66 protein-coding genes and 4 tRNA genes (1 of these 70 cut by a window edge) are annotated in these 55585 nt (G+C 47.9%); 11 read left to right on the top strand and 59 right to left on the bottom strand.

Going from position 1 to position 55585, the window contains the following annotated elements; genetic code table 11:
• The 24 genes from WKT10_RS13670 to WKT10_RS13555 form a co-directional block, all read right to left on the bottom strand.
• Positions 1-3: the start of a hypothetical protein gene (locus WKT10_RS13670; RefSeq protein WP_340277787.1), read on the bottom strand. 1635 nt of this gene lie to the left of the window's left edge; the window shows 3 of its 1638 coding nt (coding positions 1-3); its start codon is at positions 1-3; its stop codon lies off the left edge, out of view.
• A 9-nt stretch (positions 4-12) separates the two neighbouring features.
• On the bottom strand, positions 13-702 hold the full coding sequence (locus tag WKT10_RS13665) for a hypothetical protein (protein ID WP_066549702.1): 690 nt from the start codon (positions 700-702) through the stop codon (positions 13-15).
• A gap of 37 nt (positions 703-739) precedes the next feature.
• Entirely contained in the window at positions 740-1015 is a 276-nt protein-coding gene (locus tag WKT10_RS13660; protein ID WP_066549704.1) for a DUF6881 domain-containing protein, read from the bottom strand.
• The gene (locus tag WKT10_RS13655; RefSeq protein WP_242963018.1) at positions 1012-1161 is read right to left on the bottom strand and encodes a hypothetical protein; all 150 of its coding nucleotides are present in this window, start codon (positions 1159-1161) and stop codon (positions 1012-1014) included. Before WKT10_RS13655 ends, WKT10_RS13660 begins: the two co-directional genes overlap by 4 nt.
• A gap of 10 nt (positions 1162-1171) precedes the next feature.
• Positions 1172-1771 (bottom strand): hypothetical protein, encoded by a 600-nt coding sequence (locus WKT10_RS13650; protein ID WP_066549707.1) that lies wholly within the window; start codon positions 1769-1771, stop codon positions 1172-1174.
• 12 nt (positions 1772-1783) lie between these two features.
• Entirely contained in the window at positions 1784-3265 is a 1482-nt protein-coding gene (locus tag WKT10_RS13645) for a hypothetical protein (protein WP_340277783.1), read from the bottom strand.
• 15 nt (positions 3266-3280) lie between these two features.
• On the bottom strand, positions 3281-3517 hold the full coding sequence (locus WKT10_RS13640) for a hypothetical protein (protein WP_066549712.1): 237 nt from the start codon (positions 3515-3517) through the stop codon (positions 3281-3283).
• An 8-nt stretch (positions 3518-3525) separates the two neighbouring features.
• Positions 3526-4485, bottom strand: a complete 960-nt coding sequence (locus WKT10_RS13635; protein ID WP_066549717.1) for an NTF2 fold immunity protein — start codon at positions 4483-4485, stop codon at positions 3526-3528.
• Between the two features lie 11 nt (positions 4486-4496).
• Positions 4497-5444, bottom strand: coding sequence for a DUF4241 domain-containing protein (locus WKT10_RS13630; protein ID WP_340277780.1), 948 nt, complete (start codon positions 5442-5444; stop codon positions 4497-4499).
• 5 nt (positions 5445-5449) lie between these two features.
• Positions 5450-5776, bottom strand: coding sequence for a DUF5713 family protein (locus WKT10_RS13625; RefSeq protein ID WP_337434028.1), 327 nt, complete (start codon positions 5774-5776; stop codon positions 5450-5452).
• 16 nt (positions 5777-5792) lie between these two features.
• Positions 5793-6338, bottom strand: a complete 546-nt coding sequence (locus WKT10_RS13620) for a hypothetical protein (protein WP_340277778.1) — start codon at positions 6336-6338, stop codon at positions 5793-5795.
• Between the two features lie 25 nt (positions 6339-6363).
• Positions 6364-7359: a DKNYY domain-containing protein gene (locus WKT10_RS13615; RefSeq protein ID WP_340277776.1), complete on the bottom strand. Its 996-nt coding sequence runs from the start codon at positions 7357-7359 to the stop codon at positions 6364-6366.
• Positions 7356-7910: an SUKH-3 domain-containing protein gene (locus WKT10_RS13610; RefSeq protein ID WP_340277774.1), complete on the bottom strand. Its 555-nt coding sequence runs from the start codon at positions 7908-7910 to the stop codon at positions 7356-7358. The genes WKT10_RS13615 and WKT10_RS13610 overlap by 4 nt, the downstream gene beginning before the upstream one ends.
• 26 nt (positions 7911-7936) lie before the next feature.
• Positions 7937-8572: a hypothetical protein gene (locus WKT10_RS13605; protein ID WP_340277773.1), complete on the bottom strand. Its 636-nt coding sequence runs from the start codon at positions 8570-8572 to the stop codon at positions 7937-7939.
• Between the two features lie 22 nt (positions 8573-8594).
• On the bottom strand, positions 8595-9194 hold the full coding sequence (locus tag WKT10_RS13600) for a hypothetical protein (protein WP_340277771.1): 600 nt from the start codon (positions 9192-9194) through the stop codon (positions 8595-8597).
• Positions 9184-9687, bottom strand: coding sequence for a DUF2004 domain-containing protein (locus tag WKT10_RS13595; RefSeq protein ID WP_340277769.1), 504 nt, complete (start codon positions 9685-9687; stop codon positions 9184-9186). The genes WKT10_RS13600 and WKT10_RS13595 overlap by 11 nt, the downstream gene beginning before the upstream one ends.
• Before the next feature lie 16 nt (positions 9688-9703).
• On the bottom strand, positions 9704-10246 hold the full coding sequence (locus WKT10_RS13590) for a hypothetical protein (protein ID WP_337433505.1): 543 nt from the start codon (positions 10244-10246) through the stop codon (positions 9704-9706).
• 13 nt (positions 10247-10259) lie between these two features.
• Complete coding sequence (locus WKT10_RS13585; RefSeq protein WP_340277767.1) at positions 10260-10493, bottom strand: cytochrome D ubiquinol oxidase subunit II; 234 nt, start codon at positions 10491-10493, stop codon at positions 10260-10262.
• A 403-nt stretch (positions 10494-10896) separates the two neighbouring features.
• Positions 10897-11235 carry a BspA family leucine-rich repeat surface protein gene (locus WKT10_RS13580; protein ID WP_178276278.1) on the bottom strand — a complete coding sequence of 113 codons (339 nt, stop codon included), beginning with the start codon at positions 11233-11235 and terminating at the stop codon, positions 10897-10899.
• 465 nt (positions 11236-11700) lie between these two features.
• On the bottom strand, positions 11701-12120 hold the full coding sequence (locus WKT10_RS13575) for a nuclear transport factor 2 family protein (RefSeq protein ID WP_340277764.1): 420 nt from the start codon (positions 12118-12120) through the stop codon (positions 11701-11703).
• Between the two features lie 31 nt (positions 12121-12151).
• On the bottom strand, positions 12152-12664 hold the full coding sequence (locus WKT10_RS13570) for a toxin-antitoxin system protein (protein ID WP_296039021.1): 513 nt from the start codon (positions 12662-12664) through the stop codon (positions 12152-12154).
• Between the two features lie 69 nt (positions 12665-12733).
• On the bottom strand, positions 12734-13534 hold the full coding sequence (locus WKT10_RS13565; protein WP_340277761.1) for a DUF5677 domain-containing protein: 801 nt from the start codon (positions 13532-13534) through the stop codon (positions 12734-12736).
• Between the two features lie 48 nt (positions 13535-13582).
• A complete protein-coding gene (locus tag WKT10_RS13560; RefSeq protein WP_178276282.1) occupies positions 13583-13864 on the bottom strand; it encodes a hypothetical protein in 282 nt (93 codons plus the stop codon).
• A gap of 124 nt (positions 13865-13988) precedes the next feature.
• Positions 13989-14249: a hypothetical protein gene (locus tag WKT10_RS13555; RefSeq protein WP_178276283.1), complete on the bottom strand. Its 261-nt coding sequence runs from the start codon at positions 14247-14249 to the stop codon at positions 13989-13991.
• A 170-nt stretch (positions 14250-14419) separates the two neighbouring features.
• On the opposite strand from WKT10_RS13555, the gene WKT10_RS13550 reads away from it, so the two are divergent.
• Positions 14420-14674 carry a hypothetical protein gene (locus WKT10_RS13550; RefSeq protein WP_340277759.1) on the top strand — a complete coding sequence of 85 codons (255 nt, stop codon included), beginning with the start codon at positions 14420-14422 and terminating at the stop codon, positions 14672-14674.
• A gap of 62 nt (positions 14675-14736) precedes the next feature.
• Here the strand turns inward: WKT10_RS13550 and purD are convergent, their stop codons facing one another.
• The 10 genes from purD to WKT10_RS13500 all read right to left on the bottom strand — a co-directional run bounded on the left by purD (position 14737) and on the right by WKT10_RS13500 (position 23086).
• Positions 14737-16011, bottom strand: coding sequence for a phosphoribosylamine--glycine ligase (gene purD, locus WKT10_RS13545; RefSeq protein ID WP_340277757.1), 1275 nt, complete (start codon positions 16009-16011; stop codon positions 14737-14739).
• 16 nt (positions 16012-16027) lie between these two features.
• On the bottom strand, positions 16028-16621 hold the full coding sequence (gene purN / locus WKT10_RS13540; protein ID WP_066549827.1) for a phosphoribosylglycinamide formyltransferase: 594 nt from the start codon (positions 16619-16621) through the stop codon (positions 16028-16030).
• Positions 16615-17646: a phosphoribosylformylglycinamidine cyclo-ligase gene (gene purM, locus WKT10_RS13535; RefSeq protein ID WP_178276286.1), complete on the bottom strand. Its 1032-nt coding sequence runs from the start codon at positions 17644-17646 to the stop codon at positions 16615-16617. Before purM ends, purN begins: the two co-directional genes overlap by 7 nt.
• Positions 17647-17665: 19 nt before the next feature.
• Positions 17666-18178 (bottom strand): 5-(carboxyamino)imidazole ribonucleotide mutase, encoded by a 513-nt coding sequence (gene purE, locus WKT10_RS13530; protein ID WP_066549830.1) that lies wholly within the window; start codon positions 18176-18178, stop codon positions 17666-17668.
• Between the two features lie 145 nt (positions 18179-18323).
• Positions 18324-20414, bottom strand: a complete 2091-nt coding sequence (locus WKT10_RS13525) for an aminopeptidase (RefSeq protein ID WP_340277754.1) — start codon at positions 20412-20414, stop codon at positions 18324-18326.
• 14 nt (positions 20415-20428) lie between these two features.
• Positions 20429-20746, bottom strand: coding sequence for a DUF6142 family protein (locus WKT10_RS13520; protein ID WP_331624741.1), 318 nt, complete (start codon positions 20744-20746; stop codon positions 20429-20431).
• 5 nt (positions 20747-20751) lie between these two features.
• The gene (locus tag WKT10_RS13515) at positions 20752-21225 is read right to left on the bottom strand and encodes a VanZ family protein (protein WP_066549846.1); all 474 of its coding nucleotides are present in this window, start codon (positions 21223-21225) and stop codon (positions 20752-20754) included.
• Positions 21226-21238: 13 nt separating this feature from the next.
• Positions 21239-21388 (bottom strand): cytochrome C biosynthesis protein, encoded by a 150-nt coding sequence (locus WKT10_RS13510; RefSeq protein ID WP_066550955.1) that lies wholly within the window; start codon positions 21386-21388, stop codon positions 21239-21241.
• Between the two features lie 53 nt (positions 21389-21441).
• Positions 21442-22119, bottom strand: coding sequence for an orotate phosphoribosyltransferase (gene pyrE / locus WKT10_RS13505; protein ID WP_066549850.1), 678 nt, complete (start codon positions 22117-22119; stop codon positions 21442-21444).
• A 154-nt stretch (positions 22120-22273) separates the two neighbouring features.
• Positions 22274-23086, bottom strand: a complete 813-nt coding sequence (locus tag WKT10_RS13500) for a Cof-type HAD-IIB family hydrolase (RefSeq protein ID WP_337433509.1) — start codon at positions 23084-23086, stop codon at positions 22274-22276.
• A gap of 415 nt (positions 23087-23501) precedes the next feature.
• Here WKT10_RS13500 and WKT10_RS13495 point away from each other — a divergent pair, with 415 nt between their 5' ends.
• From WKT10_RS13495 to WKT10_RS13475, 5 genes are all read left to right on the top strand, one after another.
• Positions 23502-24524, top strand: a complete 1023-nt coding sequence (locus tag WKT10_RS13495) for an ABC transporter substrate-binding protein (RefSeq protein WP_340277751.1) — start codon at positions 23502-23504, stop codon at positions 24522-24524.
• Positions 24525-24652: 128 nt separating this feature from the next.
• The gene (locus WKT10_RS13490) at positions 24653-25597 is read left to right on the top strand and encodes a substrate-binding periplasmic protein (protein ID WP_340277749.1); all 945 of its coding nucleotides are present in this window, start codon (positions 24653-24655) and stop codon (positions 25595-25597) included.
• A gap of 60 nt (positions 25598-25657) precedes the next feature.
• Positions 25658-26323, top strand: a complete 666-nt coding sequence (locus WKT10_RS13485) for an amino acid ABC transporter permease (RefSeq protein WP_066549861.1) — start codon at positions 25658-25660, stop codon at positions 26321-26323.
• Entirely contained in the window at positions 26313-27074 is a 762-nt protein-coding gene (locus WKT10_RS13480) for an amino acid ABC transporter ATP-binding protein (protein WP_331467962.1), read from the top strand. Before WKT10_RS13485 ends, WKT10_RS13480 begins: the two co-directional genes overlap by 11 nt.
• 19 nt (positions 27075-27093) lie before the next feature.
• Positions 27094-28536, top strand: a complete 1443-nt coding sequence (locus WKT10_RS13475; RefSeq protein ID WP_340277743.1) for an amidohydrolase — start codon at positions 27094-27096, stop codon at positions 28534-28536.
• Here the strand turns inward: WKT10_RS13475 and WKT10_RS13470 are convergent.
• The gene (locus WKT10_RS13470; RefSeq protein WP_417045978.1) at positions 28533-29819 is read right to left on the bottom strand and encodes a D-alanyl-D-alanine carboxypeptidase family protein; all 1287 of its coding nucleotides are present in this window, start codon (positions 29817-29819) and stop codon (positions 28533-28535) included. The two genes, WKT10_RS13475 and WKT10_RS13470, sit on opposite strands and share 4 nt — an antisense overlap.
• 135 nt (positions 29820-29954) lie before the next feature.
• Complete coding sequence (locus WKT10_RS13465) at positions 29955-30395, bottom strand: HIT family protein (protein ID WP_066549871.1); 441 nt, start codon at positions 30393-30395, stop codon at positions 29955-29957.
• Positions 30396-30577: 182 nt separating this feature from the next.
• Here WKT10_RS13465 and WKT10_RS13460 point away from each other — a divergent pair, with 182 nt between their 5' ends.
• The 4 genes from WKT10_RS13460 to WKT10_RS13445 all read left to right on the top strand — a co-directional run bounded on the left by WKT10_RS13460 (position 30578) and on the right by WKT10_RS13445 (position 35110).
• A complete protein-coding gene (locus WKT10_RS13460; protein WP_340277741.1) occupies positions 30578-32089 on the top strand; it encodes a polysaccharide deacetylase in 1512 nt (503 codons plus the stop codon).
• 77 nt (positions 32090-32166) lie between these two features.
• The gene (locus WKT10_RS13455; RefSeq protein ID WP_337433515.1) at positions 32167-32934 is read left to right on the top strand and encodes an ABC transporter ATP-binding protein; all 768 of its coding nucleotides are present in this window, start codon (positions 32167-32169) and stop codon (positions 32932-32934) included.
• A complete protein-coding gene (locus WKT10_RS13450; RefSeq protein WP_340277739.1) occupies positions 32927-33730 on the top strand; it encodes an ABC transporter permease in 804 nt (267 codons plus the stop codon). Before WKT10_RS13455 ends, WKT10_RS13450 begins: the two co-directional genes overlap by 8 nt.
• 123 nt (positions 33731-33853) lie before the next feature.
• Complete coding sequence (locus WKT10_RS13445; RefSeq protein ID WP_340277737.1) at positions 33854-35110, top strand: RelA/SpoT domain-containing protein; 1257 nt, start codon at positions 33854-33856, stop codon at positions 35108-35110.
• Between the two features lie 6 nt (positions 35111-35116).
• On the opposite strand, the gene WKT10_RS13440 is transcribed toward WKT10_RS13445, so the two are convergent.
• A complete protein-coding gene (locus WKT10_RS13440) occupies positions 35117-36604 on the bottom strand; it encodes an AAA family ATPase (RefSeq protein ID WP_066549881.1) in 1488 nt (495 codons plus the stop codon).
• A gap of 123 nt (positions 36605-36727) precedes the next feature.
• Positions 36728-36904 (bottom strand): hypothetical protein, encoded by a 177-nt coding sequence (locus WKT10_RS13435; RefSeq protein WP_167544890.1) that lies wholly within the window; start codon positions 36902-36904, stop codon positions 36728-36730.
• Positions 36905-37096: 192 nt separating this feature from the next.
• Between WKT10_RS13435 and WKT10_RS13430 the strand changes: the two genes are divergently transcribed.
• Positions 37097-38485 (top strand): alanine/glycine:cation symporter family protein, encoded by a 1389-nt coding sequence (locus WKT10_RS13430; RefSeq protein ID WP_340277733.1) that lies wholly within the window; start codon positions 37097-37099, stop codon positions 38483-38485.
• A 95-nt stretch (positions 38486-38580) separates the two neighbouring features.
• Here WKT10_RS13430 and WKT10_RS13425 read toward each other — a convergent pair whose 3' ends face one another.
• The 21 genes from WKT10_RS13425 to WKT10_RS13325 form a co-directional block, all read right to left on the bottom strand.
• Positions 38581-39846, bottom strand: a complete 1266-nt coding sequence (locus tag WKT10_RS13425; RefSeq protein WP_081423018.1) for a S41 family peptidase — start codon at positions 39844-39846, stop codon at positions 38581-38583.
• A 128-nt stretch (positions 39847-39974) separates the two neighbouring features.
• A complete protein-coding gene (locus WKT10_RS13420; RefSeq protein ID WP_317439378.1) occupies positions 39975-41207 on the bottom strand; it encodes a murein hydrolase activator EnvC family protein in 1233 nt (410 codons plus the stop codon).
• 19 nt (positions 41208-41226) lie between these two features.
• Positions 41227-42129, bottom strand: a complete 903-nt coding sequence (locus WKT10_RS13415; RefSeq protein WP_340277730.1) for a cell division protein FtsX — start codon at positions 42127-42129, stop codon at positions 41227-41229.
• A 57-nt stretch (positions 42130-42186) separates the two neighbouring features.
• A complete protein-coding gene (gene ftsE / locus WKT10_RS13410) occupies positions 42187-42858 on the bottom strand; it encodes a cell division ATP-binding protein FtsE (RefSeq protein ID WP_340277728.1) in 672 nt (223 codons plus the stop codon).
• A 15-nt stretch (positions 42859-42873) separates the two neighbouring features.
• Positions 42874-43962, bottom strand: coding sequence for a PucR family transcriptional regulator (locus WKT10_RS13405; RefSeq protein ID WP_066549897.1), 1089 nt, complete (start codon positions 43960-43962; stop codon positions 42874-42876).
• A gap of 150 nt (positions 43963-44112) precedes the next feature.
• Positions 44113-45225: an ABC transporter ATP-binding protein gene (locus tag WKT10_RS13400; protein WP_066549900.1), complete on the bottom strand. Its 1113-nt coding sequence runs from the start codon at positions 45223-45225 to the stop codon at positions 44113-44115.
• Positions 45226-45419: 194 nt separating this feature from the next.
• A complete protein-coding gene (locus WKT10_RS13395) occupies positions 45420-46277 on the bottom strand; it encodes a YitT family protein (RefSeq protein WP_066549907.1) in 858 nt (285 codons plus the stop codon).
• Between the two features lie 115 nt (positions 46278-46392).
• A complete protein-coding gene (locus WKT10_RS13390) occupies positions 46393-47226 on the bottom strand; it encodes a CvfB family protein (RefSeq protein WP_066549914.1) in 834 nt (277 codons plus the stop codon).
• A gap of 15 nt (positions 47227-47241) precedes the next feature.
• A complete protein-coding gene (locus tag WKT10_RS13385) occupies positions 47242-47970 on the bottom strand; it encodes an acyl-[acyl-carrier-protein] thioesterase (RefSeq protein ID WP_066549920.1) in 729 nt (242 codons plus the stop codon).
• Between the two features lie 113 nt (positions 47971-48083).
• Positions 48084-48156: transfer RNA gene (locus WKT10_RS13380), tRNA-Gln, on the bottom strand.
• A gap of 36 nt (positions 48157-48192) precedes the next feature.
• Positions 48193-48265, bottom strand: a tRNA-Gln gene (locus WKT10_RS13375).
• A gap of 86 nt (positions 48266-48351) precedes the next feature.
• Positions 48352-48424, bottom strand: a tRNA-Gln gene (locus WKT10_RS13370).
• A gap of 55 nt (positions 48425-48479) precedes the next feature.
• Entirely contained in the window at positions 48480-48995 is a 516-nt protein-coding gene (locus WKT10_RS13365; protein WP_066549923.1) for an RNA polymerase sigma factor, read from the bottom strand.
• A gap of 40 nt (positions 48996-49035) precedes the next feature.
• Positions 49036-50223: a cation diffusion facilitator family transporter gene (locus WKT10_RS13360; RefSeq protein WP_066549926.1), complete on the bottom strand. Its 1188-nt coding sequence runs from the start codon at positions 50221-50223 to the stop codon at positions 49036-49038.
• Complete coding sequence (gene truA, locus WKT10_RS13355) at positions 50220-50981, bottom strand: tRNA pseudouridine(38-40) synthase TruA (protein ID WP_340277723.1); 762 nt, start codon at positions 50979-50981, stop codon at positions 50220-50222. The genes WKT10_RS13360 and truA overlap by 4 nt, the downstream gene beginning before the upstream one ends.
• Positions 50982-51048: 67 nt before the next feature.
• Positions 51049-52038, bottom strand: coding sequence for a siderophore ABC transporter substrate-binding protein (locus WKT10_RS13350; protein WP_340277721.1), 990 nt, complete (start codon positions 52036-52038; stop codon positions 51049-51051).
• A 25-nt stretch (positions 52039-52063) separates the two neighbouring features.
• A complete protein-coding gene (locus WKT10_RS13345) occupies positions 52064-52816 on the bottom strand; it encodes an iron ABC transporter ATP-binding protein (RefSeq protein ID WP_178275910.1) in 753 nt (250 codons plus the stop codon).
• On the bottom strand, positions 52813-53796 hold the full coding sequence (locus WKT10_RS13340; RefSeq protein ID WP_340277804.1) for an iron chelate uptake ABC transporter family permease subunit: 984 nt from the start codon (positions 53794-53796) through the stop codon (positions 52813-52815). The genes WKT10_RS13345 and WKT10_RS13340 overlap by 4 nt, the downstream gene beginning before the upstream one ends.
• Positions 53796-54815 carry an ABC transporter permease gene (locus tag WKT10_RS13335; protein ID WP_340277718.1) on the bottom strand — a complete coding sequence of 340 codons (1020 nt, stop codon included), beginning with the start codon at positions 54813-54815 and terminating at the stop codon, positions 53796-53798. The genes WKT10_RS13340 and WKT10_RS13335 overlap by 1 nt, the downstream gene beginning before the upstream one ends.
• Positions 54816-55012: 197 nt before the next feature.
• The gene (locus tag WKT10_RS13330; protein WP_340277717.1) at positions 55013-55390 is read right to left on the bottom strand and encodes a VOC family protein; all 378 of its coding nucleotides are present in this window, start codon (positions 55388-55390) and stop codon (positions 55013-55015) included.
• A 103-nt stretch (positions 55391-55493) separates the two neighbouring features.
• A tRNA-Gly gene (locus WKT10_RS13325) sits at positions 55494-55565 on the bottom strand.
• Between the last annotated feature and the right edge of the window lie 20 nt (positions 55566-55585).

Below are 55585 nucleotides of genomic sequence, written 5' to 3'. Positions count from 1 at the left end.
CATACGCTTACCTCACGATTTTCCGAAATGGTCCAGATATAACTCCCGCACAGAATAAGGACCTACAAGGGTTGTTTCCTGTTGGCCATCCCAGGAATACACATGAATTTTGCCCTCGTCCCCAATGTACTGCTGCTCCTCAAAGGATGCAGGGAAGGGGAAGCTTTCTACCATGCTCCAGTCGATCTTGGGTTTCAGACCATCAAACTCCTCGCGCTTGAGCCTTTTGAAGTTAAACACCAATGCTGCTCCAATCCCATCGAACAGCAAGTCTGCGTATTCTCTGGGGGTGATGCTCTCGCTTACATTGGCAGCGTCAATATTGACATCCAGAACCTTGTTGCCGCAGTTTGTCCAGATTTTGTCGGGAGAGAACCAGGTGGTGCGTTCCTCGGCGTCTGCAAAATCCTCACGGGGATACCATCCGTTTGCGCTGTCCGACTTGACGCCTTCCCGAAGCGGCCCGTTGTACGGGGAAAGCGGATAATATCGGTGCCGCACCGGATCAAATCGGTGAAACGAAATTTTCAGCAGATACCTATGCTTTTCGCTGAGCATGAGCTTATGGGGCTTCACGATATGTTCTTCGATCAAACTCCAAATGTACTCATCCACACGGATGGATACACGGGGACGGTCGAATAGTGTGATTTTGTTGGTGTCTGTATCCACATTGAGCCAGACGCGATTGATCTCAACCATTGTCATTCCTCGCTTTTCAAAACGCTCCGCTATAAAATCAGCTTTCCCAGATGGCCTCAAATTCCGCTTTCTCTATGACGCAGGCGTGGAACTCCTCGCCCCAGATATGGGCGTTTAATTCCTCCACGGTGGGGATGGGCGTAATTTCAATAGCTCCATCGTAAAGGTCAGGTATGTTGCGGGTGCGGCCATCCGCAGAGATGTCTATGGAGCGGAGGGCCAGCCGCTCATTTTCGGTATCAACTTCATAGAGGATTACCGACGGCTCTCCCTCCGGCGCATCCTCCCAAAAGAGTTTGATGTACTCGATCATTCCATTTCCCTCATTTGAACCAATGCCACCCTGTCTCGGTATATGTAATCCTCCCCATGGCCCATGCGCCAGCCAATGGAGTATCGCTCGATCTCCCGGTGGGCCAGCCAAGGGGGAGGCATGATTTTCTTATCTTGTAGTGCCATATTGTTTTCCTCATTTCTCTTGCAGCTTCTTCAGCAGCTTCACGATCCGCTCCCGGTTCTTTGCGGTTTTCATAAAGGTGGGGAGATGGTCGGCCTGGGTCATTTTCGCTCTTCCCGGCGGCTTTTCCCGCAGGTCGGCGCTGAGATAGCCGATCAGATAGGCAAGATGTTCTCGGTTGAGTGCCCATACAGGTTTTCCCTGAAATGAAGTCAAAAACCATAGTTCCAACCCGAAATAAGGTTCTCGTCCATCCCTGATTTCGCCAATATATGAAAACGCCTCCGCTGTTTTATGGACTTCTCCCGGCATGATTGTCCCACAATAGGGGCAGGCCACATGGAGAACGGAAAAGTGCTGCCTTTCCTCATCTTCAATATCCACCCGGTAGTACCTGCCGCAGTTTTTGCACTGGTTATGGACATCATAGCGGTAGATCGTCCGGTCACGGGCCACCTGATGGCCGCAGCTCAGGCAGCGGAAATAGGCGTTATCCTCATCCGCGGTCACCACGCCCGTGCCATGACACTTGGGGCATTTCACCTGAATGCCGGAGGTGAGAGCGTCGTATGCACTGTATGTAAAGTAGGGTTCATCAACAATTCGGCTCATAAACTCATATCCTCAAAAATCCCGAAGTTCCTCAAACTTCTCAATCAGGGCTTCTTTTTGAAGCGTGCTGTCTGGCAGAGCATCCAGAATATCCCGCAGAGCCATGTAGATCTCGTCCCGCTCCACGGTTTCGATAAAGCCCATCTTGTTGAAAGTCTGGGTGTAGGCGGCCACGGCATCCAGCGCCTGGGCCTGGGCATCCTCGTCCGACTGGGCAGCCAGCTTCACCAGCTGGGAACGGGTCTTGCGGTATTGACTGGCTGCCTTTTTTGCGGCGGCGGCAGGGATATGCTCCGCGCCGTCCCAGCCTCGGAAGGGATTGTCCAGGTTTTGCGCCAGCCACTCTGGTTTCCGGGGCTTGGTGATCCGCAGGTCCATTCCCGGCTTGCCTTTCCAGAGCTGCTTTGTCGCTTTTGCCGTATCTTCCGACAGGCTGGTCATCCAGAACCAGCGAAGTTCCGGCATCTGCTCCGGGGTGGGGATGTCGTCCGCCCCGTAGCCGAACAGATCAAAGGTGGAGAGGTTCGTCAGTTCCCGGAACTCTTGCACGGCGGAGAAGTTCCCAAGGTTTCCCGGCGCACCCCAGAGCCGCAGCTCCTTTAAGTGAGGATGGGCGTCAACAAGGGCGGTCAGATCAAAGTCCTTCAGCTGGATGCCATGCAGCCCCCAAAGGTTTGGCAGTTCCGTGTGCGGGCGGTATTCCCCGATAAATTGGAGGGTCAAACCGCTGCCATCTTCGGGGGCATGGATGGTACAATCGTCCGGCCCCTTGTTCTGAAATAGGAGCTGCTCTGTATCCTCACCCAGCCACAGTTCCTCCAGTCCGGTCATGTCCAGCATTAGCTTTCTGATGCTGGTGCCCCGCAGATCAAGTGTCCTCTGACCGTGGTTCAGCAGGGTTAGCTCACTGATAAAGGGATTCCCCCTCAGAAATTCCAGCAGATCCGGGTGCCACCGCTGGCAGTTGAGGTCGGAGAGGCAGGGCAGCGCCGCCAGTTCCAGCGCCGAGTCGAATGGCTCGTACTGGTCCATGATCCGATGGCTGCTGACCTTCACCGGGATACCGCCGATCTCCGTCACCCCGTCGCTCTCCGCGGCCTCCTTGAAGGCCCGCCGCCGCTCCTCCGGGATGGCCTGCCACCGGATCTGGAGATACACATCATAGCCGTCACTCCAGCCGCCGTAGGAGCGGCAGGGCTGGTCGGTGAAGGGTGGCAGGGTACCCACCAGCGTGTACTGGGGCGTGACCTCCATCGGCACCCGCAGCAGATGAAGGTCACGGGACCAGTACATGAAATCTATGTAGAGCAGGCGGAGATGAGGCAGTTCCTCCGCAGTCAAAGGGGCGTCGCCTACCCAATCCAGAGAGAGGATCACCGCCCAGGGCTCCTTGCTCACCGAGTCCGGCGGCGCAACGTAGGCCACCTGGCAGGCAGTGTAGCGTTTCAGATATTGATTGTAAACGGTATAGACCTCTCCGGCGCTGGCTTTCATGGGTTCACGCTCCTTTCATCCGTCTTTCTCTAAATAAAATCCCCACACGCAGTTGGAGAACTCTCCGGCGGCAAAGCGGTGGATCTGCCCATCGATTTCCACCTTCCAGACCTCAAAGGTATGGTTTTGGTGATAGGCAGGATCTTGGACTTTTACCCGCTTGCCAGTGGTTTGCCAGTGGTAGTCAAAGATATTTACGCCGAACAATTTGCATTGGCCGTCTGGGCCAAAGGTTTCATATTCCCAAGCCATGTGATGCCTCACAATCCCGTGCGCTGCCAACCGTTCAGCCGCTCCTGCACCGCATCAATCTTCCAGCCTTCGCCCACGCGCTTCATAAGAAAGCGGCGGTCAAAGTCGGTGGTTTTCTCTTTGGTGTAGATGTAGAGCTTGTTTTTGGTGATCTGCTCTGCGTCAAGGAATTCTTCCCCGTTGTAGGTGCCCTGGGCGCTGTACGAAAGGCCCAGGGGCCGGAAGCCCATACGGGGCTTTTCACTCACATACTTCTCCCAGATCGCCAGCAGGCGGGGTACAGCCTCGGCATCCTCAAACCCGGCCTGCTCCATATACCGCTCCCATTCTGTCATCTCGGCAAAGAAAGCGGACAACACACTGCGGCATTCCTCCGCCGCCTGCTCATCCAGATGGACGGGCTTTTTGGCCTTTTCTCGCTGGAGCTGGGAGAAGTGTTCCATCTGCTCCTTGGTGAATTGCACATGGGCCACCGGCTCAATGCGGTTGTTGCCAGCGATGGCCAGCAGGCCATTATAGGTAACGGCGGTATGGTCGATCTGGATATGGGAGAGCTTGGGGATGGAGGCCGCCTGGAGCAGACCGGCGTCGTCCAGCCCGGTCCGATTAAGGGTCAAAAGGTCCAGCTTGCTGCCGTGCAAGGCGGACAGGCCGCTGCCGTGAATGGCAGAATTGCCGTCCAACAGCAGATAGCGAAGTTTGGGCATGGGGTCAAAGATGGGGAAACAGGCGTCAGTGAGGGAGCCGTTCTCTACGCCGAAGTTAGCCATACTTTTATGTCCGGCAAAGGGTATAAGCAGTTCATCCGTCGCCGGATAATCTTTCACATGGAAGCCCACCAGGGTGTAACCGGCCAGCCGCTCCATGAGTTCCATAGTCAGTTCCGGAATTTCAAATTTCTTTTCTCCGTCCAAGGTCAGAACGCCGTTTTCCCAGTCCGCTGTCCGCGCCCGTTTTGGTAATTCCATGATGTACCTCCTTATTCCTGCTCCTTATAACTGGCTTCAATGTCAATGAACCGCACATACACGGCGCAGACTTCGCCCTTGGCGTCGTAGCCGAAGTAGACGGGATAGTAGCCGTCACCCCAGCCGGAAGCGAAGATGGGCAGATTGCAGTCCGTGTCCGGCACCGTCCAGTTGAGCCAGTCGCCGCAGTCCCCCTGATATTTGGGGTGGGCTTGGGCGTTTTCCTCCAGTAAGTCGCAGAACAGGTCGTTATAGGGGTCAATGTCCGGATCTTCCTCCAGCCGCTTGGCCCAGTATGTCTTGAAGGCCACCTGGGTCTGGAGGTCCGCAATACACCCCATCCCGGCATCTACGCCGAAACCGAAGTAGTCATCATCTCCCAGTGCCGCATCCAGATTCTCGTTGCCAACCATGCCCAGCTCATAGCGGACAGGCTTTTCCTGAGAAACCTCCACCTTGACGCAGGCATAGCGGTCGCCGTATTGTTCGCTGGGCACCACGCAGATTTTCACGGGATAAGTTCCGGAGGGGATCATTTGAAGGAAAGGCAGAGTGTCCTCCAGCTCCACCAGCGGATCGCAGGCGAAGATCTGCCCGGTGGGGAAATGGACGGCACCGATGTCCAGTACATCCACCGCCATGTTCCCAATCACTTTCTCTGTGAAATGGGCCTCCAAGTCATCTTTACAGGTCAGTTTGTTCTCGATTGCTTCGTATTTATTCAGCCATTCAGTTATAGGCATATCAGTTTCCTCCTGTTGATTCTGTTTCTTGATGTACACACTCTTTGAGCCGTCCCAGTAGCAGTTCACACACCGACCATCATGAAAATGATGGGCACAATTCGGGTAGCCATAGAGAATATGGGCACATTCCGGGCATAGCCCCATCATCTGTGAGGAGCCTTTGAAAAACAGGCTGCCGCACTCATCACAAACGACCAGTTCTTTTTCTGCCATAGGGATCACCAGTCCCGTTCCCGGATGGCCTCCTCGGTGTCAATAGGGATATTGAACCACTCCAGAATGTAGGCCACGGTTGCCGCGATACATTCCCGTGCCACCGTTTCGATCTCGCTGTCGTGCTCGTCAAACACCTCCTGTAGATCATTGATGCCGCAGACTGCCTTATCCAGCGTTTCCTGCACCACTTCGGTATCGGTTTCGCCGTTCTCCAGCAGGTCGATGACCTTCTGAAGCTCGTCCTTTACCTTGTCTACCAAAAAAGCAGGATAGTAATTGTCTTGATACATCTCGTCCAGCAGTTTGTAATTGGGGTCAAATGCTTTCATCGTGATTTCTCCTTTCTCATTCAAACATCAAACCGTATGATTCGGTCAGGCTTCCGTCGTCCTCGTGAAATATACACTGATACAGAGGCTCACGCTGGGTTGCTTTGCGGAACCGCTCCAGAACCGGAGCCAGCGGCTCACCGGTAGGGATGCCGAGGGCATCAGACAACCGCCGCAAGCTGTCCATATCCATATCTTCCAAGTTGCAGTTGCGCTGCCTCTGCCCATACTCCTCCAATGTCTTGGAATCCACATACTGCTTTGTGTCACAGCAGTCGTGCCAGCAGATACAGCTCACAAGCAGGGAAAAGAGATCATCCATGCTCTCGGCCAGACGGCCTGCCTCCCCTTCGCTGCTGTAATATCCAATGGAGCCATCTTCCAACAGGTGGTATTCTCCGCCGGAGCCATCTCTGGCAAAGGCCATACCGGGCAGGGAAAAAGTGCATCGGCCTTCTGCGTCATCCCGTGGGGACAACTCATCCAGCAGGAAGAAGTCAAACATCGAATCAAGTTCATCCGCCAAATCAGGGTTTTCATGCAATATCTTCAAATAGTCCATAGCCGTTTTCCTCCGTTTACGGTTCTTAGGTCATTTTGCGCAGCTGTTCCAGCCACAGCGTTTCTTCCATCATCTCATCATTTTGGTAAAAATGGTCTTTGTCACGGGCCAGATGATCTACAAGCAGAGCCGCGTCCACAGGAGTGCAGACTGTGAAACTGTCCCGATCCGCCCCCTTAATCTCCCGGTTGAGGTAATACACCCGCTTGGCATCGCGGGAATACCAGTGCCCAAGCAGTTCCCAAGAAGTCAGCTCTGCTTTGGGAAGCTGTTTGCCGTAGGCATAGATCCGTTGTTCATCCCTGGCAAAATAGGTATCGCCCAAGGAGCGGAAAGAGGAAACTTCCGCGCCCTTGATGATCTTTACCTTGCCGTCTCCGTTGTGGAAGTAGACCTGCCGGCTGTCCTTTGCATATCCCTGGGGCGCACCCGAATCGTTCTGGCCGTTGTCCAACACCTGGAATGCTGCCAGCTCTGCATCTGGGATTCTCCCGCTGGTGGTGTAGACGGCTGTTTTGTCCATGGCATAGGCATAGTTTAACACCCGAAACGATGCCGGGTCTGCTCCATGAAGGCGAATCCCACCAAGAAAGCAGGCCGTAGAGGATTTGCCCCAGTAATGCCAGCAGCAGAAGTCTTTGGGCGCAACACCCTTCAACAAGCCGTTTTCATATAGGCCGGAGAAATAGACGGCTCCATCCCGAAGGAAAAATTCGTTGTCCACTGGCTCTGTGTTGGTAATTGGTTGCAGCGTTTCTTCGTGCTCGGCTGTGATGCTCAACTCGATCTCATCATCGCTGTAAACTAAGTAAAGCCCATGAGGGGATTTTCTATCGAAATGCAGTTCAATGTCACAATATTTGAGTATCAAAGGCTTTCCGCCGCTTCTCATGGTGGAAACGGCATCGGGCTTCCCGAAGATCTCTATGACCTCATCCTGCGACATTCCAAATTTTAGCGGTAAAATGTCCCGCGGATTCTGCAATATTTGATTGCGCCAAATCGTAAAATCCCGTTTCATAGTTTTCCGTCCAGTGCCCCCACAGTTTTCATGGCAGCGGAATCAAATTTGCACTGCCGCAGTTCCCGTTCGATTAGGGCAAACGCATCGGGGAAGCACTCGATCTCGTCCTGATACTCATATTTCGCATACAGTTTCCCGTACTCCGAGATCCAGACCTCTGCCGGGTAGTAGTAGCCGATGTGACCGATGGGCTGGCACTTCTGACCGGCAGCCTGTTCGATCTCCGCCAGCTCACAGCCGGACATATCCCGGAAATAGGTTTCTTCCAAATGGTTTTTGATCCCGTTGACCAGGTAAGGGAACAGAGCAAACTCAAAGTCAGCCGCCCATTTCAGCTTTTTCTGCGCCAAGTACCACTCACAGCACAGGCCGAAATACTTGCGGTAAAACCGCTGGGTGGTCTTCATCATCGGGACACCATGATCGGCGTAATACTGCTCTGGGGTGGAAATATCCACACTGCGGCCTTCGTACCATCCGGCGTACTCCATCAGCTGCTTGACCTTGCTGCCCAGATCGCCAGAGATAGGGATGCGTTCTTTAATCATTCAATCCACCTCCTGCCTGCTGCGAATCAAAGTTCATTTGGATACCCGATCTTGTCCAGCCCCACCTTGATTTCTTCCCATTCATTGCGCTTGGAGTTCAACGCAGCGACCAGTTCTTTTGTTACCGGCACCCCATCAGCAAGCTGGCGCACAGCCTCCAAAGGCAGGTCTGCTGGGTAAAACCACTTTCCATACTCCACATAGGTCTGTGGATTGCCATCAATCATGGAGAGCAGATCCTTGGATGTGTCCTCGCCGTCCATGGGATTGCAGTGCCAGGTGATTCCATCTTCCGTCCAGACGCAGAAGGTGCTTTTCATCTTTTTGACCTCACGGCTACTCATAAGCTTTTGCAAAGCAGGGGGCATTCCATTCGTCAGGTCTTCGACACGGGGAAGTTTGTCCTCCCAGTCGTAGAGTTCAGAATCCACGCCGTTAATCACGCAGCCTTCGGGCGCGAATAGGACAATCATACTCTGGTCGCTACCATCGGTGGCAAAGAATGCCTCCTTTCCTTTTCGCCATGCAGGGTTGTAGGTATAGTGGCGGATGAAGCTCCATTCCTCCTCCACCATGATGATGTCCAGAGCCGCCAGCCCTTTGCAGAATTTTTTCAGGCGCTCCGCATTGGGAAGGCCAGATAAATCTTTTGTGGAAATCATGTGGTTATCCTCCTGTCTTTCGTCACCACAGTCGGTCAATCTGGGTATATATCTTATTAGGCTCTCTGTCCGTAAAACTGGTCAATGAGTCAGTGGGTTCTGTAAGCGGCATCACATTTAAAATATCCAGTACATAATACCAGATTCCTGTATCCCAGTCCCGGAACCGACCATTGCAGACAGCCCGACCATAATCACCAGGAATCAAATCCAGTGCCAGCTCATTGAGGGGCTGTTTTTGCCCGGTCTTATTATAGGTATATCGCTCCGGCATCGCACCAATATGCCAATCATAGCGGTAACGCACCCGGATTCCGGGCTCCTGCTGAATCAGTTCAAAAGGGTGAAGTCGCACTGTGCCATTCGGCTTCCATTCCATCAGCCTGCGACAATCCTTATTGATCTGAAATCCATCGGGTCTCTGTAAAATAGATACAAAGTGTGTAGGCAGGCCAAAGGAATAGTAAGAGAAAAAGTCTTTCGGCAGCAGCATCGCTCTGGGATACTGGTTCCGTTGTGCGGCGGCGTTTCCGCCCCGACAGTCTTTATACCATTGCAAGCGGATCTGCTGGATCAGAAGCGTGGGCAGATATTTTTCTCTTTTTCGTTCCTCAGCTCTCATGGGTGATACAGAAAATCTCCTTGTTCAAATCAAAGTAGATCACCATCAGTTCGTCAGTAATCTCCGGATTGAAGGACAGGTCCAGAATGAAAACTTGCTGATCCATCTCGTCATCCACCAGGCTGCCGAACCGCTTGAGCTTCAAAAAGTCTACCATCTCGGCAAAGGATAGCTTGGATGGATCGGTTCCCAGAAAGAGTTCCGCCGCAATATCCGGGCCTACATCGTCTCGGTGGAACTCCATAAAAAATGTCACAACGCTATGGTAGCGGCTGTCCTCGTCCGCCAGCGCCGCTTTGATGGCGGATTTAGCCTTTTCTGCCAGTTTTTCCGCCTCATCCAGCATTTCTCCCACTGCATCCATGGCAGCAGGATCGCCGGTCAGTTCTTCCTCTACATCGAAGATAAAGGGCAGTCCCGTGTTTTTGGGAAAAGTAAAGATTTCCTCACCGGGTGTATATGTAAAATCTATGCGTTTACAGTTCAGTTTCATCTCTGCGCCTCCTTACTCATGCCAGTTCCGCGTCCAGTATCTGAACTGGTTTTCCTTTCTCGTTCACATAGTAAAGGGCGATATAGTCGATGCCGTCCCGCTTGACCTGTTCCCACGGCATCCGTTCACCATTGAGCAGTTCCACGGTATCCGCTTCATCCGGTTCGAAGTCCTCTTTTTCGTCTTCATAGTCGATACTGTAACCCAGCTCCAGCACCAGTTTGGAGGCAGGGATCTCATACCGTTTGAGGGGACGGTGCTCCAGCTCAGATGGATCATGTTCATCGCAGAACATATTGTCGTAGCCATGCCGTCCACCGTCAAAGATGACGAACTCCTCTCCGTTTTCCGGGTCACGGGCTGCCACCAGTCCGGGAGCCACATCGCCATCTACAATATAGGATTGGGGCTCTCCTTTCGCCGTGAGCAGATCTCCGTAATACCAAACCTCCAGCAGTTCATTGCCGGTGGTGGAACAGAGTGTCACGGTAGGCAAACGCTTCTCCGCCCATTCTTTCACATGGCCGATGAGCCAGGTGGGATATTTCTCAGTCATCATAGTCTTTCTCCTCCTACTTCAATTTCAGCACAAATTCCCAGATACTTACCACAATCAGGAGGACGCCCAGCAGGAAGAAAACCACACGCCGGTATCCTCTGCTGTGGCGATAGGCATCCCGCGTACCATTGGGGTCGCAGAGCCAGTTCCAGTTGCGGATCGCTCCAATTAAAATCACGGCTCCAATGAACACCGAGGCAATATACCAATGATCTTGTAAAAAAGTCATTATCTTCTCATGATCCATTTCGCTCTCCCCTTATAAAAACACCTCAAAACATGCTTCATTTCTTTCAATATAACAAAAAAGCCTCGTTCCATACCGTCATTATAAATAATAACAGTTTGGTACAAGGCATAAAAAGACCGCAAGAGGAAATCCCCATCCAAGATTAGATATGGCTTCTTCTACAGACACTATTAGCTTTTTATATCTATTATAAATAATTGGGGGCTGTTTCCATGACTGATCCATGGGCAAAACCTCTCTTATATGTGTATTTTTATCTTTTTATTCTATCATAAACGATTTTTATTGTAAAACTTTTTCTTACTTTTTCACTTTCCTTATCCACTTTTCCTTCCTAAAAAAACAGAGAGCAGCTCATGTTATACTGCTCCCTGTAAAAAGATTATTGTATTTGATTCGGTTAAGCACTTGGAATAAAAGTTCCATTACCATCCCATGTGCCTGGGCGTTTGGTAAATTCTGGATGGGAAGGACAATTTAAGAACATATTGGTAAAATTGGATGTATTTAAAATATCCCAGTCATTCAACGCTGATGTATCTGTAAGCTGACTAATTCCATTGAACATTGCTTTCATATTATTTACAGCACTAGTATCCCAGTTTATTAGAGCGTTCAAATCCGTTAAAGATGAGCATCCATCAAACATAGAACTCATATCGGTTACATTCCCAGTATCCCAATCTGCTAATGCTCCTATATTTATTGGTTTTAGGGTAACAATCATTTCGCTCCACAAAAAAGCAGCCCGGATTATTCCAGACTGCAATTTCCATCTTTTATACTTTTATCAAACATCCACCTCGTAAATATATTTATTTCAAATCTAATGTTGTGGTAATAAAGCATCCAAAAATATTGTAATAAAGTTTGCCTTTTCATTATTCAAATCAGTCACTTCCTGCATATCTTTTATTTTGAAAACTCAGTACCTTAAATAAATCTTCATACTGTGAAATAACAAAATCGGCTTCATTTATATCAAATGTCAGTTCGGGCGTATTTATAATGTTGTGGCCTACAATCTTATTCCGATAAATCGCTTCGCCACATACTATATTTATCAACAGCAAAAACAATATCCCAAACTTTATGAATATCATCGTTGATAATCGCACTTATACTTGAAATTGCCATCTATATTTCTCCTTTGAATCTTAACCATTTCATATCTCCTCATAAAGAGAACTATTTATTCCCGATATTAGAACCAACTTGTTTTTTCGTCCCTAAATTCAGGTTGGGTGCTATGCTCATAAGGATTATAGTTATTCAAATTGCAGCCGAACTCTTTCAATGATTTTATTTTATTATCCGCTGTCCATTCCACCAACGAAATACCATCAAATTCCTCTATACGCCCATTGTTCATTTCATTTTTAAAATACCATTCCACAATCGTCTGGTTTTCTTTGTGGAAAAATTGTTTTATTTCCCAAACAACAACTTTACCACGAGTATTCCATTCCTGAAACCAGTGTTTTACGAGTTGACGATTAGCATATTGGGTTCCCCAGCTTTCAATATAAATTACATCTTCTGCAAAAATATTGTCAATACCTAAATCCTGTTTTGTAAGCCACATTTCAAACCATAAATGAATAATTTTTTCCCTTTCATTCACAATTCATTACCTCGCTAATTTCAAAGCAATCCTACATATCTTGCATAATCAGAATAGTTCCTAATATATATCCGCAGTCCCATTCCTTGAAAATTTCATTATCATAATGGAAACAGGGGTGTTTAAATACAATACCTGAACCAATTCCATTATCATAAGTTTTCAGATAATCTTCATCAGCAGAAGATAAGACCTTAACCGTATCTGGAAATGTTTTCCAAAATACTTCCTCATCTGTATATAAATCTTTTTGGTACTGAGGTAACGCTAAAATCTCGCCTTTCATAAGAAAATCAACGGATAACCGCTTAATTTTCAAAGAGGGCATTTCCCCATCTTCTGGTATATCATATACTGCCTCATCAATTTCAATTTTTAACAAATCAACACCAAGTGAATCAAAAAAATATTTTTGTTCTTTAGTAAGGCTGTCAATAAAATCTTGATTCAAAGCTTTATCTTTTGAATAATCATTTGACTCATAAAATAACTTCGTCGATTCTATATCAACATCTAATTGCCATGGCATAAATTCAAAAAGCATATTCGTCACTCCTAAATAACAATTCCAATTTATGAACCTAAAAAAGAGTATTTTTACTTGCTATTTCTATCACTCTTTTTGAGTAATACTCTGATAAAATGCCGCCAGTTGATTTAGTTTTTTATTTGATTTCTTATAGTCCATTCCTAACTCTCTATACATAACTGCCACAACCATAATGAATGACTTTATTGCTAAGTCTAATGCATACTCTTGTCCTTCATCCAAAGGACTGAGATCAATTGTTGCTAAGCAGTTACCAAGCCTGTTTGTATTTCCAAAATTACTGGCATGTAAAGAACAGCAGGCTCTCTTATATGCGAAGTATAAATTTATAACCATCGTTTTGTAATTTCCATCTGTATGTTCGATGACATATTCGCACATATCTGTAAAAGAGTAATGACCTGACCACCAATAATCTTTTAATTTGCTTACAGAAAATTGTTTCCGCAATTTCGCAAGCTCGTTCTCGTAGTCCTGCATTTTTTCTTTTTGTCCTGCGTACCTGCACATTGTTTTTAAATTTTTATATCTTTGCACATTATAATCAGCATAATATTTCTCTACCATTCTGTCTCTATCAACACCTTCACACTGTGCTTCAAATACAGAGATAATAATGAACTGTTCAAACAAATTACGGGCCAGGCCAAGGGCTCCATCCGGAAAACCATTTTTACATAATAAAATCAATTCACGGAGAGTCAAAAGACTTTTTCCCGTGCAGTTTAAAACAAGATTCATATACGATTCTTCCTGCTTATAATGGCCATGATTTATCTTATCCGATATCTCGTCTTCTATTAAATCTAAACACTCTTCTAATTCATCTATGCGGAATTTTAATATAATATCCTCTTGTGTCATCTGATCTCCTCATGATTTCATTCAATTCTATTAGCGTCAGACTCTAAATCAAAGTTTCTGTAATGCCACATACGCTTCCTGCAATGCTTCATGGAATTTTGATTCTTTTATTTCCGAAGTCAGACCAGGCTCATCAATATAAAATAAACAGGCTTCCGGTACTGTATCCATAAAGCACTTGTGAAACAGCGGATTTTCATAAGTATTTGCGTATTCCGTATAAAAGGGTTCTGCTTGATCGTAATATTCTTCTTTCGTGATTCTTCCGTCCAGATAGTCCTTCATTTGATCTAACAAAACCGCTCTAAACTCCATGTCGCTCATGCTCATTTATCCACTCCCATTTTATATGTTAAAAATTACGGATTCCTGACAGGATTATATCACAACTATAATCCCATGTTCAACTGATCCGACAAATCGAACACCTTAAAATCCCATACTACTATTCCCATTACTCCATCAGCTTTTTATAGATTTCTTCCACATCATAGTCTGGAGCAAACGATTTTGCCACATCCATGATTCTCTGCACCTTTCCCACATCATCTTCCTCCAGCTCATTTGCAATCGTGACTGCATCCTTGCCTTTTAATGCCTTTTTACACACCTTCCCGATCAGCCAGGTCAGCGATGCATACGCCAATCGTTCTTCCCTGACCTGTGCCCTGAAATCTTCCTCCGCCCATCTTAACTTTTCTTCCAAAGTAGCCATATTGTCTCTCTTTTACTCTTCTTCTGATTTTTTCATCGAACGATGAGCGTAAATATGAGGTGGTAGCAATGCAGGCTGACATAAACAGGTTCTGAGTATATTTCAGAATACTGAGTATAGAAAAGAAATGTCCGGAATAAAATAAAATTATATACGCAGGTGCCTTTTAGGTGGCTCGGAGAAGATCCGGGCTTTTTTATATTCGTTTTCAGGAGATAATTTCACATGTTCAGGAACACAAAAGGAAACAGGCGTTTTCTGGATTTTTGGCTTTTTCTATTAAAAAAGAAATAAGCGACCGTTTGAAAATACTTTTCCCATTTTTCGTACCTGCTGCGGCACAATATGTTTTTGCTGCAGAAAAGAAAAAACCACAGCCAGTCAGGGTTTACCGACTGTCCGTGGTCTTTTCCAATTTATTATGACATATGTGTTTTTGCTCTTTGTTTCCGTTATAATGGGAATTAACAAATCCCCCAAACGAACCTCAAACCTCATCAATGGCATGACCGATATCATTTCTCATATATTTATTCCCAAATTCCACCCACTCGGTTGCCTTGTAAGCATTGGCACGGGCCTCTTTGAGATTGCCTCCTGTGGCTGTGACGCCCAGCACCCGGCCGCCGTTTGTGACAATCTGGCCCTGATCGTTTAATTTTGTGCCTGCATGGAATACAAAATATCCGTCTGCATCCTTAAAACGCTCCAGGCCGGAAATAGGATAGCCCTTTTCATAGTGCTCCGGATATCTGTCCGATGCCAGGACTACGCATACGGCTGCATTGTCCTCAAATTCCAGTTCCACCTGATCCAGAGTGCCGTCAATGCAGGCTTCAAAAAGATCTGCCAGATCGTTTTTCATCCTTGGGAGCACCACCTGGGTCTCCGGATCACCGAAGCGGGCGTTGTACTCCAGCACCTTGGGGCCATCTTCAGTGAGCATCAGACCAAAGAAAATGATCCCCTTAAATTCTCTGCCCTCCGCTCTCATGGCATCCACCGTAGGCTGATAGATCTTTTCCCTGCAGAATGCATCTACCTCGGAGGTATAGAAGGGACTTGGGGAAAATGTGCCCATTCCGCCTGTATTTAATCCCTGATCCCCATCCTTTGCCCGCTTGTGATCCTGAGCAGAAGTCATGATTTTGATGGTCTTTCCATCCACAAAGGATAAGACGGAAACCTCCCGTCCGGTCATAAATTCCTCGATTACGATCTCGTCTCCGGCAGAGCCAAACTGCTTATCCAGCATCAGGGTGCGTACCCCTTCCTTTGCTTCTTCCAGATTACTGCAGATTAAAACGCCTTTTCCCAGAGCCAGGCCGTCTGCCTTTAATACGATGGGCATTCTGGCAGTTTCCAGGTATTTGATGGCCTCCTCCGGGTCTGTGAAGGTTTCGTAAGCCGCTGTGGGGATATTGTATTTTTTCATCAGATCCTTTGAAAATGCCTTGGAACCCTCCAGAATCGCTGCATTTGCTCTGGGGCCGAAGGCACGCAGTCCTGCCGCCTCAAAGGCATCTACGGCTCCTGCTGCCAGAGGATCATCCGGAGCTACTACGGTTAAGTCAATCCCATGCTCCTTTGCAAAGGCCACCTGCCGGTCAAATTCCATCACACCGATATTGACGCATTCTGCAATCTCTGCGATTCCCGCATTTCCGGGAGCACAGTAAATTTTTTCTACTCTGGGGCTTTTTGAAAGCTTCCATGCAATGGCATGCTCTCTTCCGCCGCCTCCTATGATCAGAATCTTCATATCAACTCTTCCTCTCCTATACTTCCCCATGGGCGATCATCTGGATTGCTTTTGGAAGAATAATCCATTCTGCCTGCTCCATGACCCGTCTCTGCAGGATTTCAGGGGTATCTCCCTTTTCCACCTCTACTGCCTTCTGCAGAATGATCGGCCCCGTATCCATACCGCCGTCCACATAATGTACCGTTGCACCTGTGACCTTTACGCCTCTTCTCAGCGCTTCCTCATGAACCTTCAGTCCATAATAGCCTACACCGCAGAAGGATGGGATCAGGGACGGATGGATATTGATGATCCTTCCCTCATATTTTTTCACCATAGCCTCAGGAATTTTTACCAAAAAGCCCGCCAGCACGATAAGATCCAGCTTATATTTATCTACTTTTTCAAGAAAGGCCCTGTTAAAGGCTTCCCTGCTCTCAAACTCCTTCGGAGATATACATACAGCCTCAATGCCGTGCGTTCTGGCCCGCTCTAAGGCATAAGCGCCGGGATTGTTGCTGATCACTACACTGATTTCCGTGTCTGTGATCTTCCCGCTGTCAACGGCGTCCAGAATTGCCTGCAGATTAGTGCCTCCGCCGGATACCATTATCCCTGTTCTTAACATAAGGCCACTCCCTTTTCGCCCTCTTCAATGGAGCCGATCACATAAGGAGTATCTCCGGCCGCCCGGATGGCCTCCATAGCCTTCTCTGCATCTGCCGGGTCAACTGCCACGATCATACCGATTCCCATATTGAAGGTGTTGTACATCATTTCTTCCGCAATATTTCCCTTTTCCTGTAAAAGCTTAAAGATTGCCGGAACCTCATAGCTGTCCTTTTTAATCACTGCACGGACGCCGTCCTTTAACATACGGGGCACATTTTCATAAAAACCGCCTCCGGTAATGTGGCTGCAGGCCTTTACGGCCACTCCGGCCTTTTTAATACTCTTTAATGCTTTTACATAGATACGGGTAGGCGCCAAAAGGGCTTCTCCAAGAGTCTTTCCCAGGCAGTCATAATAGGTATTTAATCCTTCTGCGGTCATCTCCTGCTCAAATACCTTGCGCACCAGTGAAAAACCATTAGAATGTACGCCGGTGGATGCCATACCGATGAGCACGTCTCCTGCCTTTAAGCTCTCTCCTGTGATCATTTCCTTCCGGTCGCAGACACCGACTGCAAAGCCTGCCAGATCGTAATCATCCTCAGGCATCAGTCCCGGATGCTCTGCCGTCTCGCCTCCAATCAAGGCAGCCTCAGACTGTAAGCACCCTTCAGCCACTCCCTTTACGATGTCGGCAATCTTTTCAGGATAATTCTTTCCGCAGGCAATGTAATCCAGGAAAAATAAAGGCTCGCCTCCGGCGCAGGCAATATCGTTTACGCACATGGCCACCGCATCAATACCGATGGTGCTATGCTTATCCATGATGATCGCCAGCTTCACCTTGGTACCGCATCCGTCTGTACCGGATAAAAGCACTGGATCCTCCATGTCCTTAATCTTTGACAGGGAAAACGCCCCTGAAAATCCGCCCAGACCGCCTAATACCTCCGGCCGCATGGTTTTCTTTACGTGCTCTTTCATCAGCTCTACGGACTTGTAACCCGCCTCTATATCTACTCCGGCTTTCTTATAATCCATCATCATCTCATCCTCTCCTTTACATCTGTGCAAGGTATTCTTTATAACCCAGTTTTTCCAGCTTTTCCGCCTTTTTTACCACATCATTTTTAAGGCCCTCGGAATACAATTTAAGCTTTTCAAGAAGCCCTGAATCAGAAGCAGCAAGGATCTTTGCCGCAAGGATGCCTGCATTGGCTCCTCCGTTGATGGCTACAGTGGCAACGGGAATGCCGCTTGGCATCTGTACGATGGAATAAAGGGAATCTACGCCGCCCAGGTCTGAGGTCTTCATAGGAATACCGATCACGGGAAGGGGGAATACAGCTGCACACATACCCGGCAGATGGGCTGCCTTTCCAGCTCCTGCGATAATTACCTTAAAGCCCTTTTCCTCGGCGCTCTTTGCCCACTGAAAGAAGATATCCGGCTCTCTGTGGGCAGAGATAATCGTCATCTCATAATCAATTCCCAGCTGATCCAGGATCTCCGCTGCCTTTGCCATAACCGGCATATCTGAGTCGCTGCCCATTACAATTCCTACTTTTGCCATGTTTCAATCTCCTTTTCTAATAATAAATATTAGCTTTTCTAATAAGTATCTTTTTATATCTTAATGTTACTTATAATTATAATACTAAGAAACTCTGGCAACGTCAATACTATTCTTCTAAAAAAGAAGCTTAAAAAAGGGCGCATTACAGCGCCCGGTTTAATTCCTCTGTTCCAGGCAGCACAAACTGGCCGGCCTGAATCAGCAGAATTTCACTTCCGTCTGCCTTTACAGCCGTGATATCCCCCAGTTCATTATAAGGAATGGTAATATCTGTATGACAGCTGAAATAGGCTCTGGACATATCTTCTTTTCTTAAAAGGGAAATCTCATTGTCCCTGGCAATCACTTCTTTTCCGTCAGGATTGTACATGGGTGAATCCTCGGCAAAGCTGTAGCAGGTATCTCCCACTGCAAAGTGAGGCCCTGTCTTTTCTGCGATCAGGATAGGAAGCTTGCTGCCGATGTTGTATTTTTTTGCCATGGCATAAGCTGCGGTGTTGGTTCCAATAGCGAACTCGCCTAAGGGAAGCCAACTGTGACCGTTTAAGATTACCTGCTTTACCAGTTCTTTTCCTGAATCGAAATTTCCGCAGGAAAACTCCGTCACCCTTCCATCCTCAAACTCCAGACGAAGATCCTTAAAGAGATACTCCCTCACATAGACCTCCTTCACATGAAGCAGGCCCTTTGTTCCCTCTAATACCGGAGAAGTAAAGACTTCCCCCAGAGGAATATTTACATCGGAAACACAGTTTTCAAAGTTTGTTTCCCTGGAAGGGTCATCTAAAGTGTGCAGATGAACAGTCAGATCGGTTTCATTACCCTCCCGTCCTGTGATCCGCACATACTCCGCCTGATCCAATGCATCAATAAGCGTCTGCTGGATTTTCTGGTAGGTATCGTAATCCAAAGTATTGATCCGGATAGTTTCCTTAAAAATCTCCTCAAAATCAGGCCCGATCTCCGGTCTTGGAAATGCGATGATGGTAAAACTGGTCTCATCTCCGGGCATATACTGGTTCACGATCTGCCTGGATGCAGTGGCATAGGAAAGAGTCAGCTCCTGCTGGTGATCATTTAAAGAAAACGCAGTCTTCTTATTTACCGGCTCAAATTCCTCTTCCCCAAAGGTTTCCACCACAGCCGGACCGGCACACATAGCTGCCAGGTCTTTATATTCCTCATAAGCGGTTTTTAAAATAGACAGCTTGCGCTCCTTAAAAGCATTTCCCATATACAGGGCGCTGTCATAGCGGTGGTCATAATCATACTGGCGGTTGGCAGACGTACCGTAATATCCCCTTTTGCCGTTTGAACGGCGGTTTAATGACTCCACTGCGGCACGATAGCAGACCGGTTCCAGCCCCAGGCTGCGAAACTGCTCCACTGCACGGCGGATCATGCACTCAAATCCCAGCTGGTATTCCACTACCACTGTCTTTTTCTTTGAAAGATCCCTGCCCATTACCTCAAAGCCGCGGCGGTAGCCTTCTGTATAGGTATGGGCCATTTTTTCAATGGTTTCCTCCGGCAGCGAAGCCATAAACGCTGCCAGCCTACGCTCTGAATCAGAAACATACTCTCCGTACTGATACAGATAGCGCAGATCTGTCAGGTCTGAATCCATAATGATATCTGCTGCAAAGCTTAAAGCAGGATCCAGCCCTTCTCTGATCCGCCATGGCAGATGCAGATCTACATAATCGCTCACATACCAGTACAGCGCATCCCGTACCGCCTGCTCCCTGGGAGTCTCATTTTCCTCCTCCCATGCCTGGGTAAAAAGGTTATAAACCTCTAAAAAGATCTCGCACAAAATCGCAATATATTCCAGGCGCATTTCAAAGGCATACACAATGCAGCCCCTGAGTTCTGTATAAAGAAAGGATAAAAGAGGGCCAAATTCCTTTCCCAGACAGTCTGCCGCATAATCAGGATTGGCAAAGCTCTCCCCATAATTTTCAGGGAGAATATCCTCATAAAGGCGGTGATTCCAGTCTGAAAGCTCCTCTAAGGAAAGCTTCTCCCAGCTCTCCGGCAGTTCTTTCTCCCCAATTCCCCTGGCAGTTAAAAGCTCACGGATCATGCCTAAGAATCCGGCGGTCCGTTTAAAATAAAGGCCGTATGGCAGACGAGCGTCCTCCTCCTTAATCGAACGGATACGATCCAGAGAAAGCTCCAGGCGTTCCCTTACGGCTTCATTTTCTTCCCGTAATAATATTCTGTAATCCATAGAAAACTCCTACTCTACCGTCCTGTAAATCCTATGATAAGAATCACAGCCCAGATAATAATAAGAATGCCCTCCAGGGCGATTCCGATCTTAGCCAGGATATAGTTGCAGTTATCCTCCGTAAATGAAAGGATACCATACCACAGGCCTGCCGCAGCAGCCACAATGCTGGAAAACCCGTAGGCTCCTGTATTTAATCCTCCCTGTCCGGCTCCCTTTAAGGAAAGATAAATGCTGAAAGTTCCCAGCCCTAGTGCCAGGATTCCCAGTCCCAGACAGAAGAAGCTCTGTCTTGCAAAGGGATTTCTCACATAGGATATTTTATTTCCCACCTGTCTCAACGCTTCCACCTCCTGTAATGGATGAGAACCCTCACATAATGAGCGATCCCATGAATATAAAAGCCAATACCGGCTCCCAGCGTATTCAGGAACATATCGTCCACATCAAAGCTTCCCACCCGCAGGATCAGCTGAAGGGTTTCTAACATCAGGCTCCATATAAAGCCGAACATCACTGTATTATACCACAGGCGGCTTCTTTTGCTGATAATGGGCAGAAAGAAACCAAAAGGGATAAAGGCTGCGATATTACCTACAATATTGATCATAAAAAGGCCGAAGCCGAGAACCTCATAATAACGGAAATAACGGCCGATTTCTTTAAAAAGCACCAGATTGTAGGCATATTCCCGATCCGTTTCCGTTCGTCCGAAGGATTCTGAAAAAAACATAAAGTAGGCCAGAAGGCAGAGATACAGTATAAACAGTACCCATCCTGCCTTCTGGCGCGGGGTGGTATGTCGGATCATCACAGCCCGCCTGTTAAAATTCAATCTCGGATTTGCGCTTTAAAAGCAGCGCACCGTTTACGATTGAAATAATTCCCACAGCCAGTCCTGTCACTGCAATGATGATACCCACAGCAATACAGCCGGCGCCGGTATTGCGCATGGTCTTATATACTCTTTCCATATTTTTACTGCCTTTCATGGTTTGTACAGCCAGGTTCCATTCTAAGCGAATGGTCACGCCTGCGCTCCATACTCTGCATAGTATGCGTCAATGGCTGCCTTTAATGTATCATTGATCACAATTTTTCCACCGCATTCCTTATTGTACAGGTATTCGGTCACATCTGCCATGGTAACAATGGCTGCTGTGGGGAAACCATAGAGATCCTTGATCTCGTCTAAAGCACTCTTTGTTCCCTTGCCACGTTCCATACGGTTTAAAGATACGATCAGACCCTTGATCTCCACATCGCCCTGAGCCTTTAAGATGGGGAAGGTCTCCTCGATAGACTTACCGGAGGTGGTTACATCCTCGATGATCATCACACGGTCTCCGTCCTTAATAGGACTTCCTAAAAGAATACCTGTATCGCCATGATCTTTTACCTCCTTACGGTTGGAGCAATAACGGATATCCTTTCCGTAAAGCTCACTGATCGCCATAGTGGTTGCCACGCTTAAGGGGATACCCTTATAAGCCGGTCCAAACAGCACGTCAAAATCCAGGCCAAAATTGTCATGGATGGCCTTTGCATAATATTCGCCCAGCTTACGCAACTGTGTTCCTGTCACATATGCTCCTGCATTCATAAAAAACGGGGACTTACGTCCGCTCTTTAATGTAAAATCTCCAAACTTAAGTACATTGCTCTCTACCATAAATTCAATAAATTCCTGCTTATACTGTTCCATGTAATAAAACCTCCTTCATTTCTTCTACCTAATTTTACCATAGATTGCGGGCATTGTGAACTACCTATTGTCTGAAGCCAATGAACTTCCTGCTTCATAGACCTCGCTGCCTTACCCCACCGTCTAAAGCCAGTGGGATTGCGGCAGCCTCATTTCAACCTCCCAGCATAAATTTCTCTACGACCAGCCCCACCCCGTCCTCATTGTTTGAGGCAGTGATATAGTCCGCTGCATTGCGCACAGGAAGAACCGCATTTTCCATGGCCACTCCCAGACCGGCATACTGGATCATAGTCAGGTCATTATAGCCGTCTCCACAGGCGATCATCTCTTCCCGTTTCATGCCGATCCGCTCTAAAAGCCGCCCCAAAGACTGGGCCTTGTCAATTCCCTTTGGCATAACCTCCAGGAAAAATGGCTCTGAACGGTAGACACTGAAATCCCGGCCCATGGCAGCCTTTACCCGCGGCTCCACCGTTACCAGATAATCTCCGTCATCCAGCATCAGAAACTTTGGAACCGGAAAGGACACATAGCCTTTCATGTCTTCTACCTGGCGCAGAGGCAGGTGATTGATATTGGATTCCTTGACGGCATAGGGACATTCCTCATTGTTTGTGATGATCTCCTCCCCCTCATAGGTCAGGATATCCACTCCGTACTCCTCTGCCAGACCGATGATTTTCTCATTTGAATCCACGGGAAGCAGGGAGGAAAATACCACTTCCCCGGTGCCGCAGTTTGTGATCATACCGCCATTATAGGATAAAATATAGCTTCCGTACGCTGCAAGCTCAAGCTCCTCTGCCAGCGGCTTGATCCCTGCTGTGGGCCGCCCGGAAGCCAGAACCACGATCTTTCCCATTTTCTGGGCTTCCATAAGAGCCTGTTTCGTTCTGGGAGTAATGATTTTATCCCTGTTTGTGAGGGTTCCGTCCAGATCCAGGACGATCATTTTATATTCCATTTTATAAATTCTCCTGATTTTTCATTTAAACTGCCGGTTGAAACCGCTGTATCCGTTTTATTTTACCAGATAACCATCTATAAGAAAAGCCCGGATTCACCCTTGAGTTTCCGCTTTTTGCAGTGTGACCTGGGGTCTGGTGTGCAGGGCGACTTTGAAGGTCATTAGAAAACCTTAGAGGATTAAATTTTTTGTTAAAATCCATATCAAACCTGTTTGAGCGCAGCGAGTTTTTGATATGGCTTTTGTTTTTAGAAAAATTTCAGACTCTTAGGCTTTCTTATGACCGGAAACCGGAGCCCTGCACACCAGACCCCAGGGTGCGGTGCAAAATGCGGAAACTCAAACGGATTCACCCTAATGCAAAACATGCAATACAATAACAGTATAAAACCATATCCAAGGAGATTCCATTATGTATGCAACTCATACCCGAAAACTCTGGCCTCTTCTCACAGCCGGAATCCTTGCTGCGCTGTCCCTCTCTGGCTGCCAGTCCTCCCTCTCCCCAGACGGACAGACTGCCGTCACCCTCAGCGAAGTAGCCCACTCCATCTTCTACGCCCCCCAGTACGCTGCCATTGAACTGGGCTATTTTGAAGAGGAGGGCATTGATCTGACTCTTGTAAATGCCGGAGGCGCTGACAAGGTGATGACCTCCTTAATCTCCGGAGACGCCCAGATCGGTTTTATGGGTTCAGAAGCCAGCATCTATGTTTATCAGGAAGGTTCGGATGATCCTGCCGTCAACTTTGCCCAGCTGACCCAGAGAGCCGGGAATTTTCTGGTAGGAAGGCAGGCGGAGGAAGATTTTAAATGGCAGGACCTGAAGGGTAAGACGGTGCTGGGAGGAAGAGCCGGCGGCATGCCCCAGATGGTATTTGAATATATCTTAAAAAAGAACGGTCTTGATCCTGTTAATGACCTCACCATCGACCAGAGCATCAGCTTTGGCCTCACCGCGGCGGCATTTACCAGCAGTGCTGCGGATTATACCATCGAATTCGAACCTTTCGCCACAACCCTTGAAATGGAGGGAAGCGGTGCGGTGGTGGCGTCTCTCGGAACAGAATCCGGCTATGTACCCTATACGGCCTACAGCGCCAGAAAAAGCTATCTGAAGCAGCACCCGGAGGTAATCCAAAGCTTTACCAATGCCATCCAGAAAGGTCTGGACTATGTAAACAGCCATTCCTCTGAAGAAATTGCCAAGGTCATTTCCCCGCATTTTAAGGAAACGCCGGTGGATAAGCTGGCCCTGATTGTAGATCGCTACAAATCCCAGGATACCTGGAAGGAGGATACGGTCTTTGAAGAAAACAGCTTTACGCTGTTAAAACGTATTTTGGAGGAAGCAGGGGAATTAAAGGCAGAAGTCCCCTATAACGAACTTGTGACAATGGATTTCTCCAAAAAAGCAGCAAAAAATTCTCAATAACACCCTTGACAAATACTCTCTATTCATATATAATTCCCCTAATTATCACTGTATCACATTACTACGCTAAAGTTTTAGCATCACCCTTATGCTAAAGCCTTACAAAACCGCTAAAAGGGAGGATTATTATGAAAAAAACAGTTCAGATGTTAATCGTTCTGGCCTCTGCAGCCGCTCTGACCGCCATAAGCGGCTGCTCTGCCATAGGTTCTGCCCCCACTCTGCCATCAGAAACAATCCCTGATACCATATCCGCTTCCTCTGAAGCTGCCAAAGCCGCCTCTGAAGAAACCACCGGCAGCAATGGAGGAAGCCGCCTGAACGATATCCTGGCCCGCGGATATATTGAGGTAGCCATGGAGCCTTATTTTGCTCCCAATGAATTTATCGATCCTTCCAGACAAGGAGAGGAACAGTACGTTGGAGCCGACGTTGATCTAGCCCGTTATATTGCCGACAAGCTGGGGGTAGAGTGCCGGATCGTTCCTCTGGAATTCTCCGCAGTCTTAACCGGCGTTACCGAAGGCAAATACGATCTGGCGATTTCGGCTCTTGCCTATACCCCGGCCCGCGCAGAGGCTATGGAAATGTCAAAAGGCTACCGTTTTGATGAGGATAACGCCAACAATTTTGGTCTGATGATTCGCAGCGGAGATCTGGACACGATCAAAAGCGCTGATGACCTGACCGATAAAATCGTAGTCTGCCAGAGCGGCTCCCTGCAGGAGCTCTTTGCTACAGAGCAGATTCCGGCCTGCAGGGAGCTGAAACGGGTATCTGCTACCACCGACGGTTTTTTAATGGTTCAGGAAGGAAAAGCAGATGCGGTTGTGACTGAAAAAAAGACAGCAGAGCTTTTTATCGCAGCCAACGCGGAAAGCAGTATGGTCATTGTTCCCGATTTTTCCTTCGTCGTTGACGAGAGCACTTCCGGAACGCGGATCGGAATCCCCAAAGGCGAAACAGCTCTTTTAAACAGGATCAATGAGATCATTGATGAGGTCACAGCCTCAGGCATATATGACGAATGGTATGAGAAATACACAGCATATGCAAAAACTCTGGGATTATGACATCCTGCTCCCTGCAGGGATACACATAATAAAGAAAATGAAAGAAAGGTGACTTCCGATATGTGGGCAACGATCATCAAAATGTGGAATCGATACAGCTATGTATACATACAGGGACTGACGGGAACCTTGTGTCTGGCCGCCATCACCGTACTGTGCGGCACCGTACTGGGCACTCTCCTGGCCATCATGCGGCGTTCCCGCATCAAACCCTTCCAGTGGTTCGTACAGTTTTATGTCTGGGTTCTCAGGGGAACACCAATCCTTCTGCAGCTCTATTTTTTCTGGATCTTCCTTCCCAGAGCCACCGGGATTAAAATTCCTGACTCCACCTGCATCATCATCGCCCTGATCGTCAATGCCAGCTCTTACGTATCGGAAATCATCCGGGCCGGCATCCAGGCCGTAGATATCGGACAGACGGAGGCAGCCCGCAGCCTGGGGATGACCGCCCGGAATACCATGACTAAAATTATCCTTCCTCAGGCAGTTAAAAATATCCTTCCTGCCCTTGGAAATGAATTTATCACCATGATTAAACAGGCTTCCCTGGCGTCTGTCTTCTTTATCAATGAACTGACCACCTCATACAAAACCGTAGCCTCCGCTACCTTCCGGCAGGTGGAATCCATTATCATTGCCGGCATCATCTATCTGCTGGTGACCACAATACTCGGCCGGATTATGGCTTATGCTGAATGGAGGATGAAACAAAATGAACGCTGAAAACAAAATCTGTGCCGAAGCCCGGCCCATCATCCAGGTAAACAATCTGACAAAATCCTTTGGAAAGCTGGAAGTCCTGAAAGGGATTTCTGAAACTATTTACGAAGGCGAAGTAGTCTCTATCATTGGTCCCAGCGGCGGCGGAAAAAGCACCTTTCTCCGCTGCCTGAATCTGCTGGAAACCCCGGACTCCGGCACCATCCTGTTCCGAAACTCCAATATCACGGATCGTTCTGTCAACGTAGACCAATATCGTCAGCATCTGGGCATGGTCTTCCAGCATTTTAACATTTTCCCCCATCTGAAGGTAATAGACAATGTCACCCTCGCCCCGGTGCTGGAAAAAAAGATTCCAAAGGCGCAGGCAAAAGCCGCCGCTCTCCGTCTGCTGGAACGGGTAGGTCTCTCGGACAAAAAAGACGAATATCCCAACCGGCTCTCCGGGGGCCAGAAACAGCGGCTGGCCATCGTCCGTGCTCTGGCGATGGAGCCGGAGATCATGCTCTTTGACGAACCCACCTCCGCCCTGGATCCGGAAATGGTAAAAGAGGTGCTGAACGTAATCCGGGATCTTGCCAGCTCCGGCATGACCATCCTCATCGTCACTCATGAAATGGGCTTTGCACGGGAGGTCAGCGACCGCATCTTCTTCATTGCAGACGGCATTGTTCAGGAAAAGGGAAGTCCGGAGGAACTGTTCCTGAATCCGCAAAACCCCAGAACCAGAGAATTTCTGGGAAAAATATTATAAGTATATGGAAGGAGTACCTATGAAAACCTTGGAGTTTATCGAAAAGATTATCGAAGAAAAATCAACCCGTATCATCGAGGCCAACGATCAAATCTGGGAATTTGCCGAACTGGCATATCATGAATATCAGTCTGCCGGGCTGCTCTGCCAATTTCTGAAGGATGAAGGTTTTACGGTAGAAACCGGTCTGGCCGGTATCCCCACCTGTTTTCAGGGAACTTATTCCTATGGATGCGGAAAACCGGTCGTTGGTATTCTGGGAGAATATGACGCCCTTTCCGGTTTAAACCAGGCGGCTGCCTGCCCGTCCAGACAACCTATCATCCAGGGAGCACCTGGCCACGGATGTGGACACAGTGCCCTGGGTGCCGGAGCTCTGGCAGCCGCCATTGCCGTCAAGGAATATCTGAAAACCTTCAAAAAAAGCGGCACAGTCATCTATTTTGGCTGTCCGGCAGAGGAGGGGGCCGGTTCCAAACAGTTCATGGCCAGAGCCGGGCTGTTCGATCAGGTGGATTTTGTTTATACCTGGCACCCGGACTCCATCAATCAGGTGGACAACTCCCACAATAACGCGATTATGGGAGCCAATTTCCACTTTAAAGGCCTTACTTCCCACGCCGGCTCTGCCCCCTATCTGGGCCGAAGCGCCCTGGACGCCGCAGAGCTGATGAGCGTAGGCTGCAATTATCTGCGGGAACACATGATTCCGGAAGCCCGGATCCATTATGCCTACATTGACGCCGGCGGCACTGCCCCCAATGTGGTACAGGACCGCTCCACCGTCCGGTATGAAGTGCGTTCCCCTTATGTCCGCCAGCTGACAGAGCTGTTCAACCGTGTCGTGGATGTGGCAAAGGGTGCCGCCCTTATGACCGGCACTTCCATGAATTATGATCTGTCTATGGCCTTTACGGAATACCTCCCCAACAAAGCCCTTGCCCAGATCGCAGACGCCTGTATGCAGGAGGTAGGCGCACCAAAATGGACCGAGGAGGACTACCGGCTGGCCAGACAGTTTTTGGATTCTTATGATGATACTGCCCGGAAAATGATCCGTGACGAAATCATTCAGATCTATGGAGAAGACCGGCTTGAGGAAATTCTGTCCAAACCTTTAGACAGTGAGATCCATCCTTTCGATCCCAACCATATCATCCAGACTGCAGGCTCTACCGACGTAGGCGATGTGGGCTATGCAGTTCCTACTCTAAATCTGCGGGTTGCCGCCTGCTGTGTGGGCAATGTGGGGCACACCTGGCAGATGACGGCCCAAACCTGCAGCCTCATTGCCCATAAAGGGCTCCTAACGGCCGGAAAGATGATTGCCCTGTCTGCGATCCGCACCATGGAGCGCCCTGACATCATTGACGCCGCCAAGACAGAGACTCTTAAAAGAAACGGCGGTCATTATACCTGTCCCCTTCCCGATCACGTGCTTCCTCCATTAGAGACATATTAAAAGTCAAAAGCTTTCTCAAGCCTCCATATTTTTATCATCCATTTCAGATAATCTCCATACTGCGCCTCCCGCACCGCCTCTGCGGTCACTACATCCATCTCTCCGATCTTCTCTCCGTTTAACAGATATTCCAGCACCCCAGCCTTCTGGCCCGGCTCCACCGGAGCCGGAAGGGACTCGGAGAGAACAAGCTTCTTTTCCACAGATGAAAGATCTTCTCCCTTAAGGCTGAGATATCTGAATGTACCGTTCAAAACCAACTCTGCCCCGCTTTTAATTCCTCCTTCTACCGAAATTTCCGGAAGTGTGATCCCCTCTTTATCCTCATAAAGCTTACAGTTTGCATAGCCATAGTTTAACAGCGTCTGTGCGTCTGCAAAACGTGCCTTGAAATCAGGAGCAGCCATGATCGAAGCGATCAGGCGCACCCCATCCTTCTCTGCCGTAGCTGACAGACAGTATTTTGCCAGAGAGGTGGAGCCTGTCTTTAAGCCGGTAACCTTAAAATTCGTTGCCATCCGCAAAAGTTTATTTGTGTTGGAAAGACCAAATTCCTTTGTCCCCTGTTTTGTCACATGAGTAATATTTTCCATCCAGATTGTTGAATAATTGTGGATCTGAGGATACTGATCGATCAGCTCCCGGCTCATAAGAGCAATATCTCTGGCAGTTGTCACATGGGAGGGATCCTCTGTAAGACCGCAGCAGTCCACAAAATGGGTTTTCGTCATCCCCAGACCTTCGGCACGTTCATTCATCTGCTGTACAAAGGCCTCCTCTGTACCGGAAATATACTCCGCCATGGCTACAGAAGCATCATTTCCTGATGCGATCACGATGCATTTAATCAGTGTTTCCACCGTCTGCGTTTCCCCTTCCTCCAAAAATACCTGGGAACCGCCCATGGACTTTGCATGAGCGCTGGTAACGACCTCATCGGAAAGGTGGATCTTCCCTTCTGCCAGGGCATCAAAAATCAGGATCAGCGTCATGACCTTTGTAACGCTGGCAGGATTTCTTTTATCATCCGCCCCTTTTTCATATATAATCTGCCCCGTAGATGCCTCCATGAGAACGGCTGAAGGCGCTGATATCTGGATTGCCGTCTGAGAAGCTGCCGCATCTCCCGCTTCTGCCTGTATCTGCGCAGTTTCTCTGCTTACCGCTCTGGCCGGCACCCCGGCCGGAAGCGCAAGCTCCGGTTCAGAAGCCAATGCTGCCGTCACCTGCCCTGCCGTCATAAGAAGCGCAAGCAAAAAGCCTGCTGCTTTTGTCCGTTTCATACACGATTCCTCCAAACATTGCTGCTCTCTGCCTAATATATGAAACCGGACAAACGCTTTATGTCGCATCAAAAAAGACAAAACCCCCGGCTGCGGCTTCTGCCGCTGCCAGAGGTTATTTTATACTATGTGTTCCTATACTTCCTTTAAAGCCTGTCTTAAGGCCTCTGCCATCTCCTCATACTCAGCGTCTGTGAGAATGGTTCTTCCGCTGTTCATCTCAAAGGTACCGCCCCACTCTTCTCCGCCCTTATATTTGGGAACGATATGGAAATGAAGGTGGCAGCCTGTGTCGCCGTATGCGCCGTAGTTTACCTTATCGGGATGAAATACCTTGTGTACGGCTCTTGCCACCTGAGCCACCTCTGCAAAGAAATCATTTCTCTCTTCATCTGTTAAGTCGATCAGCTCGCTGACATGCTTTTTGTGAGCCAGGATCACTCTTCCCTTTTTACTCTGCTCCTTAAATACATAAAGAAAGCCTGTCTTCATCTCGCAGACCGGATAGGCAAATTTTGCTACCAGCTCTCCCTGCATACAGTATGCGCAATTTGGATCTTTTACCATTTCTGCCATAATTTTATCTCCTTTTCATAGCCGGCTCTGCTGTGTCAAAAAGCAGCCGCCGCTTTTGGGTAATTTCTATTTTAAACATACCACGGCTTCCATCAAATTTCAATCACTTTCATTTCCTGAATTTTATGTTATAATTAAATTGATACAATTTTACTTTCATTCAAACAGGAGATTTACAACTTATGAGCCGAAATGATTTCAGACGCCGGCAGGCCCAAAGACAGCGAAGAAAGCTTGTCCGGCATCTTCCTATTATACTTGCACTGTTTCTGGCGTTTTCAGCCCTGGCAGCAGGCGTTTTTGCACTGACCCGCTTTGTCTTAAACAGACAGCCCATATCATCTGCTTCCGCCTCCTCCAGTACAGCCAAAACAACCTCCGAAGATCCGGCACAGCCTATCTCTTCCCCGGCCTCTGGCACACTTGCTCAGGCCGCATATATCGCTGCGGGCTATGACTACGACCGTGCCATTGCTCTCATTAAAGAAGACTCCTCTCTGGCAGAAGACCCCGCTGCCCTGGAAGCGATCACATCTTATGAGGAAGCAAAGGCTTCTCTCTTACCAGCTGATGTGCAGAACGTTCCCCATGTATTTTTCCATTCTCTTATCATGGACACTGCCAAAGCCTTTGACGGCGACAGCCGGACTCCCGGCTACAATTCCGTCATGACTACAAAGGATGAATTTTTAAAGATGCTGGATGCTTTCTATGAGGACGGTTATGTTCTGGTACGCATCCGGGATATTGCCTCTGAGACTACAGATGAAAATGGAAATACCGTTTTCTCCTGGGGAGAAATCCTGCTTCCTGAGGGCAAAAAACCTCTGGTCATGTCCCAGGATGACGTATGCTATTATCCTTATATGGAAAAGGACGGCTTTGCACGCCGGATCGTCATCGGAGAGGACGGAAAACCCACTGCTGAAATGGTCATGGAAGACGGCTCCATTTCCACCGGCCCTTATGACCTAATCCCGATTTTAGAAGATTTCATCGAAGAACACCCCGATTTTTCCTATAAAGGTGCCAGAGCGATCATCGCCTTTACGGGCTATGAAGGAATTTTAGGCTACCGCACTGCTGCTTCCTACAGTGACAGTCCGAACTATGAACAGGATAGAGCGCAGGCTGCAAAGGTAGCCCAGTGTTTAAAAGACAATGGCTGGGAGCTTGCAAGCCACAGCTGGGGCCATCTGTGGATGGGCGTTTCCTCCGTACCCGGAGAAACCTTCAAGATCAGCGACGAGCGCTTCTATACAGATACGGACAAGTGGGAAGCAGAGGTAGAATCTCTTATCGGGCCAACCGATATCTACATCTATCCCAACGGCAATGATGTGGCAGACTGGCGGCCCTATACAGAGGATAATTACCGTTTTAAATATCTCCATTCCAAGGGCTTCCGGTATTTCTGCAATGTGGACGCAAGCAAGCCCGCCTGGATCCAAAAGGGAAGCGACCATCTGCGGATGGCCAGACGGAATCTGGACGGCTACCGTCTTTACGAGGATATGATCCAGACGGATCCATCCAAAAAACGGCTGTCCGATCTCTTTGACGCTTCTCAGATCTTTGATGCCTCACGGCCCACTCCCGTGACTTGGAGCTATACACAGAATGAAGCGGCCGCAGATGCCTCTGCCCCGGCAGCACCGGAAACAGTTCCATCCGAAAGCGCTGCTTCCCAGTAAACCAGATCTGAACCATCCTGTCTCCTTTCGCGTATACTACATCAAAGACGTACTTAGGTGAAAGGAGATTTTACAAAATGACACCCAAACTGGATGTAAACGGAGTCAGCTTTTCCTACCATACGCTGGAAGGAGAAACGCTGGCTCTTTCTGATATATCATTTTCCCTGTCTCCCGGTGAATTTGCAGCCGTGGTCGGCCCGTCCGGCTGCGGAAAATCCACCCTTCTTTCTCTTCTCTGCGGTTTGTCCAAACCTGATACGGGGCAGATCCTCTTAGACGGCCATCCGCTGCGCCAATCGCCGTCTGATACCGGCTATATGCTCCAAAAGGATCATCTTTTTCCGTGGAGGGATATTTTATCCAATGTATCTCTGGGACTGGAAATCCAGAACCGCCTTACCCCAAAGACAACTGCCCGCTTAAAGGAAATGCTCTCAGCCTACGGCCTTGAAGGCTTTGAACACGCCCGGCCCTCTGAGCTTTCCGGAGGAATGCGCCAGCGGGCCGCTCTGATCCGTACTCTGGCGCTGGAACCGGATCTTCTTCTTTTAGATGAGCCATTTTCTGCTCTGGATTACCAGACACGGCTTTCTGTATGTGACGATATCAGTTCTATCTTACGGAGCACTAAAAAAACAGCCGTTCTTGTGACCCACGATCTTTCAGAAGCCATCAGCATCGCAGACCGGATCATCATACTCACACCCCGGCCCGGACGGATCAAAAAAATCCTTCCCATCCATTTCCCGGCTGACTGTGCAACACCTTTAAAAAGACGTAACTGTCCTGAATTTTCCGGATATTTCAACGCTGTATGGAAGGAGCTGAAAACAGATGAATAATCCCTTACTCTCCCCCTCGTTAGCCCAGCAGGAATACCTGGCCGACCAGCTGCGCCGACGGAGTATGATCCGTATCTGGCGCATCCTTCTTCTGATTCTGATTCTGTCTTTATGGGAGCTGTCAGCCGGCTTAGGTCTCATCGACCGGTTTATTTTCAGCAGTCCAAGCCTGATCTTCAAATGCCTGATTTCTATGACTGCCGACAGAACCATCTTTCTCCACACAGGCGTTACCCTCATGGAGACGCTTATAAGCTTTGCTGTCTGTACCGCAGCCGGTCTGGTCTGTGCCCTTCTTCTCTGGGCCAGTCCCTCTGCTGCCAGCGTTTTAGAGCCATTCTTAGTTCTTTTAAACAGTCTGCCCAAATCCGCTTTGGCTCCGCTTTTAATCGTATGGCTGGGAAATAATACCACCACCATTGTCACAGCGGCCGTTTCCGTGGCTCTCTTTGGCTCGATCCTTACTCTGTACAATGGTTTCTGTCAGACCGATGAAGACAAAATACGCCTGATCCGTTCCCTTGGAGGAACCAGAACAGACGTACTCTTTAAGGTTCTTCTGCCAGGCTCCCTCCCCATGGTGATCAATAACATGAAGGTCAATATCGGCCTGTGCCTGGTCGGCGTCATCATTGGTGAATTTCTCTCCGCACGGGCAGGACTGGGATATCTGATCACCTACTCCGCCCAGACCTTTACCATGACGGTGCTTATGACCTCCATCATGATTCTGTGCCTGCTGTCCTGGCTTTTATATCAGGCCATTGCCTGTGTGGAAAAGAAGCTGACACGATAAAATGCAAAATGCAAAAACTCAAAAACCGGTCTGCTTGCACTCCCATTTCTCCTATGATATGATGAAACCATCTGATTAAAGCAGAGCATTTCCGCCGATAAAGCCCGCAAAAAGGAGAAATCAATGGACCTGATCAACCAGTTTATTGACAACTACAAAAAGAAATTTAACTACTATGAATCTGTAGGCCGTCTTGCAGCCGGTCAGCTGGAGGCTGTGCTGCGCTCCTCCGGTATCCGGGCCATGGTTACCTACCGGGCCAAAAATCCGGGACGCTTAAAAAGCAAGGTTCTCCGCCGCAATGTCAAGCGCCCGGTTCCTTACCGGAATATAAAGGAAATCTATGAGGACATCGCCGATCTCTGCGGTGTCCGGGTTTCCCTCTATTTCCCCGGAGACCGCCTTCAGGCAGACCAGCTGATCCGGGATCAGTTCCACATTCTGGAAAGCAAGCAGTTCCCGGAGCAGTCAAAGCCTCCTACTTATCATAAGCGTTTTTCCGGCTACTGGGCCAACCACTACCGTGTCTATCTGAGAGAAGAATTGGTACAACCCTCAGAAAAACGCTACTGCCGGGCCAGAATCGAAATTCAGGTAGCGTCCGTCCTGATGCACGCCTGGTCTGAGGTAGAACATGACTTAATCTACAAACCCCTTCAGGGTACGCTTTCCAAAGAAGAGCTTGCCATCCTAGACGAGTTAAACGGTCTTGTCCTTGCAGGAGAAATCGCCCTGGAGCGCCTGCAGGCTGCAGGAAATGAACGGATCCGCAGCAAAAATGCTGTTTTTAACAACCAGTACGAGCTGGCTTCCTATCTTTACAATTACCTCAGCAGCAATTTCCGCCCGGAGGATATCGAACTGCGGATGGGAAATATTGAGCTGCTCTTCCGGCTTTTGTCCAGCCTGAAGCTGCTGGACGTAAAGTACATGGGCCCTATTTTAAAGGCAGTTAAATTTGAAAAGGACAAACGGAACATTTCCCAGCAGATTATTGACCAGATCATCAGCGGAAATGAAAAGCGGTATCTGGCCTACCAGTCCTTAAAGGCAGCCGGCTCTAAAGAGGATGAGGAACGTCTGAAAGCCATCAGCGCCTTTTTCAGTCAATGGGTTCCCCTGGAAGCGCTTTTAAACCGCACCACCAAGCGCAGCTCCCGTTCCTTAAGCGTCTTTAATATCAACGCCCTGAAACGGACCGGGCTTTTTGACAAAGACAGCCTGAATCAGATTGCATTTCTTAGAAAAATGCGCAATACCCTGATCCATGATATTGAGGTTCCGGAAATCTCCTGCATACGGGAGCTGGCCGAACAGGCCCGGGCTCTGAATGAAACTCTTTTAAAACTCCTTGAGCCGGAAAAGGACGAGGCAGACTAAAGGTTATTATCCCAAAAGCTCCCGGATCATTTTTCCGTCAAATACCACCTTTTCAAGATGATCCACCTCGATCTGATACAGGGCATTGGCAGCGATATGCTCCGCAGCCTGCTCCAGATCACGGATTCCGCTCGTATCTGAATAAAGCTCCACTACGGTATCAAGAGCCTCTTCGGTCAGGATACACTCCTCTTTGCGCAGGCTCATGCGGCGCAGGATCTTTGGCAGAGCAAATTTTGAGAAAATGATCTTTTTTTCTTCCAATGTATAGTCCGGAATATCGATCACCGCAAAACGGGACATTAATGGTGCGCTGATCTGCTCCTTATTGTTAGCTGTGGCAATGGGATATACGCCTGAGGTAGGCACCATACATTCCATGTAGTTATCCGTAAAGCCCAGATTGTCAAGCAGGGTTAAAAGCACATCTGCCGGATTTCCATTTCCTTTTCCGGAAGCCGCTTTGTCCAGTTCATTGATGATAAATACAAGATTGGACTCTCCTGCCATGGAAAATGCCTCCATGATAATTCCCGGCTTTGCGTTGGCATAGACTCTGGAGCTTCCTGTCAGCTGCTCCGGGTCATTGATGGAGCTCATATCCAGAGTTGTCCACGGCAGCTTTAAGATTCTTGCCACCGCATAAGCGATCTGGGATTTTCCCGTACCCGCAGGCCCCACCAGCAAAAGGCCGTATGCGGGCAGCGTGTGAGTTCGGTTGATCTGGATAATGGTTTCTATAATCCTCTGCTTTACCCGCTCCATGCCGTAAAGCTCTTCATCTAAAATCCGTCTTGCCTCTACCGGATCAATGGCTTCAAAATAATCATGCTTCCACCGCACGTTCATCATAATAGACAGCGCTCTCTGAGCATGGCGGCGCTCCTCCGGGGATACCTCATGTGACTTTGCCACTGCCAGGTTTCTTCTTGCCCAGAGACGGATGTGATCCGGAAGGGTCTTTCCTGCACAGGTCATAAAATCCGTAATGCTCTGGAGACTGGTAAGCTTCATATCATCTCCTTCTTCAGTTTCCTCTTCCTCCTCTGTCTCAGAAGGCGCACTGCTGGCAAACAGACGCTCAATCATAAACTGCAAAAAGCCGTCCTCTGCTGAAAGCTTGGTTCCTCCCCCAAAGGCTGTTTCACGGATGCGGTAAACGGAATAGCCTTCCTCCCTGTTCTCTCCGGACAGACGCACATTGATATGGTTTTCCCCCAGCCACCGGATCAGGCTTACAAACCGGGCGTCTATTTTTAAAATATTTCCACTGACCGTTTCGCCTCCATCCTTAAACTCAAAAGCAGTTCCCCTTACAGGATTGGTAAAGAGACCGCAGGTGTGATGCTCCCACTGCTGTCCTTTTGTGTCTAATACCAGAATCGGCTGCTCCGGCGCTGCCTGAGGAGCATCCGAATAAAAAATACTGTATGTACACTCTGCTCCCTTTGTATCTTCCGTTTCCGGCGTATGGTTAAAATCAAACACTGGCATAATCAAATTCCCCTTTTTGTACAAAGATCTACGGCCAGGAATCTTTTCCAAAACCGTGCCTTTTTAGTGTAACATGAAATCGCTCCGCCAACAACCGGCGGAGCGATTTTCTTTATACATCCTTTATGCATGTTTCATTTTTTCTATTTTCCAACCGTCTTCCAGATTTCTTTCCTCAGGCTCATACGAAGACTCCCGAGGCGGCATAAGTCCTTCGAAGAAATGATCCAGCCTGTCAAACAGACGGCCGCCTATTTTATACAGTACAGCCAAAGCACCCAGCAGAATAATTTCTTTCATCCTCTTCACATCCCCTTACTTCTGCTTTTTTATTTTATTATACCCTGTGCTGTATAAAAGCGGCATAAGTATCCATAATGCCTGTATTAAGGTTGTATAAATATCCCTTTTTCTTCTATATCGTTTGACATAAAGCAAACTTTACCATTATAATGAAATGCAGTACAAAAGAAAGGGTTAAAAAGGATAATCATGATCGAATTTATTACTTCCGTAAACACAGCTGTAAACAGCTTTATCTGGGGAGTACCGGCCATGATCTGCATCATCGGAGTAGGACTTTTCTTAAGCCTTCGCACCCGTTTTATCCAGATCCGCCGCTTTCCCTATGCCATCCGCACCACTCTGGGCCGCATGTTCAGCAAAAAAGATGCCTCCGAAGGCGCCATTACCCCCTTCCAGGCAGTCTGTACTGCCCTTGCGGCTACTGTGGGTACGGGAAATATCGCCGGTGTAGCCGGAGCTATTGCCATCGGCGGTCCGGGCGCTGTATTCTGGATGTGGATTTCCGCATTTTTAGGAATGTGCACCAAATTTTCCGAGGTTACTCTGGCGGTTCATTTCCGGGAAACTAATCCGGACGGCGATCTGGCCGGAGGTCCCATGTACTATATCAAAAATGGGCTTGGGAAAAAATGGATGTGGCTCGCCTATCTTTTTTCCATTTTCGGTATCCTTACTGTATTCGGAACCGGAAATGCCACTCAGGTCAACACCATCACAACGGCTGTCCGGTCTGCCCTCACAGGCTACGGCATCCTGCCTGACTCTGCTGTCGGTACCTTTAATCTGGCTATGGGCATCCTTCTGGCTTCCTCTGTCGCTCTGGTGCTCCTTGGCGGCATCAAGCGCATCGGAAGTGTAGCGGAAAAGCTGGTTCCTTTCATGGCTCTGCTCTACATTCTTCTGTCTTTTGGCGTGGTATTTTTCCATCTGGAAAATGTTCCCGGCGTATTTTCCTCAATCATCCAGGGAGCATTCTCTCCTTCTGCTGTCACCGGCGGAGTGGTAGGAAGCTTCTTTACCAGTATGAAGCGCGGCGTTTCCAGAGGCATCTTCTCCAATGAGGCCGGACTTGGTACAGGCTCTATTGCCCACGCCTGTGCGGATACAGATGATCCTGTCCATCAGGGTATGTTTGGTATTTTTGAGGTATTTGCAGATACCATTGTGATCTGTACCCTTACTGCTCTGGTAATTCTCTGCAGCGGTATTCCCATAACCTATGGACAGGATGCCGGAGCAGAGCTTACGATCCTGGGCTTTACCTCTACCTACGGAAACTGGGTGTCCATTTTTACCGCGATCGCCATGTGCTGCTTTGCCTTCTCCACCATTTTAGGCTGGGGGCTTTACGGCGCAAGATGTGTGGAATTTCTCCTTTCCGCAGCCTTTATAAAGCCCTTTATGGTAATCTACGCTCTGGTATCCATTCCCGGAGCTACTATGGATCTGGGGCTTTTGTGGAGCATTGCCGATACCTTTAACAGCCTTATGTCCATTCCCAACCTGATTGCTGTCTTCCTGCTGTCCGGAACGGTAATTCGGCTGACGCGGGAGTATTTCTCAAAGAACGCATAAACCGTACAGCAACCCATCCGCCAAAAAACATAAAAACGGCAGTACCGTAAGACTTCCTTTCAAGTCCGTCCGGCACTGCCGTTTTTATTTTCATCCTACTGCCCGTTATTTAAAACCTCCACAGCCTTTTTAAGCTGATTGTCATCCTCCGGGCGGATCACTGCCTGCGTTCTTAAGGATTCATCCAAAGGAACCTCCACATCCGGCACAATTCCTTTTTCATGAAGGTCAAAACCGCTCGGCGTATAATAGTGGGCGGTCGTAAGCTTAATGGCAGAACCATCTCCCAGAGGAATGAGATTCTGAACAATTCCCTTTCCGTAGCTGGTAGTTCCTACCACGACTGCTCTTCCATAATCCTTCATCGCACCTGTAAACACCTCCGAAGCGCTTGCAGAATCACCATTTACCAGAATGGCGATAGGAAGATCCACTGCATGGCCATCGGAAGCGGTATAGGTTTCCCCTTCTCCGTTTCGGTCAGCCGTATAAACAATGAGCGATTTTCCCTCTCCCTTCTTAAAATCCATCATATCATCCGGGATCAGATAGTCCACCATGGCTACGGCGCTGTCTAATATACCTCCGGGATTATTCCGCAGATCGATCACCAGCTGCTTCATTCCCTCTGCCGTCAGGTCATCAATGGCTGTTTTAAACTGATCTACTGTAATCAGATCAAATTCGCTCACAGCCACATAACCTGTTGTTTCATCCAGCATCCGGGACTCCACAGTAGGAACCTCTATTTTCTTTCTGGTAAGAGTCAGATCCACATAGGCGTCCTCGTCTGCCCGGTATACGGTAATCTGCACCGGAGTTCCTTCTTCTCCCTTTACATAATTGCTCACGATCACATCCAGGCTTTCCCCTGCTACTAACGTATCTTCTACCTTATAGACCACATCCCCCGGCCGCATCCCTGCCTCCAGAGCCGGAGAGCCGTCAAATACCTTTACCACCGTACAAAGGCCGGTAGTGCGGTTCTGGCTAATCATAGCCCCGATTCCGGAATAGGTGCCGCTGGTGCTTTCCTGCATCAGCTTATAATCCTCTTCGGAATAATATACAGAATAGGGATCATCCAGGCCTGCCATCATACCGCGGTAGATAAAATCCTCTACATTCTGAGCGTCCTCGTCATAAAGAAATACCTGGTCTATGATCTGCTGGATCATCTCCATCTTTGAGGTCACCTGCTCAAAGTCCACTCTCTTTGCAGGCTCCTCCGTAATAGAGGGAGCGCCGGGCTGAGGCTGACGGCTGATCACCCGCCGTCCGAACAGGTAGATTCCCGCAGACATACCTACGATGATCAGCCCCACAAACGCCATGACGAGAGCTCCCGTAAGAACTCCCATCCAGAACCGGTTCTGGCTTCCTGCCGCCTTTCCTCTCTCGCTTTGTCTGTCATATCTTTGATCTTCCACTTTTTGTCTCCTATCTGGCCTTTAAGGGGCCTCTCTGTCCTGTTACACTGTATGCCCCTTTATGGACTTACATAACCGGAAGGATTTACATAGCTTCCGCCGGACCGGACGCCAAAATGCAGATGAGGCCCTGTGGAATATCCTGTCGATCCTACCTTTGCAATAGTCTGTCCCTGTTTTACAGTCTCCCCTTCCTTCACGAGAAGCTGAGAGCAGTGCATATATACAGTAGTAAGCCCGCCGCCATGATCGATCATAATATAATTTCCGGCCGAATAGCTGTATGTAGAGATCACTACCTTGCCATCTGCTGCCGCCACAATAGAGGAACCGGACGGCGCCGGAATGTCAATTCCCTTATGATTGGTAGAAGCTCCCTCGGTCGGTGAGCTCCGGTCCCCAAACGCGGATGAAATCCGTCCGCTTGCAGGACAGGGCCATATAAAATTAGTGTTCCCTTTTTTTACCGTACTATCCCCACCGGCAGAAGACTGATTTTTCTTGGCTTCTTCTGCCCTTCTGGCTTCTTCTGCTTTTCTGGCTTCCTCTTCCTTTCTCCGTATCTCCGCCTCCACACGGGCCATATGCTCCTCCTGGGCTTTGATATCCGCATTATACTGGTCAATCTCTCCCTGTGCAGAAGCGATCTTCGTCTCATAGGAAGCCAGCTCTGCCTCCTTGGAAGCCATCAGTGTCTTTACCGAGCTCTGCTTTGCCTTCGTGGAATCCTGAAGGGTAAGAAGCTCCTGATGCTCCGTCTTAAGAGCTTCCTCCTTTAAAGCCACCTCCTGCCTGGTTTTTCTGTACTCCTCCAGCATTTTCCTGTCATAGGAGGTAATCTGGCTGGCATACTCTGCCCGGTTTAAAAGCTCTGCAATGCTCTCTGACTGCATCATGGACTCCAACAGGCCAGTCTGACCATTTTCATACATATACTGGATCCGCAGCTTCATGTCCTCATACTGGCGGTTCTCCGTAACTTTGGCTGTTTCCAGCTCCGCTTTCGCTTCCTCTATCTGCTCTTCCTTCCGGGAAATATCTCCCTCCAGCTTTGTAAGCTCCCCTGCCAGGGCGGACAGATTTCGATCCAGCTCCTTTACATAGGCCGCTGTATCTGACTTCTTTCCCTCCAGCTCCTTTAAGGCAGATTCTACCTTTTTCTTTTCCTCCTCCATGGAGGAAACCTTTTTCTTCGCATCCTCTATGGCCTTACTGGTGGCATAGGAGGAAAATACCGTTCCCAAGGTCAAGGCGGCCGCTGCTGCCAAAACCGCTATCTTCTTTTTTCTCATATGCCCTCGTTTATCCTGTCTAAACTCTCAAATGGCGCTGAATCGTCACAAAGCTTACTAAAAGTCCGATTCCGACGCCTAACATTAAAGCTCCCCCTGTCATATAGGGGAATATGGTTCCCAGCGCAAGGGGCTCAACCAGACCTGTGATCATGGAATAATTTTCTTCCAGATACAACATTCCTTTTTCATAGAGAACCCATATGCCCCCAAGAGGCACAAGAGCTCCCAGAAGTCCCAGAAGCAGGCCTTCTACCAGAAAGGGCGCCCGTATCATAAAGTTAGTGGCTCCTATATAGCGCATGATCTCATTTTCCCGCCTGCGGAATGCCGCTGCCACAGAAATAGTATTGCTGATCAAAAAGACAGCTACTGCAAGAAGCACGCCGATGATCAGAGCTGAAATCAGCCCGATCATCTTTCCAACGCTTGTAAATCCTGCTGCCAGGGTACTAGAGTAACGCACCCGGCGCACTCCCTCTATGGACTCCAGACGGTCTGCAACCGACTCCTGATCGGAAATATCATTTAAAAAAATCTCAAAGGAAGCAGAATTTGCCAGAGGATTATCGTTTTCAAACCCTTCGGCCAAATCTTCGGCTCCCTCAAAGTACTGAGCCTTAAATGTATCCCAGGCTTCCTCGGCTGAGGTGTACTCTGCCTGACGCACCTCTTTCCAGCCTTTTATTTCTTCTCCCGCTGCCAGAATTTCATCCTCTGTCATCCCCTCATCGAAAAAGACAGAGATTCCCACCGTTTCCTGGGCTGTCCTGGCGCCATGGATCACATTGGCTGCCAGTGAGAAAAAAAGGCAGAATAAAAAAATACATGCAGAAATCGTCGCTATGGATGCCAGCGAAAACAAAATATTTCTGCATATATTAGCAATGCCCTGTTTCAGGCAATACCAGAATGTACTCATTTTTAATCATTATGCCTTTCCGGCAGACCCATCCGGACGCTTAAGCGCCTCATTTTCTTATCTGGATCCGCCTTCATCCTGAATCACTGCCCCGCGTTCCATGGTAATGACCCGTTTTTTCATCTGCTGCACCATCTCATGGCTGTGTGTCACCACGATCATCGTGGTTCCACGCTGATTGATCTCCTCCAGCAGATGCATAATTTCATGGGCGTTAAAGCTGTCTAAATTGCCTGTAGGCTCATCTGCCAGAAGAACCTCCGGCCGGTTGATCAATGCCCTTGCAATGGCCACGCGCTGCTGCTCTCCTCCGGAAAGCTGAGCCGGATATGCCTTGTATTTGGCAGAAAGCCCCACAAGACGCAGCATCTCGGGCACGGTGTCACGGATCACCCTTCCCGACACGCCGATGACTCTCTGAGCAAATGCAACGTTTTCAAAGACAGTAAGGTCTTTCAGGAGACGGAAATCCTGAAAGACCACACCTAATTTTCTCCGGTATTTCGGAACATATCTTCGGGGCATCTTCCCCAGATCCATATCATTGACCACAATCCGCCCGGAAGTAGGCTCAAGCTCCTTTAAAAGGAGCTTTAAAAGCGTACTCTTTCCGGAGCCGCTTCGTCCTACGATAAAGGCAAATTCTCCGTCATCTATGGTCAGGCTCAGATCCTTCACAGCCCGGTTTCCCTCGCTGTAGACCTTGTTCACATGACTGAGTTCTATCATTTCCCCGACCTCATTTTAATAATCCAGGCTTTCCATATACTTCATGTATTTGGCTACCATAAGCGCGATCTTAAAGGTAATGGCATCCTCAAATACGCGAAGATCCAGTCCGGTGCTCTTCTGCAGCTTATCCAGACGGTAAACCAGGGTATTTCTGTGGATATACAGCTGTCTGGAAGTCTCGGATACGTTCAGGCTGTTCTCAAAGAACTTGTTGATCGTAGCCAGGGTCTCCTCGTCAAACTCATCCGGTGACTTGCCGTCAAATACCTCGCGGATAAACATCTTGCACAGCGGGATGGGAAGCTGATAGATCAGACGGCCGATACCCAGATTGCTGTAAGCGATTACATTTTTGTTTGCATAGAAGATGCGGCCTACATCCAGAGCCATCTTGGCCTCCTTGTAGGAACGTGACACTTCCTTAATATCATTGATTACCGTACCATAGGATACGCGAACCTTTGTCATAGCCTCCGTATTCATCATATCCAAAATTGTGTTGGCAGTCTTGTCCAGCTCTCCGTAAGACTCTCCCTGACGAACCTCTTTTACAAGGATAATATTCTTCTCATCCACTGCTGTAATGAAGTCCTTTGTCTTGGATGCAAAAAGGCTGCGCACGGTCTCAAGAGCATTTACATCCTTTTCATTGTGTGTTTCAATGATAAATACCACGCGCTTCACATCTGTTTCAATATGAAGCTTCTTGGCACGGTTATAGATATCTACTAACAGCAGATTGTCAAGGAGCAGGTTCTTGATAAAGTTGTCCTTATCAAAGCGCTCCTTATAGGCCACCAGAAGGTTCTGGATCTGGAATGCAGCCAGCTTTCCTACCATATATACATCATCGCTGGCTCCCTTTGCAAGCAGGATATACTCAAGCTGATGCTCGTCAAATACCTTAAAGAACTGGTATCCCTGGATCACCTGGCTGTCTGCCGGAGAATCCACAAATACCAGGATCGAACTTTCTGACTCTTCCGCGTCTGTAAAGGTGGATGCCAGCACCTTTCCTTCTGTGTCGCAAATACCTAAATCAATTCTTGTGATTGCTTTTAATCCATCCAGTGTAGTCTGGAGTATCTGATTTGAAATCATTCCATACTCTCCTTTTTGACGTATTTCAAAAGTTTCCACTTTCTCTATTTTCATATTTTAATGCAAAATTACAAAAAAAGCAAGAGAGTTGTCACCTCTCCTGCCTTTTTTTACAATCAGATTTTTTCATTTATGAAATCTGCTGCCCTATTAGTTGATGATTACCTTCTCTGTTTCCTTATCGAAGATATGTACCTTATCCAGATCCATAGCAACCTTGATGGAATCGCCAGGTCTTGCAGTCGTACGAGGATTTACCTTTGCAGTAAAGTTAGCATCATCGATATCGAAGTACAGAAGAACCTCAGAACCTAACATCTCGTATACACGGATCTCAGCCTGGAAAATGCTCTTTGGATTTGCCTCAAGGAATGCTTCCTCATCATGCAGATCCTCTGGACGGATACCCAGAGTAACGGTCTTTCCAATGTAGCCGCCCTCTTCTAAGCCCTTGCCCTTTGCAGCAGGAAGCGCTACTGTGTGACCGCCGAAGGATAAGGTAATGTCAGAACCAGCCTTTGCAACCTGAGCATCGATCATGTTCATCTGAGGAGCGCCGATGAAACCTGCAACGAACTTGTTGCATGGTCTGTCATACAGATTCTGAGGGCTGTCTACCTGCTGTACCACGCCGTCCTTCATAACAACGATTCTGGTACCCAGTGTCATAGCCTCGGTCTGGTCATGTGTAACGTAGATAATCGTTGTTTCCAGTCTCTGATGCAGCTTGGAAATCTCAACACGCATCTGTCCTCTTAACTTTGCATCCAGGTTGGACAGAGGCTCATCCATCAGGAATACCTTAGGACTGCGGACAATCGCACGACCCATAGCTACTCGCTGTCTCTGACCGCCGGACAGAGCCTTTGGCTTACGGTCTAACAGATGCTCCAGATCCAGGATCTTGGCTGCATCATGAACCTTCTTATCGATCTCATCCTTTGGAGTCTTTCTTAACTTCAGGCCGAATGCCATGTTGTCATATACGGACATATGAGGATACAGAGCGTAGTTCTGGAATACCATCGCGATATCTCTGTCCTTTGGCTCAACGTCATTTACCAGCTTGCCGTCGATGTACAGCTCACCAGAGGAAATATCCTCCAGACCTGCGATCATACGAAGGGTAGTGGACTTACCGCAGCCGGACGGACCTACGAAGATGATAAATTCCTTATCTGCAATCTCAAGGTTAAAGTCCTTAACAGCAACGAAACCGTTGGGGTACTTCTTGGTAACATTTCTAAGGGATAAGCTTGCCATATTATAATTTCCTCCTGAATTGGGTTTTTGTAAACTCATTTGCGACTTGCCTATATCATACATGAAAGTCCCTTTTTAATCCATATTGTAAATCCACAAAGTTCAATTTTGTGTTTTAGCTAAATTGTATATCGAATAAAAAAAATATCCAATCTGTCAACACATTCCAATATTTTCTGAAAAAATTTTGTTTATTATGTTATCCTGTCTTCCTTCTCGATAAACCCTTCCCCGAAAACTTCACGAGCGTCGCTGACAACAAAAAACGCATGCGGATCAAACTCACGCACAATTGACTTGATTTTTACAATTTCCTTGGGAGAAACCACGCAAAACAGCAGGTTTTTCTCTTCTTTTGAATACATACCCACTGCTTTTATGCTGGTAACTCCTCTTCCCAGGCGTTCCATCACCGCTTCCGCAATCTCTTTGTCCTGTTTTGAAATGATCCAGGCCTCTTTTGAAAACTTCATTCCTTCGATCAGGCGATCCGTAACTCTGGATACGCAGACAATGGCGATCATCGCATATAAAGAAGGCCTGATCCCGAACACAAGAGCGCCGGCTGCTACAATACCTCCGTCCAAAACCTGCATGATCTGTGCCGATGAATAGTGGCGCAGCCTTCCCCGGATCAGCACGGCCAGCATATCCGTTCCGCCTGTGGTACAGCCTCCAAGGAATACAAGCCCTGTCCCCACGCCGCTGAGAACACCGCCAAAAAGAGCCGATAAAATCATATCTTCCTTCACAAGTCCCATCTCCGGAAGCACATACAAAGCCGCAGACAGCATGGCCGTGGAGTACAAAGTGCGTCCGATAAACTGCCAGCCCATCATACGAAAGGCAGCCAAAAACAGTGGGATATTCAAAACCGTATTAGTCAGCCACAGAGGAACCTGCCAGAGTTCTTTTAAAATAATGGCCGCGCCCGAAACGCCTCCGGTTACCATGCTCACAGGATCAAAAATATTTTTAATAGCAAACGCGATAAGGATCGTTCCTACGGTAATTGCAAGATAATCCCGGATCTGCTGTTTCTTTTCTGTCATAACCAAACCTCCTTCTGTCCGGACTTTCTGTAAAAAAAGAGCAGCCCTTTTAGAACTGCCCTGTAATCTCCACCCTGTGATCGTTTGATCCTGGTATCCTGTAAACACACATCAATCAGATCCGGCGGATGGTCTTTTCTGTAATCTCTATCTTTCCTTCCTTTAAAAGGCGGCCCACGGCACGCTTAAAGGCATTTTTACTCATGTTAAACTCCCTGAGAATCGTTTCAGGACGCGCCTTGTCATTAAAAGGGAGAACTCCGTCAAATTCGTCAATGACCTTTAAAACCTGCTCTGCATCTGCTCCCATCTGGACATAGGCTCTTTCCCTTACGCACAGATCCAGTTTGCCGTCCTCACGAACCCTCATGACTCTGGCTTTTATCTGATCGCCTTCTCTGAAACGGCCGTACATCTCTATTTTGGGGATCAAACCATAATACCGGTTGTCCACTGCTACAAAGGCTCCGATCTGTTCGTTGATCTCATAGATCGTACCTTCCACCCAATCCTCTGCCTTATAAGGAGACTGATTGCTCATATGGGAATATACCTTCATGGTAGCTGCCAGACGGCTGCTCTTGTCCACATAAAGGCAGACCAGGCATTTTTCTCCCCGACGCACCGGATGGCTCTGCTCTTTAAAGGGAAGAAGCAGATCCTTTTCCAGTCCCATATCCAAAAATGCTCCTATCTTTCCTACATCCTTTACCTCCAAAATGGCACATTCCCCCACCTGAAGCTTCGGTCTGGCTGTGGTAGAGATCAAGCGATCCGAGGAATCCTTGTATACAAAAACCTCCACCTTATCTCCGATCTGCGCTCCCTGGGGAACCTGTTTCTTCGGAAGAAGGACTGCTGCCTCATCTCCTGCTTTTTCGCTTAAGTATACGCCGAATTCCTTTGTCCTGACGATCTCAAGCTCCTGTACTTTTCCTAATTCTATCATATGTCTGCTCCTCTTTTACTGTCCCGGCTGCTCCTGTCCTCCAAGCCATACCGCTGCATAAAGCTCTCCCGTTTCATTTACAAGGGCCACAGTCCACTGGCCCTGGCCTGCCGGCGTGATTCTGGGAATCACCGTATCGCCCAGACGAGCTGCCTTTTTATAGTCTGCCCGGATTTCACGGATCTTAAGCCCCACAGGGATGGCATCCTTTGCAATCTCCACATACTGGGAATTATTTACATGATGATTGGTGTCAAGATGATGACGACCGATCACTACAGCTGCTGCTGTTTCGTATTTCTCCGGAATGAGAATCTTTCTGGGTGCTTCTCCCAGATCCTGAGACGGCTGCGGTATTCCGTAAGGAAGGATATCTTCTGGCTGGATACGCACCGGCATATTTTTTTCTGTATCATAGAAAAACCAGAGAGAATTTGCCCGGACCAGAGGGTTATTTTCCTGATCCAGCAGCACAAAATCACGATACCCGTAAAACCCTTTGCTGCCGCAGTGCCAGGTTCCCGCAGTAATCTCCTCCCCCAGCTTCGGATAACGGTCAATCACGATCCGCCAGCCTGAAAGAAGCCATGCGCGATGATGCTCCTTCAGATAGCTTATTCCCATTCTGCCATCCTCTGACTGAAAGGTACTGCAATCCTGCATATAATTGATAATTCCCGGTACGCTCAGCCGTCCTGTTTCATCTGTTTCACTGTACCGGATCCTGCTCTTAAACTGATACATAGCTGCCTCTCTCTGCTTTAGGCCCTCAGGCCAAATCTCCTGTTCTGTAAGTATATCATACTTTCAGGCAAAACAAAAGCCTCCAAATGCATCTGCATCTAAAGGCTTTTTAACTGGGCTACAAGGATTCGAACCTTGAAAATGACGGAGTCAGAGTCCGTTGCCTTACCATTTGGCGATAGCCCACTATTTAATTATGTAGAGACGCCATATGCTTCTCAACTGGGCTACAAGGATTCGAACCTTGAAAATGACGGAGTCAGAGTCCGTTGCCTTACCATTTGGCGATAGCCCATTATTCTTTGCCGCATCCGCAGCTGCGAAAATCATTATACACAGAATAACAAATTTCGTCAAGCACTTTTTATAAAAATGCTTTAGCTGGGCTACAAGGATTCGAACCTTGAAAATGACGGAGTCAGAGTCCGTTGCCTTACCATTTGGCGATAGCCCATCAATACAACGCTATATATTATATATCAGCTATAGAGTCACGTCAAGTATTTTTTTTATTTTTGCAGGATTTTTTGAAGCTTTTTCATGGAGCGGTTGTATTTTGACAGCTCTGTAGCCAGAGGAAGGCCCAAAGCTGAAGCCACTTCCCTGTGTTTTAAGCCTGCTGCCGCATGAAGAAGCACGATCTGCCGATCCTCTTCCCTTAAGGCAGCCAGAGCATCAGACAAAACCTTACGTTCCGGCGCCTGTTCCAATGCCGCGTATACCTCCCCCTCTTCCTCTTTATCCCATTCAGAAAGCTCCGTTTCCCTCCTGCGCTGTCTGAATCTCATGTAGCACAGATGTCTGGCTATGGTAAACACCCAGGCCAGGGGCTTTCCCTGCGGTTCATAGTCCTCTGCCCTGTCCCATACGCATAAGAAGGTATCCTGCATCAGATCCTCTGCCTCATGGACATCCCTTGTGAGAGACAGGATAAAGCTGTATACCGGCCCCGCAGCCTCTTTATAAAAATCGCGGAAGGTATCCCTGTCTCCCTCCGCGATCTTCTGTATCCATTCCTCTTTCATCAATGGTATCCCCTTTCAGGGATCAGCTTTTTATGAAACCCTACTTTACTCCTTCTTCTGAACGGTAGCTGTTTTCTACTGTAATAGCACAACGGCAGTCCGGATCTCTCCGGCGCATTTCATTGCTGATCCTTGTTCTCAGTTTTCCCACTGCACCATCTTTATATTCTCTTGGAATCACCAGATCAAAAATCAGACAGACATTTTTATCCTTCCCTACCATGCGGAAATCATGGAAGGACAGACGTACATCCACATCTGCCAAAACATTTTCCAGCATTTTCCTGTATGTATTTAACCGCTCATTATCTGTTTCTACCGGATCCATATGGATTACCAGCAAAAGTCCCATTTTCCGGGCGGCTTCCCTCTCAATCCGGTCTACGATCGCATGGGATTCTGCAATTTCCGCGCCCGCTGAAACCTCTGCGTGAATAGAGGCCATGCTTTTGGATGGACCGTAGTTGTGAACAATGAGATCATGGGTACCCAAAATACCGTCAAACCCTTCTACAAAGCTGGATATTTCCTCATAGACCTCAGGAGGAATGGCTTCTCCGATCAAAGGCGCCAGCGTATCCTTTGCAATATTGTAGCCTGCAAAAAGCACTGCTGCTGACACCATAAGACCTGTAATGCCATCAATATTTACATTCCAGAGGCCAAATACCAGAAGAGACAGGGCTGCTGCTCCCGTTGTGACCACATCTCCCATTGCGTCTGCAGCTGTGGCAAGCATCACCTTTGAATTGATCCGCTTTCCCAGCTTCCGGTTAAACGCGGAAAGCCAGAATTTCACGCAGATTGATAAAATCAGAATCACTACCGAAATCCATTTAAAGGTCATAGGCTCCGGGTGAAGGATCTTTCCCACAGATGTTTTAAACAGAGAAAAGCCCACCTGGATGACCAGAAATGCCACGATAAAAGCAGAAATATATTCAATTCTTCCGTGTCCAAAGGGGTGATCCGCATCGGCCGGCTTACCTGCCATCTTCACGCCGATAAAGCCGATGATGGAGGAGGCCGCATCGGACAGGTTGTTAAATGCATCTGCCATAACAGAAACGCTGTTTACCAGAAGCCCGATAAAAAGCTTGGCTCCAAAGAGAAGAAGATTGCAGAAGATTCCTACGATACTCGCTAAAATGCCGTAGGAAGTCCGCACCTCATCTTTTTCCGTATTTTCATATCCTTTTACAAAATGTTTTACCAGAAATTCTGTCATTTTCCCTCACCATATTCAACCTTTTCCAGAAAAAGCCCCTGAGCCGGAGCCGTAAACCCTGCTGCCTGGCGGTTCAGGGCTTCCAGAACGGCCTTCATCTGCTCAGGCTCTCTCTTTCCCAGCCCTGCTTCGATGAGCGTTCCTGTAAGAATCCGAACCATCTGCTGCAAAAAGCCATTTCCTGTATAGCGGATATGCAGGCGGCTCTCTCCCGCTGCTTCAAATTCAATGGAGTCTATCCGGCGGACGGTTGATTTTTTCATCCGGCTGTTGCCGCAAAAACTCTTAAAATCATGGGTTCCGATAAGAAACGCTGCCGCTTCTTCCATTTTTTTCTGATCCAGCCTGCAACCAAGACCATAATAATAATCTCTTTGAAATACGTTCTTTTTAGGGCTCATCTCAATCTGGTAACGGTACGTCTTTCTCGCTGCGCTTAAACGGCTGTGAAAGCGTTCCGGTACTGCCTCACAGGAAAGAACCGCAATATCCTCAGGAAGGTAGGTGTTGATATATTCCAGAATCTGTAAACTTTTGTCTTCATATTCTTCTGTCTGCTTTAAATGGAAATTTGCTGTCTGACCTTCCGCATGAACACCCCTGTCCGTGCGCCCGGAGCCGAAAACCTCTATGGGTCTGCCTGCCATCCTGGTAAGAATCTGCTCTAATTTTCCCTGAATGGTCCGGTCTGTATTTCCCTGCTTCTGCCAGCCATTGTACCGGGTACCGTCATAGGCCAGAATCATCTTGTAATTCATCTGCTCTGTCCTTTCTAACTATTAAGTATCCCGCCTATTATAGTACAAAAAACCGGCTATTACAACTTTATTTTAACAGTGCAAATTCCAGATCCCCGATCATCTGATCCAGAGCACGGATACCGCCCTCTGCGGTATACCATACAGCCGGATTGGACAGATAAATCAGATTTCCATTCCGATACGCTTCTGTTCCCATTATCAGCTCATTTTCCATAATCTCCTGTGCAAGCTTCGCGCCCTCTGTTCCCACTGCAGCATCCCGATCCAGTACAAACACATAATCCGGCTCCTTTTCCACAACAAACTCAAAGGATGCTTCATTTCCATGAGTTGATGTGTCAATCTCTGCATCAACTCCAATATTCTCAAATCCGGCTTCCCGGCTGATCAGGGAGCATCTGCCGTCATTCCCAAGAACATTAAAACCTCCGCTTGTAACCATCCCCACAATCGCTGTCTTATCCGTTGAAAATCCAGCCAGCGCTGCAAGCCGTTCCTCAAATCCCTCAAGCAACTGGTCTGCCTGCTCCTCCAATCCAAATATGGACGCAATGATCCCGGCATTTTTTCGGACACTTTCCAATGTTCCAAGCTGGGTATCTATGGACAGATACACGACAGGAGCGATCTCGCTTAAAGCATCATAAGACTTTGCCAGTCTGCCGCCTATAAAAATCACATCCGGCTCACTGGCCATCACTGCCTCCATATCCGCCTCCTTAATCGTGCCGAGAGCTGCAACCTGCTCTTTTTCCATATATTTTTCAAGATAATCTAAGGAAGTATCGGAAGCGCCCACTACCCGTTCTTCCAGTCCCAGCTGTTCTAAAATGTCCAGCGCCGCCATATCCATCACAGCAACCCTCTTTGGGTCAAAGGGAACCTCCAAATCCACCTCCTTCTTATCTCCATTTAAGGTTTTAACGGTAACAACCGACGGTTCTGCCTTTGTAACAGCCTCCGTCTGGCTTTGATTTGTCTCATTTGAACCGGAGCAGGCGGAAAGCCCCAGCACCATAACCGCAGCAAGTATCAATAATCCTGTTTTCTTCATTTTCAATTTCTCCTGTTTTCTTTTTTTAATACCAGATTGAAAGAGGTTTTCCCTCAATCTCCATAATCTCAAACTCTACCCTGTACAGTTTTGACAAAGTCTCTTTTGTGATAACCTCTTCTACTTTTCCAAATTTTTCTACTTTTCCATCTGCAAATGCGCAGATATAATCAGAGTAAAAGGCCGCATAATTAATCTCATGAAGCACCAGCACTACTGTTTTTCCCAGCTCATCACAGAGACGGCGCACCATTTTCATCAGATTCGTGGCATGGTAAATATCCAGGTTGTTAGTGGGTTCGTCCAACAGAATATATTCTGTATCCTGAGCAATTACCATGGCAATATAGGCTCTCTGGCGCTGGCCTCCGGACAGCTCATCTATGAACCGCTCCCTGAAGGCCTCCAGTTCCATATAGGAAATCGCCCGGTCAATTATCCGTTTATCCTCATCCGTCAAACGGCCTCCGGAATAGGGAAAACGCCCAAATGCCACCAGCTCTTCTACGGTAAGTTTCATCTGGATCTGGTTGCTCTGGGTCAGGATTGCAAGCCGTCTGGACAACTCCCTGCTCCTCCAGCCTTTGATATCCTTCCCCTCAAACTCGATCAGCCCGCTGTCTCTCTGAAGCAGTCTGGAAATCATTCCCATAACCGTAGATTTGCCTGCTCCGTTCGGGCCGATAAAGGAAGTTACCTTTCCCCTAGGGATCTGAAAGCTGACCGAATCCACCACTGTTTTTCCATCATATTTTTTAATCAGTTCTCTAATTCTCACAGGCCGCGACGCCTCCTTTCAGTAAGCAGCAGATATAGAAAATAAATGCCGCCAAAAAATGTAATAAAAACACTTACCGGTACTGTATAGGTAAATACCTGCTCCACGATCAGCTGCCCGCCCACCAGGATGATGATCCCAAAAAATACGGAGCCTAAAATCAACTGGCTGTGGCGGTAAGTCTTTAGAAGCTGACGGGAAAGATTCGCAAGAATCAGTCCTAAAAAGGAAACCGGTCCTACCATGGCCGTAGCCACTGCGATAAATAATGCCACTCCAAGAAGCAGACGACGGATGCATCTGTCATAATCTACCCCCAGATTAACTGCCTGATCCTTTCCCAATGTGATCACATCCAGAAGTGCTAACTCCTTCCTCAGAGCAAACACCACAAGCGCCAGCACTAAAGCCGCAATGAGCATAATTTCAGAATTTACATTTGCAAAGCTTGCTACCAGATCTGCAAGAAGGCTGTCATACTCATTGGGGTCCATAATCCGCGTAAGTGCAGACTGCACACTGCCGAAAAATGAATTGAGCACAGTACCGATCAGAAGTACATAGAGCACATTATGGCCGGTTTTCCTAAACAGTGTGCTGTAAATCACCGTTGCAGCGGTTCCCATGATCAATAAATCCACTCCAAAGGCTGCCTTTGCATTAACAGCCAGTATACTGCCTGATCCTGCTGCAAAGATAACTGCCGTATGAATCAGCATATAGAGGGAATTCATTCCCAAAAGGCAGGGAGTCACAATGGTATTATTGATAACGGACTGAAATACCAGAGATGCCCCGCCAATGGCAAATGCTGTGATCATCATGGCAAACAGTTTGGGAGCACGAATACGCATGGCATATGCAAACAGCTTCTCATTTTCAAAATCCACATTTACAAGCATATAAAGGGCTGCCGCGCCAAGCGCCAGAACTGCCATAAGGAGCAGCCCGGCCCGGGTTTTATGAGCGTTCTTCTGCATCACTGTATTTTCCTCCCTTTCCCTGCTTCCATAACTCTCATATTTTTTATCTGAGGAAGCTTGAATACAACGGATTTTTTTCCGTACTTCAGCCTGTAAAATATAATGGCAATGAAAAGGATACTTCCTACAATCCCTACAATCAATTCGATTGGAAGTTCATAAGGGGCAATCACGCTTCGCCCAATCATGTCACAGGCCAGAACAAACACGGCTCCAAACAGTGCGGTATCTGTCAGCGTACCTCTGATCCTGTCCCCCTTTATCATGGAAATCACATTGGGAACGATAAGGCCGATATAGGAAATGGAACCGACCACCACTACAATAGAGGCTGTGATCATAGCTGAAATGGTAAGCCCCAGAAACAGGATCAGGTGATAGGGCACACCGAGATTTTCCGAAAAATCACGTCCCATTCCCACAATATTGAAGTGATTGGCAAAAAGAAATGCCAGGATTACCAGCGGGACTGTCAGATAAACGATTTCATACCTTCCTCTTAAAACCATGGAAAAATGTCCCACCAGCCAGGAAGATAATGCCTGTGTCATTTCATATTTATATGCCAGATAGCTGGTCATTCCGGAAATCACATTGTTAAACATAATTCCCACCAGCGGAACCATAACCGCATCCTTGAACGGTATCCTCTGAATAAACCAGACAAAAATCCAGGTGCCTGCCAACGCTGCTCCGAATGCAAACAGCGCCCGTCCCCAAAGTATAGAACCTGGCATAAACAAAAGTGCCAGAAGGATGCCAAACTGCGCTGATGAAATAGTAGCTCCTGTGGTAGGAGATACAAATTTATTCATACAAAGCTGCTGCATCATCAGCCCTGCTACGCTCATTCCCACACCTGTGCAGAGAATCGCAAGAAGGCGGGGAAGACGGGAAATCAGTAAAATCTCAAGCTGCTCTGCCCCTCCCGTAATCAAATGGGATGGCGTAAGATCAATTACTCCAATGAACAAAGATGCCGCAGACAGGCATAAAAGAGCCAGGGCCAGAATCACCGTTAAAAATCGACTATTAATAGTAGTACCTCCTTTTTCAGTTAGTTCTATCTAACTTTTGAATAAAATAAAATGTGTATCTGCTGCTGACCTTTTAAAGTATCGCAGTCGATGCACATGAGCACGATTAGAATACACTAACTTTTATTTTTTGTCAAGAATTATCTTGCAGAACTCGGCAGCTGTTTTCCAAATGCCTATAGCTTTCCTTTGTACATGGGTGTTCTTACTTCAATCAGATTTCCATCCAAGTCATAAAACCGCACCATCTTCTGTCCCCAGCTGTACTCTGTAAGCCGATTGACATACTGAATCGACGGATATTGTGTTTCCAATTTACAGATAAAAGCTTCTATCTCCGGCTCTTCAAAATACAACTCGCAGAAATTATTTTCAGGAATAATCTCCTTTCCCAGAGCTTCTCTCCAGATTTTTTCATCCTGAAGCACAAGGCCTTCCGTTAAAATCATATTTCCTTCACTATTAAGCACGGTCTGAAGGCCAAAGAGTTCGTGATAAAATTGCCTTGATTTTTCGATATCTTTTACTGCAAGAAGAATGTTCCTTAGCTTCATGGTCGATCTTCCTTTCTTCCTGTCTACAACTGTCTACCAATTTTCAGAGAATGCAAAATGGCTGAAATTCTTGAAAAATCAAGCAATTCCAGCCAATAAAAAGAGCGCGAGACGGGATTCGAACCCGCGGCCCCCACCTTGGCAAGGTGGTGCTCCACCACTGAGCCACTCGCGCATTTAGTACATTTCACATAT

The organism is Enterocloster sp. HCN-30185 (assembly GCF_037890305.1).
Classification (GTDB): domain Bacteria; phylum Bacillota; class Clostridia; order Lachnospirales; family Lachnospiraceae; genus Enterocloster.
Note: the sequence above shows the minus strand (reverse complement) of the source record. Positions and strands in the feature narration are given on the sequence as shown.

Bases quoted from the DNA above. Each gene is read 5' to 3' on its own strand.
- WKT10_RS13390 (WP_066549914.1), bottom strand. From the start codon at position 47,226: ATGATAGAATTAGGAAAAGTACAGGAGCTTGAGATCGTCAGGACAAAG.
- WKT10_RS13440 (WP_066549881.1), bottom strand. From the start codon at position 36,604: ATGCCAGTGTTTGATTTTAACCATACGCCGGAAACGGAAGATACAAAG.
- WKT10_RS13330 (WP_340277717.1), bottom strand. From the start codon at position 55,390: ATGAAGCTAAGGAACATTCTTCTTGCAGTAAAAGATATCGAAAAATCA.
- WKT10_RS13420 (WP_317439378.1), bottom strand. From the start codon at position 41,207: ATGAGAAAAAAGAAGATAGCGGTTTTGGCAGCAGCGGCCGCCTTGACC.
- WKT10_RS13340 (WP_340277804.1), bottom strand. From the start codon at position 53,796: ATGCAGAAGAACGCTCATAAAACCCGGGCCGGGCTGCTCCTTATGGCA.
- WKT10_RS13665 (WP_066549702.1), bottom strand. From the start codon at position 702: ATGGTTGAGATCAATCGCGTCTGGCTCAATGTGGATACAGACACCAAC.
- purD (WP_340277757.1), bottom strand. From the start codon at position 16,011: ATGAAGATTCTGATCATAGGAGGCGGCGGAAGAGAGCATGCCATTGCA.
- purM (WP_178276286.1), bottom strand. From the start codon at position 17,646: ATGGATTATAAGAAAGCCGGAGTAGATATAGAGGCGGGTTACAAGTCC.
- WKT10_RS13480 (WP_331467962.1), top strand. From the start codon at position 26,313: ATGAACGCTGAAAACAAAATCTGTGCCGAAGCCCGGCCCATCATCCAG.
- WKT10_RS13570 (WP_296039021.1), bottom strand. From the start codon at position 12,664: ATGCTTTTTGAATTTATGCCATGGCAATTAGATGTTGATATAGAATCG.
- WKT10_RS13525 (WP_340277754.1), bottom strand. From the start codon at position 20,414: ATGGATTACAGAATATTATTACGGGAAGAAAATGAAGCCGTAAGGGAA.
- WKT10_RS13620 (WP_340277778.1), bottom strand. From the start codon at position 6,338: ATGGACTATTTGAAGATATTGCATGAAAACCCTGATTTGGCGGATGAA.
- truA (WP_340277723.1), bottom strand. From the start codon at position 50,981: ATGAATTACAAGATGATTCTGGCCTATGACGGTACCCGGTACAATGGC.
- WKT10_RS13660 (WP_066549704.1), bottom strand. From the start codon at position 1,015: ATGATCGAGTACATCAAACTCTTTTGGGAGGATGCGCCGGAGGGAGAG.
- WKT10_RS13645 (WP_340277783.1), bottom strand. From the start codon at position 3,265: ATGAAAGCCAGCGCCGGAGAGGTCTATACCGTTTACAATCAATATCTG.
- WKT10_RS13450 (WP_340277739.1), top strand. From the start codon at position 32,927: ATGAATAATCCCTTACTCTCCCCCTCGTTAGCCCAGCAGGAATACCTG.
- WKT10_RS13360 (WP_066549926.1), bottom strand. From the start codon at position 50,223: ATGACAGAATTTCTGGTAAAACATTTTGTAAAAGGATATGAAAATACG.
- WKT10_RS13500 (WP_337433509.1), bottom strand. From the start codon at position 23,086: ATGGAATATAAAATGATCGTCCTGGATCTGGACGGAACCCTCACAAAC.
- WKT10_RS13490 (WP_340277749.1), top strand. From the start codon at position 24,653: ATGAAAAAAACAGTTCAGATGTTAATCGTTCTGGCCTCTGCAGCCGCT.
- WKT10_RS13425 (WP_081423018.1), bottom strand. From the start codon at position 39,846: ATGGGAGTTCTTACGGGAGCTCTCGTCATGGCGTTTGTGGGGCTGATC.
- WKT10_RS13465 (WP_066549871.1), bottom strand. From the start codon at position 30,395: ATGGCAGAAATGGTAAAAGATCCAAATTGCGCATACTGTATGCAGGGA.
- WKT10_RS13600 (WP_340277771.1), bottom strand. From the start codon at position 9,194: ATGAGAGCTGAGGAACGAAAAAGAGAAAAATATCTGCCCACGCTTCTG.
- WKT10_RS13475 (WP_340277743.1), top strand. From the start codon at position 27,094: ATGAAAACCTTGGAGTTTATCGAAAAGATTATCGAAGAAAAATCAACC.
- pyrE (WP_066549850.1), bottom strand. From the start codon at position 22,119: ATGGAACAGTATAAGCAGGAATTTATTGAATTTATGGTAGAGAGCAAT.
- WKT10_RS13630 (WP_340277780.1), bottom strand. From the start codon at position 5,444: ATGGCAGAAAAAGAACTGGTCGTTTGTGATGAGTGCGGCAGCCTGTTT.
- WKT10_RS13510 (WP_066550955.1), bottom strand. From the start codon at position 21,388: ATGGAAAGAGTATATAAGACCATGCGCAATACCGGCGCCGGCTGTATT.
- WKT10_RS13610 (WP_340277774.1), bottom strand. From the start codon at position 7,910: ATGATTAAAGAACGCATCCCTATCTCTGGCGATCTGGGCAGCAAGGTC.
- WKT10_RS13640 (WP_066549712.1), bottom strand. From the start codon at position 3,517: ATGGCTTGGGAATATGAAACCTTTGGCCCAGACGGCCAATGCAAATTG.
- WKT10_RS13445 (WP_340277737.1), top strand. From the start codon at position 33,854: ATGGACCTGATCAACCAGTTTATTGACAACTACAAAAAGAAATTTAAC.
- ftsE (WP_340277728.1), bottom strand. From the start codon at position 42,858: ATGATAGAACTCAGTCATGTGAACAAGGTCTACAGCGAGGGAAACCGG.
- WKT10_RS13460 (WP_340277741.1), top strand. From the start codon at position 30,578: ATGAGCCGAAATGATTTCAGACGCCGGCAGGCCCAAAGACAGCGAAGA.
- WKT10_RS13350 (WP_340277721.1), bottom strand. From the start codon at position 52,038: ATGAAGAAAACAGGATTATTGATACTTGCTGCGGTTATGGTGCTGGGG.
- WKT10_RS13650 (WP_066549707.1), bottom strand. From the start codon at position 1,771: ATGAGCCGAATTGTTGATGAACCCTACTTTACATACAGTGCATACGAC.
- WKT10_RS13585 (WP_340277767.1), bottom strand. From the start codon at position 10,493: ATGGATCATGAGAAGATAATGACTTTTTTACAAGATCATTGGTATATT.
- WKT10_RS13595 (WP_340277769.1), bottom strand. From the start codon at position 9,687: ATGAAACTGAACTGTAAACGCATAGATTTTACATATACACCCGGTGAG.
- WKT10_RS13385 (WP_066549920.1), bottom strand. From the start codon at position 47,970: ATGTATCAGTTTAAGAGCAGGATCCGGTACAGTGAAACAGATGAAACA.
- WKT10_RS13455 (WP_337433515.1), top strand. From the start codon at position 32,167: ATGACACCCAAACTGGATGTAAACGGAGTCAGCTTTTCCTACCATACG.
- WKT10_RS13635 (WP_066549717.1), bottom strand. From the start codon at position 4,485: ATGGAATTACCAAAACGGGCGCGGACAGCGGACTGGGAAAACGGCGTT.
- WKT10_RS13615 (WP_340277776.1), bottom strand. From the start codon at position 7,359: ATGAAACGGGATTTTACGATTTGGCGCAATCAAATATTGCAGAATCCG.
- WKT10_RS13590 (WP_337433505.1), bottom strand. From the start codon at position 10,246: ATGATGACTGAGAAATATCCCACCTGGCTCATCGGCCATGTGAAAGAA.
- WKT10_RS13555 (WP_178276283.1), bottom strand. From the start codon at position 14,249: ATGGCTACTTTGGAAGAAAAGTTAAGATGGGCGGAGGAAGATTTCAGG.
- WKT10_RS13415 (WP_340277730.1), bottom strand. From the start codon at position 42,129: ATGAGTACATTCTGGTATTGCCTGAAACAGGGCATTGCTAATATATGC.
- WKT10_RS13625 (WP_337434028.1), bottom strand. From the start codon at position 5,776: ATGAAAGCATTTGACCCCAATTACAAACTGCTGGACGAGATGTATCAA.
- WKT10_RS13365 (WP_066549923.1), bottom strand. From the start codon at position 48,995: ATGAAAGAGGAATGGATACAGAAGATCGCGGAGGGAGACAGGGATACC.
- WKT10_RS13405 (WP_066549897.1), bottom strand. From the start codon at position 43,962: ATGATTTCAAATCAGATACTCCAGACTACACTGGATGGATTAAAAGCA.
- WKT10_RS13515 (WP_066549846.1), bottom strand. From the start codon at position 21,225: ATGATCCGACATACCACCCCGCGCCAGAAGGCAGGATGGGTACTGTTT.
- WKT10_RS13395 (WP_066549907.1), bottom strand. From the start codon at position 46,277: ATGACAGAAAAGAAACAGCAGATCCGGGATTATCTTGCAATTACCGTA.
- purE (WP_066549830.1), bottom strand. From the start codon at position 18,178: ATGGCAAAAGTAGGAATTGTAATGGGCAGCGACTCAGATATGCCGGTT.
- WKT10_RS13485 (WP_066549861.1), top strand. From the start codon at position 25,658: ATGTGGGCAACGATCATCAAAATGTGGAATCGATACAGCTATGTATAC.
- WKT10_RS13655 (WP_242963018.1), bottom strand. From the start codon at position 1,161: ATGGCACTACAAGATAAGAAAATCATGCCTCCCCCTTGGCTGGCCCAC.
- purN (WP_066549827.1), bottom strand. From the start codon at position 16,621: ATGTTAAGAACAGGGATAATGGTATCCGGCGGAGGCACTAATCTGCAG.
- WKT10_RS13430 (WP_340277733.1), top strand. From the start codon at position 37,097: ATGATCGAATTTATTACTTCCGTAAACACAGCTGTAAACAGCTTTATC.
- WKT10_RS13495 (WP_340277751.1), top strand. From the start codon at position 23,502: ATGTATGCAACTCATACCCGAAAACTCTGGCCTCTTCTCACAGCCGGA.
- WKT10_RS13400 (WP_066549900.1), bottom strand. From the start codon at position 45,225: ATGGCAAGCTTATCCCTTAGAAATGTTACCAAGAAGTACCCCAACGGT.
- WKT10_RS13560 (WP_178276282.1), bottom strand. From the start codon at position 13,864: ATGAGCATGAGCGACATGGAGTTTAGAGCGGTTTTGTTAGATCAAATG.
- WKT10_RS13565 (WP_340277761.1), bottom strand. From the start codon at position 13,534: ATGACACAAGAGGATATTATATTAAAATTCCGCATAGATGAATTAGAA.
- WKT10_RS13435 (WP_167544890.1), bottom strand. From the start codon at position 36,904: ATGAAAGAAATTATTCTGCTGGGTGCTTTGGCTGTACTGTATAAAATA.
- WKT10_RS13605 (WP_340277773.1), bottom strand. From the start codon at position 8,572: ATGATTTCCACAAAAGATTTATCTGGCCTTCCCAATGCGGAGCGCCTG.
- WKT10_RS13470 (WP_417045978.1), bottom strand. From the start codon at position 29,819: ATGAAACGGACAAAAGCAGCAGGCTTTTTGCTTGCGCTTCTTATGACG.